Below are 57,671 nucleotides of genomic sequence, written 5' to 3'. Positions count from 1 at the left end.
AAAGCGATGTTCGAGATATACACGGAAGATCCCGTCACCGTCACCGAAGATAACATCGTAAAGAAAGAGGGTGTAGAAGCCATATTTAAAGCGTACACGGACAATGATTGCCAATTCTCCGGCATCATCAACCTACCGACGGCTTCCTCGAAAGTATACATTTATTCGGAAGCATTCGGGTTACCCCGATGCTTAGAAGCAGAAGTTACTTCATCAGGCATCAACTTCAACCTGAAAGAATACGCCTCACGACAACTCACACAAAAAAGTCTTTCCCGAGCAGATAACTCGTATACTTTCAATGAACCCTTTGACAAGAATAACCCATACAACATAAGGTCTATCGGTAGCTGGGACAAAACGGGAAAACCCAACTACCTCGAATACGACGCTATCATTCCCGATGGACTGATTAACAGGATACAAAAAACATTACCTTCTGGTAACGTAGATAACAGCTCCTACGCAATATCCACAGAAGTCTCGAATATCAAGGTTCTTGAAAATGCAAAAATATCATTGATATTCGTGAGAGAATGGGCCAGTTGGAAAAACTCCCTGGGTTATTATTATTACCCGACAGGCAAAACCTTCACGAAAGAAGAATTCGAGGCCCTGCCGAAATATATAGCCCTGCCAAACTGTTCCATCCTAGGCTGCCTGGGAGGTGATGAAACGAATTCTCCCCTACAACCGGGAAATCAGATCAAAATGAAATACTATGGAGCAGAATATAATAGCGAAGCTAGTGAAAACTTCCCGGCCGGAATCACCATTGGCTGGTTCCTTCTCCCGGCTGGATTTGAAGCGGGTACTGCAGACAAAGCCCCGAAAATCAATCCCAAAGGACATGGCAACTGGGGTAAAGTTGTTTTCTCAAACCAAGAATTTAACGAAAATGAAATATCTTCGTGCGTGAGTCTTTATGACGAAAAAAGTTCCAAAGTTGTTGTCGGATTCGAAGATGGAGGGAATAAAAATTATAACGATCTCCTTTTTTATATCGAAGCCACTCCTGATGAAGCTATTTTCGATCCAAGTAAACCCCCGACCAAACCGGAAGAATACGACCCGACAACAACCATCAAGAAAGGAACCCTGGCATTCGAAGACTTATGGCCACGCCGGGGAGACTATGACATGAATGATGTTGTAATCCGGTACAACTCCACGATTACAAAAAACAAAAACAATCAGGTTACTAAAATTGAAGACGTTTTCACGCCTCTAAACATAGGAGGAACTTTCCCCGCCGCTTTCGGTTACCAACTGGGAATTCCTGCCACACAAGTAAAAAATATCAGCATCCAGGGCGGTTCATCCACGGCAAAAGTAACCAATAACATGGAACTCGACCAAGAGAAAGCAACCATCATGCTCTTCGATGACATCCACAATGTTACCTTAGGAAGAAATATCACGGTTACCACCGAATTCTACGGCACGGAGACAGAAGAAACTATCCTGTTCCCCCCGTACAACCCGTTCATCTGTGTCGGAACATTCATCCCGGGGTACCCGAGAAAAGAAGTTCACCTTCCGAAACACGAGCCGACCTCTTTAGTAAATAAACTATATTTCGGCAGTTACGATGACTACACCTACATTGATAAATCAGGGAAGTACGTTAATTGCTACATGACCGAAATTGCTTATCCATTTGCCATCAATCTCCCGACCATTGATTACAAAATATCCATAGAGGGACGATCCATTGACAAATCCTACCCAAAGTTCAAATCATGGGCAGATAGCAAAGGAGACCAAGACAAAGACTGGTATTTATACCCGGAAGAAAATAACTGATAATAAAACAGGGGCTTTCGGAAAGCCCCTGTTTCTATTTAGAACGTGTAAGAAACCGAAGCCTGGTAATTCCGGGGTTTACCCAAAACGGTCGTTTTCTCGAAATACTCTTTATCAAACAAATTATTAACATTCAACGCCAATGTCACATGATTCTTGATCGTGTAGAACACTCCGGCATCCATAAGCCACAAGGCCGGATCATAAACTCGATTATCTATATTCCTGAACACCTTATCTTTAAAATTCCCGCTTAACTGGAATGAAAGATCCTTCAACACCCCGCGAGGAATCGTGTAATCGGCATAAGCATAGAATGTCGTACGAGGTACACCCGTGGCACGAACATTCTTATTTTGCTCCTTATATTTAGAAAAACGTCCGCTCTCCGCGATCTCACGCAAACGATAATCCGACCAACCAAGTCCCCCCGTTATCTGCAATGTCGGCAACGGACGCACGACGATCTCCACGTCAAAACCCCGCGAGTCAGCTCTTCCGACTTGTCCTCGAATACTCTTTTCCGTGGCAACACCATCAACTAACACGGTCGTGTCGCCCAGACTTTTCACGATATTAGACTTACGGGTATAAAACACGCTTGCATTAATATCCACCATTTCATTTACCGTGTAACGGAAACCCAACTCGGCCGAGTAACCTTTCTCCGGCTTAAACACCTCGCCGCCATCTTCATCGGGATTGAACTCGTTACCTTTACGATCCAGATACATAACCGTCGGACTATACGTTGTCGTAATCGGATTGAAATAAGAAGACATCGAACCGTAAAAAGACAATTCAGGCATCGGGAAATACACGAGTCCCAAACGATACGTGAATGCCGATGTTTTTATCTCTTTCCATTCTTTCCTGTTCTTCGTCTCGTACTTCTGTTTAGCATCATCAATCGTGGCACTCGACGTTTTCCGGTTATACAAATCCACACGTCCGGAAGCCATCATCTTCCATTTATCATTAAATTCAACCACGTCATGTAAATAGACCCCATGCGTCCTTTCCGTGCGAAGAGAAACGGCAGAAACTTTTGTATCCCACCACCCCTGCACAATATGAGGATTCCGTACAGGCAAAAGCACATCCAAACCGGGACCCCACAAATCATCATCGCCATAACCATTATATTGGGCAAAATCAAAACAATTATACGTCCACCCGAATGTATAGTTATGCAAAACAGAACCCGTCTCGAACTTACCGGACAACTCGATCGTATTATTCACGTTCTTGTGATCCGGGTTAAAATTCAACGGATTTTGACGAGCCGCATTTCCCCGTTGAACCGTATCCAGGTCAACATACACTTTCTCATCTTTCGTATTAATATAATACCACTTGTATATCGGGTCCTTGGAAGTACGATAAGAAAGCCCCTCGATACAATGATAATCCAAATCACTATGAAAATACGTGAAACGCTCTTTCAACTTCATCCAATCCGTGATCTGGTAAACATATTGCACGGACACATCCCAAACCTTACGATTCATGTAATTATTGGCAAAGTCGTTATAAACCTCACGATAATCTGCCTCCGGATGGCGTTCACTCTTTAACGCGTACGGTTTATCATCCGCCACGTAGAACATATCACCGGGCATAACGGGAGCGGCACCGATCTCCGTTGTGTAATCATCATCCGCATAACTGCCGGTAACATCAATTCGTCCCCATTTCCCCATATCGGCACCCAAGGCACCGTACATAGAAAAGCGATTCGCATTCACCTGGCGCCAGCCATCACCCGTTGAATAATTAATATTGGCACGATATTCAAGAGGTCCCACCAGTTTCCCACCGAATCCCAGCGTGGCCCGCCTTTCATCCCAACTCCCGTAACTAATACGGGCATTAGCGGTAAAATCCGGGGTTACCTTCTTGCGAACGATATTCAAAACCCCACCCATGGCCGAGTGTCCCGCTAGAATAGACGCCGGTCCCTTCAACAACTCGATAGACTCCACCGCCGACAAATCCCCGTAAGGAACATTATTATTCAACGTCCTCTCGTCACGAATCCCGTCAATCATGATAACGGCACTCCCCTGCCCGCGAATGGAAAACTGCTCGAATTGCCCGTATTGCTTATCTTTGGCAACGATACCCGGCAAAAAACGAACGGCATCCTTCAAATCAACAATTCCCTTCCTGTCCAACATCTGGCTCGACAACTTACTCACCGTGATCGGCACGAAACGCAAGGGTACATCTAAACCTAACAAATCTATTTTTTTCTTTTTCTCCATCACCTCCACCTGCTCTATTCGGAACAAGGAATCCGTGATACTCTTTTTTGTTCGCTTATCTTTTTCCTGGGCGAGAAGCGAACCGGCACACACAAACAGCAACAATGCTAATACAACAACTTTTTTCATAAAACTATATATTAATAATGAATAAAGCATTATTAACATAGTCTTTAGGGCAACATGAGTTTCAAGGTAAAAACGTATCTTTTCCCTCTCGCTTTTTTTCCCGAAAGCTATGGTTATCGTGTTCGGCAGGTCTTCTGACTCGTTCCGGATTTTGTTGCCTTCCCGGTTTAAAACCAGTGACATTTGAAGTACAAAATCCCTTGTAAAGGAACTTACAGCTGCGGGTACAGTCCCGGATTCACACCGGGTTCCCTATTAAGCATCACCTCCATGAATGAAAGCGTTGCACCAAAACCGAGGCAAAAGTAATTATTTTTCTTCACAAGCAATAACCTTTTTACAAAAAAGTATATACATTTGTCTCGTCTTAGGTGATGTGTTAACGTCCAATTAATACACAAGAGGGAAGCCGGTTAGAATCCGGCACAGTGCCCGCTACTGTGATGCCCGTTTCTCCCCCAGGAGATTCAAAGAAAGGTTCTTACACCACTGTCCGCATGGACGGGAAGGTATCTTTCTTAGGCGTAGTCAGGAGACCTGCCGAGACAAACATAGGTAATAGCGTATTCTCGGGGCCAGGAATGCCATTATAAACTTTTAAAACTTGAATCTTATAATGAAGAAAATTGTAGTGCTAACTACTTTATTCATGTTAGCTTTAGTAAGCACCTCGTTGTGTCAAATCACGTTGAAGGGAAAAGTCGTGGACGCTAAAAACGGGAAAGCCCTCGTCGGCGCAAACGTACGCCTAATCGGCACCAGCATCGGGATCGCCACCAACAACAAGGGAGAATTCATCCTGAACCGGGTCCCGGAGGGGACCTACACGCTCCGGGCCAGTTACTCCGGATACGAAGTCAGTTCCATGAAAATCAACAGCAGCAAAAGCGACATCCTTTTCCGCCTGACCGCTACCCCCGTCAACCTCAATCAAGTCGTTGTCACGGGAACGGGAACCCACCGTCGCTTGAAGGATTCCCCCGTCCCGGTAGAAGTCCTGAACGGTACGGACTTGAAGCACGCCGGAGTAACTTCATTTGAGGATGCACTCCTGCTACTGAATCCCTCGTTCAACATCCGTCCCACGGCCATGGGCTCCTATTTCACGCTAAACGGGATGAGTAATAAATACATTCTGATCCTTGTCGACGGGAAAAAACTCGCCGGGGATGTATCCAACAACACGGATCTCTCCCGCATTGACATGGGAAGAGTTAAACGGATCGAAATTCTGAAAGGAGCCGCTTCCGCCCTTTACGGTTCCGATGCCATCGCCGGGGTAATAAACGTGATCATGGAACAACCGAAAGACCCGATCAGCGTGCAATCTAAAACCCGCTTCGGGGGGAATTCCAGCTTCACGCAAAATGCCAGTCTGGACCTCAACCTCGGTAAAGTTACCTCTTCCACGTCTTACCAACGCCGCCAGTCAGACGGATGGCAATTAAGCCCCTACAAGATCAGCGCAGACACCGTTATCCCGACTCGGAGCGAATCATCCAGCTCTTTCTCCTCCAATATTGTCAACCAACACTTCACCTACTCTCCCGTGAAAAACGTGAACTTGTACCTCCAAGGAAGCTACTTCGACAAGGAAGTAAATCGCCCGGTCGAAGCGAAGAAAAGTGACGGGGGATACCAGTACGACCTCACTTACATGGATTACAATATCGGTTTAGGTGGTAAATACTTCCTCGACAAGGGAGCCTACCTCTCTCTCGACCTCTACATGGACAACTACGAATACAACAAACTCTACACGGTCGCCCAAGTCGACGGAAAAGACACGACGTTCCGGATAGGTGACGAAGAACTCACCAAACGCCAGAAATACTACAACGGGAACCTCAAAGGAGTTTTCCGTGTCGGTGATTACAACAAATTCACCGTCGGAACCGAATACGTTGACGATTATATGAAAAACCCGGGAAGCCTTGACGAACCGAAAGAAATATACACGCTCGCCCTTTACGCCCAGGACGAAATCCGGCTCTGGAAAAACCTGCAAATACTACCGGGATTCCGCTACGTGTACAACGAAATGTTCAAAAACCGCTTTACGCCCAAAATTGCATTAATGTACACCTGGGGTTCATTTAACTTCCGTACTTCCTACGCCTCCGGCTTCAAAACCCCCAGCCTCCAAGAACTATACTACGACTACGAGAACCGGGGAGCCGTAACCGTCGGTAACCCGGACCTGGAACCGGAGAAATCCAACTACTACAACATCAACATCGAGTACACCGGGAAACACCTTAACGTTTCTTTCAACGGATACATCAACGACATCAAAGACGTGATCGACAAATACAAGGTAGACCTGACAGACGAAGACAAAGCCAACAACATCACGAGCCGGAACCTCTATCGCAATCTTGACAAAGCTCGCATCGAAGGATTTGACATTTCCGTGAACAGCTACCTCGGCGCCGGGTTCTCCGCAGCCGGAGCCTACAATTGCGTTTACGCCGCCGACGGCGAAGGACGTCGCCTGGGTGAATCCGTCCGTCATGCCGCCACCTTCCGGGGCGGGTGGACCCACGAGTGGAACAAATACCGTCTCCACGCTAACATCAACGGCCGTATCCAAGGTTCCAAATACATCTACAAACAAGTCACAAACAAGAAAACCGGCGAGATAACCTACACGGACGAAAGCGCTCCCAAATACCAACTTTGGAACCTTTCCACCACGCACACCTTCGCCCCCGTGGGCAACTTCCTATTCGAAGTCAACGCCGGGATAGATAACATATTTGACTGGACCGACGACCGTCCGAACGGGGTCAATTACGCAACCTTGAACCCCGGGAGAACCTTCTTCGCCAGTCTCGTTATTCGTTTCACCAAATAAAACTATAATCTCATGAAAAATATACTTGTCACCTTATTCCTACTCGCGAACATCGCCGCCTTCGGTCACGGCGGTGGCGGGTTCAAACATTCGGACATCTTCAAAAACCTCGGCCCAAACGACAAAGTAGCCCTTCTCATGGTTCACTTTGGGACCACCCACGACGACACCCGCGTACTCACCATCGAGACAATCAACAAGAAAGCCGCGCAAGCATTCCCTGGCATAGAAGTCCGGGAAGCCTACACCTCCCGCATGATCATGCGTCGCCTCAAGGAAAAAGGGATAACCAAATTGAACCCGACCGAGGCCATGGATAAGCTCATCGCCGACGGCTACACTCATCTCATCATCCAACCCACGAACATCATCGAGGGAATCGAAATGGAAGCCCTACGCAAGGAAGTCGACCTCTACCGCGCCAAATTCAAGGACATACGTCTCGGCAACGCCCTCCTGTACACTCCCGACGACTACCAGTCCACGGTAAAAGCCATCGCTGCCTCCCTCAAAGAAGCCAAAGGCAACTGCATCTTCGTCTGCCACGGCACCTACCACCCGGCCAACTCCACCTACGGCATGCTCGACTACGTCATGAAAGCCCGCGGCCACAAGAACTACCACGTCGGGACGATCGAGGGCTATCCCGCATTCGATGACATTATCCGGGAACTTGAAGCCGCCAAGGCCAAGGAAGTCACCCTCGTTCCCTTCATGTTCGTTGCCGGCGACCACGCCAAAAACGACATTGCCGGGGAATGGAAAGAAGAACTGGAAAAGAGAGGCTACAAAGTAAACGTCTACCTGAAAGGACTCGGTGAAAACCCCGCCATTCAAGACCTCTTCATCCAACACGCCAAATTCGCCTCCACCCATCAACGGGAAAACATCATCGTGAAGAAAAAGAAATACGAAAAAACGGACGATATAGACTAACACGACTATGTTAACACGACTATTCATCCACATCCACAGGATACTGGGACTCATCCTCTGTATCCTGTGCTTTTCATGGTTCATCTCCGGAATCGTGATGATCTACCACTCCTTCCCCCGCGTAAGCCAGGAAGACCGCTTCACCCGCGCGGAAGCCCTTGACACCGTCGACTTGCCGGACATCCGCGATATACTGCTTCGCCTTCCCGGTAAAACACCTGTCAGCAACATCACCCTCGACAACCCCGAAGGCCAACCCCTCTTTCATCTTGGTAGCGGCCGGCAAAGCCTGCAAATATACGCCGACACCAACGTCGTGGCTCCCGCCATCACCTACTCGCTATGCGCCCGACGGGCCGCCCGTTGGTGTCCCGACCGGACGATCACCCGGGTAGACACCCTCCGCGCTCTCGACCAGTGGATACCTCTCGCCCATTACAAAAAGGAATTCCCCATTTACAAATTCCACTACAACGGCCCGGAGAAATATCAACTGTACATCTCCTCCCGTAGCGGCGAGGTGTTGCAATTTACCGACGCCACCGGACGCTTCTGGGCCTGGTTCGGGGCTATCCCCCACTGGGTATACTTCACCATACTGCGGGAAAACCAGAACCTGTGGACCCAATTCATGTACTGGGCATGTTACCTCGGTATGCTCATGTGTGCCGTCGGCTTCATCCTCGGCATTCGCTCCTACTGGCTCACCCGGCGCAAGGGATTCCTCCGCTCGCCCTACAAAAAACCGTGGTTCAAGTGGCACCACGTCACCGGCTTCTTCTTCGGCATATTCATATTCACGTGGATACTCAGCGGTTACATGTCCATGGCCTCACTCCCCGAATGGCTCTTCGGCAAGCAACACCCCCGCACCTTCCGGCAATCCCCGGCAGAGCGTCAAACCCCGTCCCCTGCGGACTACGCCCTCGACTACCGGAAAGCCATAGCCCTCACCTCCACCCCCGACAGTCCCGTCAAAACCATCGAGTGGACCCACTACCAGGGCATCCCCCTCTATCGCCTTCGGACACCCGACCGGGAGATCACCCTCGACGCCTCCACCGACACGATCCGCCCTTTCCACGTCTCCGAAGAGCTGATATTCGCCGCCGTCAAGCGTCTTGCCGGGGATAGCCTCACCTACACCATCGCCAAAATGGACGAGTACGACAACTACTACATTTCCCGCCGTCGTCCGCTACCGTTACCCGTGTACAAGGTCACCTTCGACAACGAGGCAAAAGATTGTTACTACTACAACTTAGAATCCTTCCGCCCCACCCACTACGACACCAACAGTCGCTGGAAACGCTGGCTCTACCGGGGACTCCACACCCTCGACTTCAAATTCCTAGTCGAGCGCCCCGCACTATGGACCATCGTCATCTGGACCCTGTTACTCGGAGGTGCCGCCGTCTCCTTCACGGGCATCGTCCTCTCGGTAAAATACATTTTCCGCCTCCTGCGGAAAAAGAGTTAGAAAGTTTATAAAGTTTATAAGGTTTATAAAGTCACGGGCGTCCTTCGGACAGTTTTTAACGGCAGCACAAGCTGCCGTAGACAAAGCGCCCCGCAGGGGTCCACGAACTTTATAAACTTTACAAACTTTATAAACTTTATAAACTAAAAAAATTAACTTTGCTCATCATTAAAAAATACACTTATGACTCACGGGAAAATATACGTCGCCGGCATCGGGCCGGGTAGCGAAGAAGACATCACCCCCGCCGTCCGGGCGGCTATCATGCAATCGGATGTCGTCGTCGGCTACAAATACTACTTCAACTTCATCCGATCCATCGTCCGCCCCGGAACGGAATGCATCGACACCGGGATGAAAAAAGAAAAAGACCGGGCCGCTCTCGCCTTCGACCACGCCCAAAAGGGAATCACCGTCTGCGTGGTCAGCTCCGGGGACGCCGGGATATACGGCATGGCCCCCCTCGTCCTCGAAATGAAACGGGAAAGAGCGAGCGACATCGAGGTCGAGATACTCCCCGGCATCAGTGCCTTCCAGAAAGCCGCCGCCCTGCTGGGAGCCCCCATCGGCCACGACTTCTGCATCATCTCCCTCTCCGACCTCATGACCCCGTGGGACAAAATCGAACGCCGCGTCGAGGCTGCCGCCTTCGCCGATTTCGTAACGGCCGTCTACAACCCCAAGAGCGAGGGACGCTACTGGCAACTCTACCGCCTCAAAGAACTCTTCCTTCACCACCGCCAACCGGACACCCCCGTCGGGTACATCCGTCAGGCCGGGCGTGAAGAACAAGTGATAAAAATCACCACCCTCGCTGACTTCGATCCCGACGACGTGGACATGTTCACCATCGTCATCATCGGCAACTCCCAGTCCTACACGTGGAACAACCTCATCGTCACCCCTCGCGGCTACTACCGGGAACAACCCGCCGGTGCCACGGGAATCGGTCAAGAGATCATGATGCGCAGCTTCCGCACCATCGAATCCGAACTCCGGGACAAAAACATCCCCCTTGGACGCAAGTGGGCGCTCCTGCATGCCATCCACACCACCGCCGACTTCGACATGGAAAACATCCTCTACACCGACAACGACGCGGTAGAAACCCTCCACGCCGCCCTGCATGACGGTCAGGTTCGCACCATCGTCACCGACGTCACCATGGCTGCATCCGGCATTCGCAAGGGGGCCCTCGAACGCCTCGGCATCGAGGTAAAATGTTACCTCGACGATCCCCGCATGGCCGAAATGGCCTCTCGTCTCAACATCACCCGCACCCAGGCGGGCATCCGTCTTGCCGTGGAAGAACACCCCGGGGCTCTTTACGTCTTCGGCAACGCCCCCACGGCACTCATGGAACTTTGCAAGCTCACACGTCAGGGCAAAGCCCGCCCCGCCGGGGTCATCGGCGCCCCCGTCGGCTTCGTCAACGTGCGTGAATCCAAGCACATGCTAAAATCCTTCACCCGTCTGCCCAAGCTCGTCATCGAGGGCCGCAAGGGAGGCAGCAACCTCGCCGCCACCCTCGTCAACGCCATCCTCTGCTTCGACGACGCCGCCCAACTACGACCGGGGAGAGACTTATAACGATGTAAAATGTAGAATTTAGAACGAGCCACATTCCATTCTAAATTTTACATTTTAAATTCTAAATTCCATTACTATGCATTTCACCATCATCGGCATCGACGACAACAGGCACCAGGAATTTCCCTCGCGAATAAGAGAAATCCTCGCCTCGCACGCCATATACTCCGGGGGAAAACGCCACCATGACATCGTGCGCGAATGGCTACCCGCAAACCACCAGTGGATCGACATCACGGCCTCGCTCCATGAAGTCTTCCGGCAATACGAGCAACACCGGGACATCGTTGTCTTCGCCTCCGGCGACCCGCTCTTCTACGGCTTCGCCAACACGATCCGCAAACGCCTGCCCGATGCCCGCGTCCGGTTATTCCCCGCGTTCAACTCGCTACAAACCCTCGCCCATCGCCTCCTGCTCCCGTATCACGACATGCACGTCGTTTCCCTCACGGGACGACCGTGGCACGAGTTCGACCGGGCACTCATCGAGGGGCGGGAGAAAATAGGCATTCTCACCGATCGGCAACACACGCCCGACACCATCGCTTCCCGCATGATCGATTACGGGTACGACAACTACGAAATGCACGTCGGCGAAGAACTGGGCAACGAAGAGACCGAAACCGTCCGCACCCTCCCGATCGGCGAGGCGACAACGACCGCTTTCCGCTCTCCCAACTGCCTTATCCTTCAACGAACCAAGATAAAGCCCCGTCCTTTCGGTATCCCCGAAAGCGAATTCGAGCTACTCGACGGGCGGGTCAACATGATCACCAAAATGCCCGTCCGCCTGCTCACCCTCTCGCGGCTCGACCTGCACCAGCGTCACACGTTCTGGGACATCGGCTTCTGTACCGGTTCCGTCTCCATCGAGGCGAAACTCCAGTTCCCGCACCTCCACGTCGTGGCGTTCGAGCAACGCCCGGAAGGGGCCGACCTCATCCGCACCAACGCCGCCCGCTTCGGCACCCCCGGCATCACCGCCCTCGTCGGAGACTTCACCCGGCTCGACCTCGCCGACCTACCCGCCCCCGACGCCGTCTTTATCGGCGGCCACGGTGGTAAAATGGACGAGATCATCCGCCGCGTCAACGAACATCTCCTTCCCGGCGGGATCATCGTGTTCAACTCCGTTTCCGCCGAAAGCCGGAAACTATTCGCCCGCGGCATCGAGCGCCACGGGCTCACCCTCGCCGACAGCCATCGCCTGACCGTCGACAACCACAACCCCATCGAAATAATGAAAGCACAAAAACAATAAAACCATGAAAAAAAAAGAAGCAGCCATAATCATATCCTCCAAGCGGGCAGCCCGCCTGGCGTTCAAGATAAAACAAGAACTTCCCGGCATGGAACTCTACACGCTCGGCACACATCCTCAAACCCAGTCCGCACACCCCATCCACTCGTTCACCGCCAAGGAATTTGACAACTACAAATACCTCATTTTCATCGGGGCCCTCGGCATCTGCGTGCGAACCATCGCTCCACTCCTCCACTCCAAGACCACCGACCCCGCCGTCATCAACATCGACTCCACGGGAAGGTTCGCCATATCCGTTCTCTCCGGCCACATCGGGGGTGCCAACGAGTATACCCGCATGATCGCCGACATCATCGGCGCCGAAAACATCATTACCACCCAGAGCGACAACACCGACACGTGGCCGCTCGACATCCTCGGCCGGGAACTCGATTGGATCAAGGACAACGAAAAAGGCACGCTCAACCGCATGATCGCCGACTTCATCGAGGGCAAACCCACCGCCCTCCTCCTCGACATCCGGGATCGCGGCACCCGCTACCTCGAACACACCAAACCCTCGAACGTCGACATCTACTACCACCACGCCGACATCGACCAGTCCCGCTACAAACTACTCATCCTCGTCACCCCCTACATCTACGACACGAGCATCCCCACCCTCTACTACCGTCCTGCCGTGCTTCACCTCGGCGTCGGCTGTCGCAAGGACTGCGATCCCGCGGACGTGATCCGGAACATCAAAAACGACCTCCAACAAGCCCGTTTATCATGGCTATCCATCAAGAACGTGTCAACTATCGACCTCAAAAAAGACGAACCACTCGTGCGTGAACTGGCAGAAGAACTCGATCACACCATCCAGAAACTCGGACCGGGCAGGGAAGAAAAGATCTTCGAGTGCATTCCCGTGATCTACACCGCCGCCGACCTCCAAGGCATACAGGTACCCAACCCCTCGGACAAAGTATTCGAGGTCACCTCCGTTTACGGCGTTGCCGAAGCCTGTGCCCTAAAAAGCTCTGGCAACACCCGCCTACTCATCGAAAAACAGAAGCGGCAACACACACCCGGTAACGAATACACCTATGCCGTGGCGCTCAACCGCCAGGCCGAACGTTCCGGCTTCATCGAGATCGTCGGTGCCGGCCCCGGTGATCCCGAACTAATCTCCGTCAGGGGCAAACGCTTCCTCGAAGAAGCCGACCTCATCCTCTACGCCGGAAGCCTCGTCCCCGTGGAACTCACGCGCTACGCCAAACCCGGTGCCACCGTCCGCAGTTCCGCCTCCATGACCCTCGAAGAACAATTCGCCCTCATGAAAGAATTCTACGACAAGGGCCTCTTCGTCGTGCGTCTCCACACCGGCGACCCGTGCATCTACGGTGCCATACAGGAACAAATGGCCTTCTTCGACGAGTACGGCATGAAATACCACATCACCCCCGGCATCTCCTCCTTCCAGGCGGCAGCGGCAGCCTTGCAATCGCAATTCACCATACCCGAAAAAGTGCAAACCATCATCCTCACCCGCGGCGAGGGACGCACCCCCATGCCCGAGAAAGAAAAACTGCACCTGCTCGCCCGTTCACAAAGCACCATGTGCATCTTCCTCAGCGCCTCCATCGTCGACGAGGTTCAATCCGAGCTGATGCAACACTACCCGCCGACCACCCCCGTCGCCGCCTGCTACCACCTCACCTGGCCGGACGAACGCGTATACCGGGGCGAACTCCAACACCTCGCGGAAATAGTCAAAAGCAACAACCTCACCCTCACCACCATGATCGTCGTGGGTGAAGCCATCGACAACCGCGAGGGACAATCAAAACTCTACTCCGACCAGTTCAAACACCTCTTTAGAAATTGAAAATCACTTAATCTAAAATCATTCAATCTAAAATCAATTGTCATGGTCTTAATTTTCGGGGGAACAACAGAAGGAAGAATAGCGGTCCGGGTCCTTGACCAGGCGGGTACCCCTTACTACTACTCGACCCGCGGCAACGCCCAGCAAATCGAGTGCAAGCACGGAACCCGCGTAGCGGGAGGCATGGATCATGACGCCATGCTCGCCTTCTGCACCACGCACGACATCCGCCTCATCATCGACGCCGCCCACCCCTTCGCCTCCCTCCTTCACGCCACGGTTGGCGAGGTATCCGGGCAACTCGACATACCCGTTATCCGCCTCGAACGCCGTTACCCCGAACGAGACGATTCCCTCGTCTGGTGCGACACCTTCGACGAGGCCATAGATTACCTCGAAACTCACGACATTCGTGATCTACTCGCCCTCAGCGGGGTACAAACCATCGACAAACTGCGCCGCTACTGGGAACACCACCCCTGCCACTTCCGGGTACTCGACCGCGATGACTCCCGCGACATCGCCCAACGTGCAGGCTTTCCCGCAGAAAACCTCCTTTTCTGGCACGAGGGACAGGACGAGCTAACCCTTTTCCGGCAACTGCGTCCCGGAGCCATCCTCACCAAGGAAAGCGGGGAATCCGGCCACTACGACGAGAAAATCACCGCCGCCCGGCAACTCGACATACCCGTTATCGTCATCCGCCGCCCAGCACTGCCCGACACGTTCTACATCGTGAACGGCGAACACGGCCTGCGTTACCGTGTCGAACGCCTCCTGCCGGGATTCTTCCCCCTCCGCGGCGGCTTCACCACCGGGTCATGCGCCACGGCCGCCACCCGTGCCGCCCTGCAAGGCCTCCTCACACGTGTTCCCCAGCACGCCGCCACGATCACCCTGCCCAACGGCGAAACCGTAACCCTGCCCGTCACCTCCTGCACGTTCACCCCCGCAAGTTGCACCTGCGGTGTCACCAAAGACGCAGGCGACGACCCCGACGTCACGAACGGTTACACCATCCTCTCCGAGGTCACCCTCTCCGCCCTACCCGGCGTGCGATTCCTTCCCGGCGAGGGAGTCGGCACGGTCACACTCCCCGGCCTCGGCATCGCCATTGGAGAACCCGCCATCAACCCCACCCCCCGCGCCATGATCACTCGCGAAATCGAGCAACTCCTCCGCGCCCATCACGTCACATCTGGCGTCTCCGTCCGTATCTCCGTGCCCGGAGGTAGCGAACTCGCCCTGAAAACATTCAACCCCAAGCTCGGCATCACCGGCGGCATCTCCATCATCGGGACCTCCGGCATCGTCCGTCCCTTCTCGTCCGAGGCCTTTGTCAACTCCATACGCAAAGAGATACAAGTAGCCCATGCCCTCGGCTGCACCCGGCTCGTCATCAACTCCGGTGCCAAGAGCGAGAACTACCTCCGCTCTCGCTTCCCCGACCTCCCGCCGCAAGCCTTCGTTCACTATGGCAACTACATCGGCGACACCCTTCGCGCAGCTGACGAGGAAGGAATCACCGCCATCACCATGGGCATCATGATCGGCAAGGCCGTGAAGCTCGCCGAGGGCCACCTCGACACCCACAGCCGCAACGTCGTCATGAACCGGGACTTCATCACCGCTCTTGCCCGCAAAAGCAATTGCCCCCCAACCGCCATCACCCGCATCGCCAACCTCACCCTCGCCCGAGAACTCTGGGAACTCTTCGCCAACACCCCGGCATTCTTCAACCTGCTCGTCGAACGCTGCCTGCACGTCTGTCACCCCCTGCATCCCCACGCCACGCTCGACATCATCCTAGTACCCGAAAACTCCCCGGAATAACCCCCGTCACACCACTCCCGCCCGCCCCCCCGCATGATCAACAGCCTCTCCTCCCCGGAATCTCCCACTCATCTCCCTTTCATCTCCTCTTTAATCTACTGCTCTTCTACTGCTTATCTACTGCATATCCAGTAAATAAGTAATTAAATACTTGTTTATTGCAAATTAATACATTACCTTCATTCCCGGAGAGGAAGATTACGGAACGGCATCTCCATGTACAAAGAAACCGGGGCGACACAATCCGACAAACGCTGCGTCATCGACCTCCCCAACCATACCCGCGGTACCATCTGCATCCACCCCTTCTTCGCACGGGAAGACCGCACGGCCTTCTCCAAAGACAAACACTTCATGCTTGCCGGGGGAAATTAAATTCCGTTTTTTATTGCTACCTTTGTACCGGAATTAAAACAAACGAAGCATGAAAAACAAGTTCAAAATCACCCGGGCCGACTACCTCAAGGCGGCAAGAAAAGCCCGGCGCGAGGAGGAGATCGCGGAACACCTCCGACCGGTAAACATCAACCGGATACACAAGTCCAAGAAAGTTTATAACCGCAAAAGAAACAAGGCGGATCTGAAAAAGGATCTGCCTTTTTTTATCGCCTTCTGCGAATGGCAAGTTGCAGGTTAGCAGGTTGCAAGTTATTTTCCCCACACAAGGCCAACTCTATTCAGTGATTTAAGATTTCGGATTCAGCGATTCGGTAATCATGCTGCCATAAACAAAGCGCCCCGCAGGGGTCCATGGACCTTATAGACCTTATGGACTTTATGGACTATTTTCAATTGTTCAAGTTCCTCAAAAGCTCCTCGATACTCCCCACCTCGACAGGGGCCTCCCCCTCCCGGCATATCTTGAAACCGGAAGTCGTCAGATCACCCGTCTCCACGCGAGTCCCCGACTCCACGTTCCGGTTCGCCAAAACGCCATTACGCTGCAAGGCCTTGCGTACCATGGCATACTTCTGACCGTGCCCCACCAGACGGACCTGTGACGTGTACTGATTCTCCACGCGGAACAACCCCGTTTCCATGTCGAAAACGATCCCCTTGCGGGCGAAGAAACCACTCAGGTGCCCCTCCAGCGCCAAATCCTCCGGCGTGCCGATTGTGATCCCGTGCTGGCGGTCCATCAACCAAATCTTATCGGCGATCTGCAAGGCCAATTCCAAGTCATGCGTGGAAAGGAATATCGTCTTCCCCGTTTCTCGTGTCAACTTGTGGAGCAACTGCATGATCTCCACCTTGCTCGGGAAATCAAGGAATGCCGTCGGCTCATCCAGAAAAATCACCGGGGTCTGTTGTGCCAGTGCCTTGGCGATCATCACCTTCTGCCGCTCCCCGTCGCTCAGCGTGTGAACCATGCGGGAAGCGAGATTCTCGATCTTCACCATCCCGATCGAACGCTCGACAATCTCCCGGTCCTCGCCGTTCAAAGCCCCCCAGAAACCCGTGTAAGGACTACGCCCCATACCAATCAGCTCCCGGACCGTCATGTTGCGGACATCGCATTTCTCCGTGAGCACCACGCCGATCGTGCGCGACAACTCCTTGTCGGAATAAGTGCCGATCTCCCGTCCCAAGATATCAATCTTTCCCGCCAGTTTCGGCTGGAAGGCCGACAAGGTTCGCAACAGCGTGGACTTCCCGACCCCGTTTGCCCCTAACAGGCAAGTCAGCTCACCCCCGTTAATCGCCGTGCAAATCCCGCTCGCCACCACCTTCGTGTCGTTCTTTCCCTTGTACCCGATAGACAAATCCTTCAACCGGATCGTTGCCCGTTCCTCTCCCGAATCCAAAATCATAATATCCTAATTTAAAACAAATAACACTATCTTTCTCAATACTCTCCGTCTTCGGCTAGCGTCACCAGCTCCTTCTTCGTTCACGAGGCCGCTGAAAAAGTCCCATTATTTGAACTACCACCCCTAACCCCTCCTTACACAGGCGGGGAAACCGCTTGGTAACCAGCACGCCCCTGTATAAGAGACCTTTACTCTCTAACTAACTCTCCCCCTGTGTAAGGGGGAGTCGGAGGGGGTAGTTATTCCTATCGAAAAGAACTTTTTCCGCGATCCCGTTTATAGAGAAGGTTGCCGAAGGCCAGAAGAGTTTCTTTCATTTTCAATTGTTTCAGAAGCCCTCCACGTCCCTCCTCTTCCGCTTGCGGAACAATACCGAAGCCACCACGGGCGCCCCCACCAAGGCCGTCACCGAATTCACGGGTAAAGCCCCCTCGAACCCCGGCAGACGGGCTATCAGGTTACAGAGCAACGCCAGTGACGCCCCCACCAGCATGGACGTGGGCATCAATACCCGGTGATCGGACGTCTGGAAAATCGCCCGGCACAGGTGTGGCACCGCCAACCCGAGGAAAATGATCGGGCCGCAATACGCCGTCACGATAGCCGTCAGCACCCCGGCGCAGGTAATCACCCACACGCGGGCACGATTGATATTCAATCCCAGATTACGGGCGTAACCGTCCCCCAGCATCAACAGGTTCAACGACTTGATCAACAGGAATGACAACGGGATAATCACCGCCATGATCGTCACGAACAACATCATCTGGTTGCCCGACACCCTGGCGAAACTCCCCAGTCCCCAAATCACGTAAGCCTTGATATCCTCCTCCACGCTGAAAAACTTCAACACCCCGATCACCGCGTTAGCGATATAACCGATCATCACCCCGATAATCAACAATGTCACGCTCCCCGCGACCTTCCGGGAAGCCAGCACGATCAGCCCCATCACCGACAATGCCCCCACGATAGCGGCCACCGACAACGCCACTTCCCCGATAAAACCGAGACGACTCAACGCCACGCCACCGAGCTTGCCGGACAACAGCACCACGAACGCCACCCCTAGACTCGCCCCCGAGCTAATTCCCAGCACGGAAGGTCCCGCCAGCGGGTTGCGGAAAATCGTCTGCATCTGCAAACCGCTGATCGACAACCCCGCCCCGGCCACCAGCGCCGTCAAGGCCTGCGGCAAACGGGACTTCAATATAATATTCTGCCAGGCCACCGGATCATCGTCCCCGCCCCCCGTCAGGATGTTCCAGACGGAAGCGAACGGGATTGACACCGACCCCAGCAACAAATTCAACAACAGGAACACGACAATCGAACACGTGATCAACAAAACCAGCAACGAGTATTTCCCCCTTCTCATCATCCTATTTCTTTAAGATATCATAATACACCGGCTCGTGATCGGGAAGAATCTCCGGGTGGAAAACCCGTATCATATCCGCCAACACCGTCTCCGGCTCGGCAGGCATACTCTCGTAAAACGGCTTCTCGCGCATGTTACAGTAAATCACGTGCTTCTCCCGGAAAGCCTTGAAGTCCGCGTAACGCTCGTCCTGCGCCTTCAAGGCATCATAGCAATACTCACCCGCGAAACTGTTGGCAATACGCCAGTAATCGGCACTTTCCGCCTGGTTGTACACCGTCTCGAAATCCAGCGTTACCCCGCCGGAACGAGGATCATCCTTCAGGAAATAATCCGCCCCCGCGTCATGGAAAAGCTGTGCCAAGAAACTCTTGCCCCCCACGGCATACCACACGCCACCCCTCAACTCACCGCTAAAAACCACGGGCCGACGCTTCACCTCGCCCACCATCGACTTTAACGAATTGTAACGCTGCTCGATACGCTCGAATTCCCGGTTCGCCACGTCCTCCATGCCCAGCAAAAGCCCCACGAACTTGATCCACTCCGCCTGCCCGAGCGGCGTCATTTCCTTGTAACCCAGGTGAGGCACCAGCGGGATACCGATATCCTTGACAGCATCATACCCCCCCCGCTTGAACGGCGAGATAAACATCAGGTCGGGATTGAGACTCATGATCACCTCGTTATCGAAATTCCCCTCGATCCCGATCTTGCGGGTTTTCCCCTCGTCCACCTGTCGTTGCATCGTCTCGTTAAACAGGAAACGGGTACTCGTGATCCCCACCACCCGATCGGTAGCCCCCAACTTGATAAAATTAGATAACTGCAAAGAAGTCATGCAAACGGCACTCCTCACGGGCAACTGCACCACGGGCATTCCCTCCGGGGTTTTCACCCCCGCCCCCCGCGGGATCAAGGCGTATTGATAACGCGTGTGACTACTCTCCTGCGGGTCCTTGATATTCAGGACGGAATACCCGTCATGATTTTCCAACCAGAAACCCTTCGCGTACTTGATCCGAACTTGGGCGACAGAATCACCCGTCACGTTCACGGCTTGCTCCCTGGACGATTGCTTGCGTGGCGTCGATTTACAACAGAAGAGAACACCGCAAACACATGAAAGACATAAAACACGTACTAATCCATTCATTTCTTTTCCTCCGAAAGTATTAATTTTTCGCATCATCTGGCAGGTTTTCTGGCTTGTCATCTTTTCACCTTCCCGGAATTACCCAGTGGTTTAACGAAAAGATCCACCCTCACGGGCAGGAAACGACTTTACAGCTGCGGGGACAGCCCCGGAATTTCACCGGATTCCCTTTTCTTCCAACGTGGAAGCACCAAGACGCATGCAAATATATAAATATTATTTTGAGCCTATTCCTTTTTTCACGACTTTTGCGGTGGAAAAAAGTCCAAGAAAGTTCATAAGGTTTATAAAGTTTATAAAGTCCATAAAGTTACGGGAGTCCTCCGGACAAGGTTTATCGGCAGCAGATGCTGCCGTGAATAAAGCGCCCCGCAGGGGTCCATCAACTTTATAAACCTTATAAACCTTACAAACTTTACAAACTAATTATCATGAAAAGCAAAATATTCGGAGTATCACTAGGCCCGGGAGACCCGGAATTAATCACGATCAAGGCGCTGAAAGCCTTGCAAGAGGCAGATATCATCTATTGTCCCGGCACACCGGCCAAATCCCGCGCACGGGATATCCTACAAGCACTCCCGCTGGACATCAACCGGGTACAACTGTTCCAGGTGCCCATGTCAAAAGACCGCACCGAAGCCAACCGGGTGTATGACAACATCTGCGAAGAAATCGACCGTCACGTGAACAACAACCTCACCGTTGCCATCGTGGCGGAAGGCGACTCTGGGTTTTATTCCTCCGTGAACTACATGTTCGACAAGCTCGCGGCCATGCACCTTCCCGTGACCACCATCGCCGGGGTTCCGGCCTTTATCGCCGCGGGAGCCCTATCGGGCCTTCACATCGTGAAACAGGAAGAAAAACTCGTCGTCTTGCCCGGCATCACCACGAACGGGGAACTACACGAACTACTCTCCACCAACCACGTCGTTGTCATCATGAAACTATCGCAATGCACGGGAGAGATTCACCGTTTCATGCGCGACAACCCGCGCCACGAGTACCACTATTACGAGAATGTCGGCACCCCGGAAGAATTACACCTTACCGCCTACAACGGGATTATTGAAAGGAATTACCCCTACTTCTCGCTAATGATTATCCGGCCGGGGAAACAATTGGCATAGATATTGCGTACAATATTCTCGCAATGATTGAATATTTATAAACATTTATACAAACTAATTATATGATTCAGCGAATAACACGTGCCTTGTCGTTATGCTTACTATTATTGATCCCGTTCAAGGATACCACCGCAGGCAATCTCATGGTAAGAGACTCGTTGAATACAACCGACACGTTGAAAAACGGATTCTTCCACCGCTTTTACCGCTACTTCCAGCAATCGAACAAGGTAAAAGAAGAGAAGAAATTCGACTTCTCCGTCATCGGGGGACCGCACTTTTCGAGTGACACGAAACTGGGACTGGGCATCGTGGCATCCGGCTTGTTCCGCATCGACCGCGAGGACAAATCCATCTCCCCGTCAAACATATCCCTTTACGGGGACATCACCACCACGGGGTTCTACCTGCTAGGCATCCGGGGCAACACGATCTTCCCGCAAGACCGCTTCCGGCTGAACCTCAACATGTACTTTTTCTCGTTCCCCAGCCAGTACTGGGGTATCGGCTACGAGAACGCGAAAGACGAGGATCACTACACCGACTACAAGCGCCTGGAACAACAGGTAAAACTGGAATTCCTGTGGCGACTCGCGCCGAACCTCTACGCCGGGGCAAACGCCATGTTCCGCAATGTCTCGGTGAAAGACTTCGATGACATTTCGTTCCTCGACGGCCAGAAGAAAAACGTCGCCTCGTTCGGACCCGGGCTCGTGATCTCGTACGACTCCCGCGACTTTATCCCGAACCCGTCGAAAGGATTCTTCGCCCAGTTCGAGCAACAATTCTTCCCTGGTTTCCTGGGAAATGACAACGACTTCAAACGCACGAGCATCGACTTCCGGTATTACCGGAAAATATGGAAAGGAGCCATCCTCGCCTCGCAAATACAAGGTATATTCAATTACGGGGATACCCCGTGGAGCATGGTCGCCCTCATGGGAGGATCGAACAGCATGCGGGGATACTACGAGGGACGATTCAGGGATAACGACTTGATTCAATTCCAGGTAGAGTATCGCCAGAAAATATATAACCGCCACGGGATCGCCGCGTGGGGTGGCGCCGGGAACGTGTTCCCGGACATGGATAAGTTCAAGTGGAAACAAACCTTACCCACGTACGGGATAGGTTATCGTTGGGAATTTAAAAACAGAGTAAACGTAAGATTAGACTATGGATTCGGCAAAGGCGTCAGCGCATTCTACTTCAGTATTAACGAGGCTTTCTAGGGGTATCGTCAACTTCGTTAAACGGCCAAGACTCTTGTTTTGGCTCTTTATCGTGTTGAACCTGGTCCCCAACTTCTGCCTGATCTTCACGGAACCGCTTTCCGGGCTGGGCAAAATCATCCTGATTCTCGTCCCGTTAAGCATCTACATGATCGTGTTCTCGCTGTTCAAACGGGCGGGACTCATGCAGTTGATATTGATCCCGGTACTCATCCTCCACGCTTTCCAACTCGTACTATTCTACCTTTTCGGGGAATCGGTCATCGCTGTCGACATGTTCCTCAACCTCCCGACCACCAACGCCTCCGAGGCCGGTGAACTGCTGGGAAATATATGGCCCTCCATCATCATCGTGTGCGTTCTCTACATACCGGTTATCGTGCTAGCGTCCATCGCCGTGCATCACAAAGTGAAACGCACCCCGGTATTCCGCAAACACATGATCACGTGGGGTATCATCCTCTTCATCATCGGTTCGGGACTCGTGGCCTACGAGAAGCACAGGGATAACTCCTACGAGGTAAAAGTAGACATCTACCCGGCAAACGTGATGTACAACTTCTACTACGCCTGCGTGAAATGGAATCGCAGCATGAACTACCCCGTCACGTCCAAAGACTTCGTGTTCCACGCCACCCGTGACTCCGTTCACCAGCGTCGCGAGATCTACGTGCTAGTCATCGGGGAAGCCGGAAGAGCCGGAAACTGGAACCTGTGGGGATACCAGCGGGAAACAAACCCGTTACTCAAAACGGAAACCAACCTGGTATTGTACAAAGACGCCCTAACCCAATCGAACACGACGCACAAAAGCGTCCCCCTCATCCTGTCAGCCGCCGACGCCTGTCACTACGAGTACCTGTACACGCACAAAAGCATCGTGACCGCTTTCAAGGAAGCCGGGTTCAAGACGATATTCCTGTCTAACCAGACACCCAATCGCTCGTTCACCGATTACTTTGCCGCCGAAGCGGACATTCATATCAACGTGCGCCCGCAAGAAGACGGGGGATTGGTCACGATAAACAAATACGACGGGGAAATGCTCCCGCTAATGCAGCACTACGTGGATTCACTGAGCGACAACCTGTTCATCGTGTTCCACTCCTACGGGTCACACTTCAACTACAAGGAACGTTATCCCGAAGAATTCGCCCACTACCAACCGGCCAACGCCACGGAAGTGGAATACAAGAATAAAGATCAACTTATAAACGCTTACGACAACAGCATCCTTTACACGGATTACTTCCTACATAACCTCATCGGTATCCTGAAGAATTCCGAGGCGGACGCGACCATGATTTACTCGCCGGATCACGGGGAAGACCTCTTGGACGACAGCCGGAAACGATTCCTGCATGCCTCCCCGATCCCGACCTACTACCAGATACATATCCCGTTCCTCATGTGGTTCTCGGATAACTATATCGAGGCAAAACCCGCCCTCTACGAGATCGCACGCTACAACAGCAGCGCCCCGATCTCCTCGAACGCCTCCATATTCCACACCTTACTGAACATGGCCGAAATCAACACGCCTTATTTCGACTCTACCTACTCGCTCGTCAACCCCGGCTTCGTGCGCCGCCCGCGCATGTACCTCGGTGACCACGACCAACCGGTAAACTACTATGAAGTAGGGTTGAAAAAACTGGATAAAGAAATGATCGAACGACGGGGAATGGACCACGCAATAGAGTGATTTTACGATTTCAGATTCTGAGATACGGCAGCATAGCAGCCGTAAACAAAGCGCCCCGCAGGAGTCCACAGACTTTATAGACCTTATAGACCTTATGGACTTCAATTGTTTAATATTTAACATTACACGTGATTGTTGAAAAAATCCCCCCACCCTATTGTTCAAACAAGGCTTATTCACTATTTTTGAGCCGTTAATCATAGCAACTAACTTATACTAAGGATGACCGACAAGGCATCAAATCATCAAATCAAATTACACACAATGAAAGTAGCAGTAGTAGGAGCAACAGGATTAGTTGGAAGAAAAATGTTGCAGATTCTGGAAGAAAGAAACTTCCCGGTAACAGAGTTAATACCGGTAGCCAGCGAGCGTTCGGTAGGTAAAGAAATTACCTTCAAGGGGAAAAACTATAAAGTCATGGGCATGCAGGACGCTATCAACATGAAACCGCAACTTGCTATTTTCTCGGCCGGGGGAGACACCTCGTTAGAATGGGCCCCCAAGTTCGCCGCGGCCGGAACGACCGTGGTCGATAACTCTTCCGCGTGGAGAATGGACCCGACCAAGAAACTCGTGATCCCCGAGATCAACGCCCATACATTAACCAAGGAGGACAAGATCATCGCCAACCCGAACTGTTCCACCATACAAATGCTGGTAGTCATGGCCCCCCTTCACAGGAAGTACGGCATCAAACGGGTAGTCGTGTCCACCTATCAATCCGTGACGGGTAGCGGCCTGAAAGGAATCAACCAACTGGAAAGCGAACGGGAAGGAAAAGAAGTCAAGAAAGCATACGCCCACCAGATCGACCGCAATTGCCTGCCTCACTGTGACTCGTTCACCGACAACGGGTACACCAAAGAAGAAATGAAACTCGTCAACGAGACGTGCAAAATATTGAATGACGACACGATCAAGGTTACCGCGACAGCCGTCCGGGTTCCCGTCATGGGAGGCCACTCCGAGAGCGTCAACCTCGAATTCAAACAGGACTATGATCTGGACGAACTTCGTGATTTGTTGGCACACTCCGAAGGTATCATCGTGCAGGACGATCCCTCTCAAAACCTTTACCCGATGGCAATCACCGCCAACGAGAAAGACGAGGTATTCGTGGGACGCATCCGCCGGGATTTCTCTCAACCCAACAGCCTGAACTTCTGGGTCGTTTCCGACAACCTACGCAAAGGAGCTGCCACGAATGCCGTGCAAATTGCCGAATACCTATACAAACATCAATTATTATAACCCGCAAACAAGATACCCCTTGTGGTATTTTAATTGAAGAATTGTTCGCCAGAGAGAATATATCTCTGACGAACAATTGCAAATTCCCAATTAAAAAATATTTTCTCATCCCTGTCACCCTTGACCATTTTTTGGGATTAGTATATTGAATAAATCATTTTAATTAATACCCAAAATATGAAATGCTACTTAACGATTTTGTTATTCGCACTAGTTTCCTGTGCTACCCCACCTTCTTCGAAAGACAGTATAAAGATTTCCATTGACGTTCAGGAATTACCGTCGATCGGTCTGGCAATATCGACAACGGACTATAATCTTCAACTCGTTAATTTCGACTCGAATAAACACGGTGAATATGTCATAAATAATATGGATGCCGCATATATAACCCTACATAACGGATTTAGTGAACGTAAACAAATTTACGCAGAACAGGGAGACAATATCCACCTTACATTTGACGGAAAAAGTATGAAAGAATCTTTAGAAATTACCGGAGATCACCCAGGAATCACCGAATACCTGTCCCGTCAAAAAATAATACCTTACAATCGTAACATCTATTCCCTACAATTCCCCGAATTCGAGTCCGCATTAAAAGAAAAAATAACAGAGAATTATCTTCTATTGGATAGCTGCGAAAACACGTTAAAAAACGAAAGTGAGAAATTCATAAAATTAGAACGAGCCCGTATAAAATACTTATTTGCCCCGGCCCTTCTAAATTATCCTAAAGTTCATGGCGAGGAAGACCTAGAAAAAATCAGAGATGATTATTACACAACAATCAAAAATTGGATTGAAGAAGACAAAGATTACTTGAATTTAAACGAATACAAGACATTTGTCTCCCGATCTTGCGCCACTCTCGCCTTCCAAAAGAAAGAAATTTCGACAACATACTACGAGAATATTTTGGAACAAATGTACTATCTTGACCAAAATTTCAAACAAGAAGATGTGAAACAAGGATTTATTTCCCTTTGGGCAAATGAATACGTGCAAAATAACGGAATAAAACAAATCAATGAACTAAATAAATTCACTCGTGAAAAACTTACGGACAAGAAACTTTTATCCCGTTACGAACAAATTTATGACAGTTGGGTCAAAATTGCCCCGGGTAACAGGGCGATAGATTTTCATGCCCAAGATTCTACGGGCAAAGCATTCTCGCTAAAGGACTTCAAGCACCAATACGTCTGTCTCTATCTTTGGCAAAACGTCTACCCCTGTATTGTTGAATTCTCTCATCTGAAAAAACTAAACCCACTATTTAAAGAAAAAAATATTCAATTGATAAATTTATCCATTGAACCGAAACCAGACGAATGGAAGAAAGCGATCAGAAACCAAGATATCCAAACAGGAAAACACCTTTTCCTAAAAAATGAAAAAGAATTCCTGAAAAAATATCATTATAGCTCCGGAACAATACATCAATTTATATTAATTGCCCCAGACGGAAAAATCGTGGAGTCACATCTTCCTAACGCATCTTCCGGAAAACTGGAAAAGTATCTGACAGAACAACTTTAAAAAACAGGGAGAAATCATAAAAGTACAATCATTTACGTGATTGTACTTTGTTATTTCAACTGTTTTTTGCTTTTTTACAATTAAAAGCCACCACCATCATGATAAAACTCGATAAATTCATACAAGGAATAAATAATAAAGATCCCCGTGCATGGAAAGAATTATATCGTTTTTATTATGGAGCATTATGCAATTACTCTTCTTCGATCATAAACGAAACAAGTGTCGCTGAAGACATTGTTCAAGAATGTTTGATTATGATCTGGAAATCGGATTTGTATTTCCAGGACATTAAAATATTATCTTCTTATCTATACAAATCCGTTTATAATAATACATTAAAATACATCCGGGATAAAAAAGTTGAAGACAAACGAAAATCAGAATGGAGTTCAACACAATCGGAGGCCGAGGACGACATCTTTTACATGGCCGCAGAAGAAGACGTAATCCGTAAACTACGGGCTGCAATAGCTCTTCTTCCCGATCAACGTAAAACGATATTACAATTAAGCCTCGAAGGATTCTCTGTTCAAGAAATTGCCTTACAACTGGGAATAAGTATCAACACGGTCAAAACCCAGAAAAAAAGAGCATACTCGTTTTTAAAAGAAAACCTGAAACAATATTTCAGCCTGCTATTGTTACTGGAAATCTTGAAATAACCCGGAATAGTAAATAATTTTCATATTTACTGTCACCCGCCAAATCACTTTTGGGATATAATCGATAACAAAAGATTATATCATGAAATGGAACTCTTTATTTGATAAGTCCGAATGGCTATTTCGACAAATCCTAAACAGGGAGGAAAAAGTCCCACACGAGGATTCTCGCCTGAAAGATATTGCTCAAAAATTATCAGACAGCCAGTATCTTCACAAAAAAATAGAGGAACAAGAACGGTTTGACTATCTAAAAGCATACCACAAAAATATTGTTCCCCCGAAAAAAGCAATTATATCCTCCTATCTCAAGGTTGCCTGCATTCTTTTGCTTGTAATCGGCTCGGGTACCCTCTTGTATATTTGGCAAAAACAGCATACCCCCCAATATTATAATGAAACATATTTTGCCGATATACATCCCGGAAAACAACAAGCATTATTAATCACGCACGATGGACGGAAAGTAAAATTAAACCGGGATTCCGGGCAAATTATAAGGCAAAACGAGACCATAATTCAAATCGACACAACAGGTTTACATTATAACCCATCATCCCAAGTCCCGTCGGGAATCATCTACAACACATTAGTAGTTCCACGGGGCGGAGAATTTTTCCTGACATTATCCGACGGAACAAAAGTATGGCTAAATTCCGATTCCCGGCTAGAATATCCCGTCAATTTCGTAGACTCGGTCCGGGAAGTTACTATATCCGGAGAAGCATATTTTGAGGTAAACCACACGAATACTCCTTTTATCGTAAAAACCAATAAAGGTAATATTCGCGTTCTTGGAACAGAATTCAACGTGAACAATTACCCGGAAAGCCGGGAAAGCGTGACCACGCTTATTAACGGGAAAATTGCCTATTGCTTACCTGATGGCCAACAACTTATCCTGACCCCTAGCCAACAGATTATCATAAAAACTAAGGGACAAACAGAAATAAAGACAGTAGACACGCAATATGCCACCTCTTGGAAAAACGGTATGTTTTTATTCCAAGAAATGAGACTGGAAGACATTATGTATCAACTCGAAAGATGGTATGACATCCATGTTTTCTACACGCATGAAAGAGCTAAAAATCTACACTTCTCCGGTGATTTGAGTCGCTTCAAAAATATAGGTACGTTCATCGAGATGTTCGAGAAAAGTTCGGATGTGAAAATAGAAGTTCAAGGGAAGAATTTAATTATTGGAATGTAAGAAACTACAAATGGTTTCAACAATTATACAAACTCAATTAATAACATTATGAAAAAAAAGAAAAGAACAGCGCACATTTTTGTTAGTTTTCTATTCTTATCCGTTTCATTATTGTGCAATAGCACAATACATGCACAAAATAGTACAGTAAACCTGAACTACAAAGATGCTTCTTTCGTGGAGGTCATTAACGAGTTCCGCAAACAGACCGGAGTAAAATTCATGTACAACCTGGAAAAGGTGAAAGACAAAAGGTGTAAAGACCTCATTGTCAAAAATATCCCTACAAAACAAGCTATCGACATTGTATTGAAACATTTCAACTTAGCTTATTCCATGGTTGAAGGAGTTGTCGTGGTCAAAGAGCAACCGGAAGAACCACAGACAAAAAGAACCATCAAGGGAACCGTATTTGATGAGAATGGAGGAACTCTTCCCGGAGTAACGGTACTTATTCGAGGAACTTCCATGGGTGTTTCCACGGATGCAAAGGGAAATTTCAGCATCACGTTACCCAGTCAAAATGAAAACTCCCTGATATTCTCTTTTGTTGGAATGCAAACCCAAGTGATAAAATGCACGGATGATAAACCGCTAAAAATTACCATGAAGACAGATGCTTCCCAACTGGAAGAAGTAACCGTCGTATCAACCGGATACAGCAGTCTTCCCCGTAAAGATATGGTTGGGGCATACACCACGGTGAAAGCAGAAGACATTATGATGCCGGCGTATAACTCCATCGACCAGATGCTACAAGGAAAAATCCCGGGAATGGTTGTTATCAACTCCTCTTCTCGTATCGGGAGTACTCCCAAAATCACCATCCGGGGGACATCGACAATTCTCGGAAACACGGACCCGCTATGGGTTGTAGACGGTATTATCCAACCAGACCCGCTTCCGATAGATGCCAGTTCTGCCGTCACGGAAGATATGAGAAATTTAATCGGGAATCAGATATCATGGTTAAACCCGTCCGATATTGAAACCATCACGGTCTTAAAAGATGCCTCTGCCACTGCAATTTATGGATCAAAAGCTTCTAACGGGGTAATCGTAATTACAACGAAGAAAGGAAGTGCAGAGAGAACAAGCATCCGTTATTCTACCAATTTTTCATTTAGAACCCGCCCGAATTACGGAATGTTCAATTACATGAATTCTAAAGAACGAATTCAATTCAGCAAAGAAGCTTATGATGCGGGAGTCAGGTACCAATCGGATCCTCTTCCACAAATATATACTTACGAAGGATTGATGGCCATGTACAACAACCGGCTAATCAACGAAAATGACTTCATGAAACAAATGGAAAGACTGGAAACATGTAATACGGATTGGTTCGATATTTTGTGCCGGAATTCTTTCAGCCATAATCACAACCTAAGTATCTCCGGAGGTACTCAAAAAGTAACATACAACGCTTCGTTCGGTTACTCGTCAAACCATGGCACTCAAAAAGGGGATGACATGACACAATTCACCTCTCGTTTGAATGTCAGCACTCAATTCACAAAATCTCTGCTAATTACATTTAACCTGAGCGGTTCTTTCAATGACAGGAAAGGATATGGGCCGGGAGTTACCCCTGAAAGTTATGCAACCCAGACAAGCCGGGCTATTCCCGCTTACGATGAAAACGGGGAATATGTATTTTATAAACAATATTACAATTATCAGTTAAACAGAACCGGACAACTCGAATACGGATACAATATCCTGAACGAAATGGAAAACAGCTACTCTAAAAACAACTCCAAGAACTTTAACGTATCAGTCAACGCGGATTGGAGTATCACGGATTGGCTAAAATACCAATTCGTTGGGAGTATAGCATACAGCATAAATAATTCAGAATCATTTGCGGGAGAAAAGACTTCTTATATCGAGCAAAACTATCGCGGTTACGCCTATGGCTCGGAAACTTCCGGTTCTGCCAAATTCAAGGCTGCTTTATTACCATTCGGAGGAGAATTGGCAACCAATGCAACAAGTAATACTTCCTACAATATGCAACACAAAGTCGTTTTCTCCAAAACCATCAACGAAATTCATCGAATTAACGCAATGGCTGGTATGGAGATACGCTCCGAAGACAATAAAAATAACACGAACACGGTTTGGGGATATGTACCCGAAAGAGGTGAGATCTTAGTCAGCCCTACGCGTCCGACAGAAGTAACACCTGTTGGCGGAACCGTTCCCATTTCTTGGGGAGCATTAGATAAATTATACCAAGGAGGTTGGAAAAACACAACGATTACAAACAACTACGTATCATTTTTCGCCACATTCGCCTACTCCCTGAAAGATCGCTACGTGTTCAACGCTAATATTAGATCGGATGCATCAAACCGATTCGGACAAGATGCCAATAAACAATTCGACCCGACTTATTCTTTGGGCGTATCCTGGAGAATGGCAGAAGAAGAATTCGTTAAAGCTCATCTTTCCTGGCTCAATCAACTGAATATACGCGCCACGTATGGGGTTCAAGGAAATGTTGTGACCTCTGTAAGTCCGGACCTTATCACCCAATACCAAGGAATTCTGTCCGGTTATAATGAATACTATTTAACCATATCGAGCCTACCTAACCCTCTATTAAAATGGGAACGGACAAAAACTTGGAACTTGGGCTTGGATCTACAATTATTTAATGGCATAACCATGAGTCTGGAATATTACGGTAGACGTTCAAATGCCATTATCAACCAAGACATAGCCCAAGAATACGGTATGAACACCATGAGACTGAACGGGGGACGTATCCATAATCACGGGTTAGAATACTCCATGAATATCACTCCCTACCAAAGAAAAGATTTCGCATGGACGATCGGTTTCAATGCCTCTAAAAACTGGAATAAAACTCAAAATGATGACATTCGAACCAAAGCTGATAAAATAACCAAAAGTGATTTCATCTCGGGTAGCAGTGATCGTTTCTTAAAAAAAGGTTACCCGCTTAGTGCATTTTGGTCATATTCTTTTGCCGGTCTAGACCCGGAAACAGGCTACCCGACATTCAATCTGATTGATTTCGAAGAAGCAGATCCGGACATTGATCCCACTACATTTCTGGTATATTCCGGTCAAAAAGATCCTTATTTCACCGGAGGTATTAATACACGTATCCGTTACAAAAGTTTATCATTAGGAGTAAACTTTTCCGTGTTACTCGGAGCCAAAAAACGCCTCCCCAATCCTTATCAGAATTTCAATTACGGGAAATTGCCCACTCCTTTTTACAATTTATCGAAGGACCTATTAAAACGGTGGCAAAAACCGGGAGACGAGAAACACACGATTTATCCGGCCTTATACACATCCGTCGAAGATGTATACAACATAAAACTCCCGGACGGAACGTCATCAAATTCCATCTATGCTATGTGGGGAAACTCTGATGCCATGGTTGTTAATGCTTCTTTTTTACGTTGCACGCAAATCTCTCTATCCTGGAATATTCCCGCTCAGATATGTTCCAAATTCGGGGCGACCAATTGTTCTATCAGCGCAAACGTGAATAACCCGTTTGTTATAGGTAGTAGCCGTTTTAATGGTTTTGACCCAGAATTGGGAGATAGTGTTATGCCCAAGATATTCTCGTTCGGTTTAAGTGTCGGATTTTAAAAAAAATCATTATGAAACAACAAATCATATTTATCTTTATTATCAGCTTGATTCTGGGAGGGTGCGGAGATTTTCTGGAACCCAAATCCAAGAGTGAATTTGTACCCAAGGATGCTAACTCAATGAATGAACTTCTACTGGGAGAAGCTTACCCTCGTAGTGATATCTCGGGATTAAACATTTTCCTTTATCTATTAGATGACGATGTTACTTCTGCTCCTTATCAAGAATTAAATACCGGTACAGACGCTAATGCTTGGTGGGCTCCTTATTCTTGGCAATCGAACATGTACGAGGTCATGGAAACTGCCGGGGTAACAACATTTAATATTTACAAAAGCTATTACACTTTAATACTGGGAGCCAATGCCGTTCTGGATTACATTGTTGATATAAATGATGATGTAAACACGATTAATTCCGTAAAGGCTCAAGCATTAGCTCTTCGTGGCTACTTTTACTTCAACTTGGTCAATATTTTCGGAGCACCCTATAATAGCAATAAAATGGCATTAGGAGTTCCTCTAAAATTAAACAGTGGAATTGAAGAATCCGAATTAAAAAGAAATACAGTAGAAGAAGTTTATTCACAAATATTAGATGACCTTCTGGAAGCAGAACGCTTATATCAATCATTACCCACAGACCAACAATGGCAAGCAAATTGGAGAACAAGCCTTCCCATGGTACAACTACTCCTTTCCAGAGTTTACTTATACATGGAACAATGGGAAAAAGCTGCTACTTATGCCAATAATGTTATCCAGAACGAGAATTTCCGTCTTTTGGATCTAAAAACAATTGACTTCAATCCCGACTCTCCCTCTTATATAAACTACCACTCCTACACCAACTCTACCGAAGTGATCTGGGTATACGGGAGCATGAACGACGTTACTCATTATGTCTACAATATAAGTGCGGGAAAAGAAGGACGTCCGTTTTTCAGAGCCTCGGAGGAACTGATGAAAAGTTTTGATGAAACAGCAGGAGACCTACGTAAAGATCGTTACATCATTCGTAGTTCGTATGAAATCACGAACGCAAACAATGAAGTGGAAGCAATGCCTTCTGCATTCGGAAAAGTGAATGTAAGTTCTTCCAGATATTATCAACCAACGGCAGGGACTGGTATTTTCAGTAGAAGTTTTCGCTTGTCAGAGGCTTATTTGAATTTCTGTGAAGCAAATGCCATGTTAAACAAGTCTGGGAATGCAAATGCAGGAACAGAAGCTCTACGTTTACTAAATGAACTTCGAACATACCGATTCCCTTCAGATTATCAGGAAAAAAACATTTCTGATCCAGATGAATTAATTACGTTTATACATGACGAACGACGTCGAGAATTATGTTTTGAAGATCACCGGTGGTTTGATTTACGCCGTTGGGGAATGAAAGAGATGAAACACACGTGGTTCCCGGATGCAACATCCACGATCGTTTACACATTACAAGAAAATGATCCTGGGTACACCCTACCTTTACCCCCAGACGCATTGGAATTAAATAACCTAGTGGAACAAAACCCACTGGCACCCTCTCCTCGCAACGGTAGTTTAACCTCTAATTAAAACAATTACCATGAAACAGAAACTATTTATAATCGCATTAAGTTGCATTTTCATGATAACAGGCTGTTATCATGAAAATGACATGACACCTTCCGGTAACTACTCTGTTCTTCGATTTGAATTTCCACAGGGAAATAATTCATGGGATAAAGAGATTGAAGAAATTCATAACATTTATGGCGTGTACTTAATATACAAAGATGTTAGTGCGCAAGATCTTAATCGTAAATGGACCTCATTAGGAACAGGTAAATTATATTACGGCAACGACCTCACGGATGAACAAGTACCATATTATCTCAATTTTCTCAAGAGCCATGTTCTCAATTACGTGTCTCCCGAAATTGCAAAAACCGTATTACCTGTAAAAATATATATGCTTGATAATTTAAGGGGATTATTGCCGGGAGAAGATCCAGATGATAGTGGTACGGGAACAGGCACGGGTACTGGTACGGGAACAGGCACGGGAACAGGTACGGGTACTGGCACGGGAACTGGGAATCCAAATTTTGTGGAATTAAAAACAGACGGTTTTGATTACTGGGCTATCAGTTTTACAAATAGTGAAATAACTAATCCGAATCAACAATCGCTTAAAATCAGACGTGCAGTATTCCTTTATCTAATGATCGAAGCTGCCTTACAAAATGGAATTATCACTGAACCAAACGACTTTAAAAATGGAATCGACTATACAACCCCAATTGTTAACGCAGATAATCAAAAAGATAATCCAAATTACTATATGACTAGAGGTTTTATTAAGATTATCTACCGAGGCTTTAAAAATGGGGAAAAAGTTCCCTCTGGTACAAGCGAATACACAAATCCAAGTTGGGAACAAGAAGCTTATCCATATCGGGATTTCCTCAGTTATGTAAGAGCCGCTATGTTCTATACGAAAACAGAATTTCAAACGAAGTATTCTCCAACAACCTATCCGCTTATTAATCAAAGATATGAGATTGTAACAAATCATATGAAAAATAACTATGGTATTGATCTTGAAGGGATAGCCAAAGGTCCTCAAGAATAAACGTTATAACTAAAACAGTGTCAAAAGTTTTTTATAGACTTTTGACACTTTATTCCCTTATACATTTTTCATATCTTAAAACATGAAAATAAGAATTCTCATATTTCTACAGCTTCTCTATTTTCCCCTTTTCGCACAAGAGGGAAATATTTATCAATATCTCAAACAAAAATGGTCGAAAGAATTTTCCTCTGCCAAAGATATTACAACAACCTATCATGATAATATAAAACGAATGGACAAAAAAAATATCCCATTAACCATTCAAAATAATTGCTTCATGATTCTAAAAAGTGGAGAATACATCACACAAAATAATGGAGAAAAAGAAGATATAAAACCTTTACTTCGCCAAATACCTACCATCGAGTTAAACGACCCTACAGTAGTCGCATTCATGCAACAAAACTCTCCCGGCCAATGGACAGATTATTATTATATGATTCAAGCCTTAAAAAAAGGAGAAACTTTCGATGCTGCAAGAGACGGGATTTCCATTTCCACACAATTCCTCGCAAGACCTCTCAACCACAACGACTATACCAAATTAAAAGATATTTTTTCCAGTAACAATAAACTACTACATGATACTTATCTGGAAAAAATGAAATTTCTTTTCCGAAACAATGGATGCCCGGAAGAAATTGCAGAATTACGCCCTACCATAGAATCACACGTGGAAGATTCTCCGTTAAAACAAGAAATACTAAAACTATACACACAATATGAACCTTTAAGCAAAGGTCAATCGGCACCATTATCTTCAATGAAAGATACAAATGGAAAAACCTATTCATTCGCTGATTTCAGAGGAAAGGTGATTATCGTGGACGTTTGGGCTACATGGTGCTGTAGCTGCATCGAAAAAATGCCCAAATTCATGCAATTAAAAGATGAATTCAAACAATATAAAGATATCCTATTTCTGACCATCTCTATTGATCGAAAAAGCGACCAAAACAAATGGTTAAAAGCCATCAAAGAGAATAACATGACAGAAATGTTGAATCTTATTTCGGCCCCATCTGCGAATTCCCATTTTGAAACAGAATACCATATAAATGGAGTTCCTCGTTATTTCATTATAGATAAAGAAGGAAAAATCGTAACGGTCTTCGCCCCCGGTCCCGGAAAAGAAATGAAAGCATTAATCCAAAATACATTAAAACAATAATTATGAAACGCATCTTTTTAATTTGTTTATTATTTTCCCTTGCAGGTTATTGTCTCGCCCAAGAAGGAACAAACTTTGAAGACTTGACTTTTAAAGAAGCCCTCGCCAAATCCCAAACAACAGGAAAAAAGCTATTCGTCGATTGCTACACGAAAACCTGCGGGCCATGCAAATACATGGTAAAATTCATCTTCCCGTTAAAAGAATGTGGTGACTATTTTAACAGTAACTACATCTGCATTATGAAAGACATGGAAGAAGGTGACGGGATTGATATTGCTCAAAAATACAACGTACGAATATACCCGACTTACCTGATACTCAATCATGACGGAACAGTATACTGCCGTCTGGATGGAGGAGCCGTATCCAGCCCAAAAGAAGACTTCGTCCAAAAAGTCAAAGATGCCATTGAATTGGCAGAAGCCAATAGAAAATACTCCGCAGGAGCACGGGATCATTCATTCTTAGAAAAATACATCAATATCCTGCGTATTCACGACAAAAAACGCCTGCAAACCGTCATGAGTGAAACCATGATCCAACTGGGCGTGAACAAACTATGCGAACCGGAGAACTGGACCTTGATCAAAACAGAAGTAAACAACGTGGACACCCCTCTGTTCCGATACCTTGTCGAAAACCGGGCGGCCTTCTGTAAACAACTCGGGCAGCAAGAGGTTGAAAACAAAATCATATCAGTTTACTCGGAAGAATTTCGTGTACTCAAAATGATGGGTATCGACTTTGACAAACGAATGACAGATTTGAAACAATTTGAAAAAGACCATTACAAAAGTGCCCTTCCACTGAGATATCGCATGCTCTTCTTTTATATCATTAACAAAGAACAAAAAGACCGGGCAAACGAAATCCTCAAGGTTCTCCAAAACATAAACAAAGAACTCCCCGACGAGGCCGATCGCATGTCAGTCCTACGTGAACTCACCGGTTTCGAACGAATCGCCAACCAGCAACAAATAGAAAAAGCCAGCACGTACCTACAAGAAATAAGCAATAACCTTCAACCGAATAACGCGAACTACGTGCAGGGTCTGATAACTCGTATCAAGAAATAATCACACTCCAAGAGATCACCTGCCTAACAACGGGTGATCTCTTCAAAAGTAACTTCCCGAATCTCCGGCATCCCGTCGTACTCACCACAAACATAACAAGCATAACCCGCATCTACCGGACAAGCATTCACATGCAAGGGCAACTCGTTTACCCCCTCGTACAAGGAAACTCGTTCTCCCGTGAACGTCACGATAAAACTATTCAACGGGCGGGTCAGCCCCGTACCTATATATTTCAGGAAACTCTCTTTCACCGACCAGTAATTAAAAAACAACTGATCTTGCCCTGTTCCACTCAAAGACTTCAACATCCGTACCTCCCGTTCATGGAAAAAGCGTCCGGCAACCTCCATCCGTGCCTTAGCCCGTTTCTCGATATCAACCCCGACCTCCCGATCCGACACGGCGCAAACCACGTATTCACCCGAATGAGAGAGATTGAAAAACACATTCTCCCGACCGACAATAAACGGTTTACCCTTTTCACCCCGGAGTATCCGGTAACTTCCTAATGATAAATCCCAGCATTTCCGTAAAGCAAAACCCACCAAAGCCTCTCCCAACAACCGGCGAAGGCCAACTTCCTTACTCCTGTAACCGAGGGCTTCGTCATAACATTCCCCGGACACGAAATCCCTTAAACGAGCGAATAGTTTTTCTCGTTCCTTCTCCCCCGGTATCCGAATAAATAACACTTCTATCATATCGCGAAGGTAGAAAAGTTATAAATAATAGTCCTTACTTCTAAAATAAATATTCCAGAAAACCTAATAAACACGGGCTTCTTAACGTTATTTTAAAATGAATCGACAAAAAATTTAAGAAAATATTCACATTTCTCGTTAAAAAACTTGTTTATCTCGTTTTTATCTTCTATTTTTGAAACATCAAATTAACGTTTAAATAACATTTAAAGAAAAACGTCATGGAAGCCAAGAAAACATCCCGTTCCGATCTTGAGAACAAGCGGTTTATTTTCCGCGAGATCGGGCTCGTTGTAGCGTTAGCGATGGTGTTTTTTGCCTTTGAGACAAAATACTATCAGGAGGAAGCGAAAGAAATCATTATCCCGGTTGACCCGACCGAGGTAGAAGAAGTACTTCCGATATTTGTTCCCCAGAAGGCTTCACAACCGCTTCCCAAGGCAAGCATGAAACCGATAGATATTATCGACATCGTGCCGGACGAAATGGAACTGGACGACAATTTGGAAATTATTGACGATAACGACAACACGAAAGGTTCATTGACCGGAACAGACACGAACTGGGATGGGATATATGACGAGAATTTTGGAGAAGAAACAGGAGAAGGAGATCGAGAATTCCTCATCGTTGAAGAAATGCCTCATTTTAACGGGGATTTAAATAAATGGCTTAGGAAAAACTTAAGATATCCGGCCAGATGTTCGGAAATGGGCATCGAAGGTAAAGTATTCGTCGAATTTGTTGTTGAAAGAGACGGAAGTATCACCTCCATCAACGTGGTACGGTCTGCCGATCCGGATTTATCACAAGAAGCTATCCGCGTGGTAAAAGCCATGCCGAAATGGAAACCGGGAATGCAACGGGACAAAGCCGTGAGAGTTAGATTCACGATCCCGATCACATTCAAATTGAACTAGAAACATACAGTGATTTACATACAATACGAACATCCCGAAAAAGGACAGCCTGCAAAGGTTGTCCTTTTTTACTTCATGCCAGCCTCCCGAAGCAACGCCACCATCACGCCCCGTTCCCTCAGCCCCATCGCACCTGTATCCTGACAACACATCAGCACAAAACCAGCAACAAGTCACCGCCGTGTATCGGCAACTTATCGGTAACTTATCGGCAACTTACCAAGGAGACACCGGCAAAAGTACATGAAAACACAGAAACGGGAACGAATTATACCCTTACAACATTCCGAATTATCCTTGACCCAAAAGTTGTAAACAGGAAATTCATCATGCAACAAACCACTTTAAGAAGATTTTAATGAAGTTTAGAGTTAGTTTTAACATTTTCTTCAAAAAAAAGGATAGAAATATTGTGGTTTAATACGAATTTGACTATTTTTACCCACGGAATTTGTAAGAAAAAACAGTACCATAATATCAAACTAATAACATGGAAGTAAAAAAATCACCTAAAGCAGATCTTGAAGGGAAGAAAACCATTTTCCTTGAGATCGGTTTTGTTATTGCTCTAGGATTTCTACTCTGTGCTTTCAACTGGAAGACCAACACGAAAGTAGAAGAGGGTTTCGTTATTACCCAGGAAGAGCAAGTTGAGGAGGAAATCATTCCAATTACCCAACAGATGATGAAACCGCCCCCACCACCTCCCCCAGCCCCGAAATTAACGGACTTGATCGAGATCGTGGAAGACGAACTTAACATCGACGACGAACTCGAAATCGAAGACGTTGAGGCTGACGTTGAGAACAAGAATAACTACAACTTCGACTATGACGGAGCTGATTATGGCGAAAGTGAAGATAGTGGAGAAGCCGACATCTTCCAGGTTGTAGAAGATATGCCTCAATTCCCTGGTGGTAGCGTACAAAAATGGATCGCGAAGAACGTGAAATACCCGATGATTGCGCAAGAAAACAACATTCAGGGTAAAGTATTCGTACAATTCGTGATCGAGAAAGACGGTAGTGTTAGCGACGTGAAAGTTGCAAGATCCGTTGACCCGTCTCTGGACAAAGAGGCCATTCGTGTGGTAAAAGCCATGCCGAAATGGAAACCCGGAAAACAGAGAGGTAAACCGGTTCGAGTATCTTACACTGTACCTATCAACTTCCAATTACAGTAAAAGACACGTAAAATTATAACGGGAGGCTGTCGATCATCGTCAGCCTCTTTTTTCACTATTTATGAGCGATTATTTTTACACGAAAAAAGAAGCAGAAAAAGCCATTCTTGTAGGCGTAGCGCTACAATCTGAAAACATCAGCTACAACACGATGTGTGAATACCTGGATGAACTTGCTTTTCTTGCAGAGACGGCAGGAGCGGAAACCGTTAAGATATTCACGCAGAACCTGGACAAGCCGGTAACGGCAACTTTTGTCGGTAAAGGGAAACTGGAAGAAATCAGAAACTATGTCGAGGAAAACGATATCGACCTGGTGATCTTCGATGACGAACTAAGCCCGACACAAATCAGAAATATCGACCGGGAATTACCGGGAAGAAAAGTACTCGACCGAACTACCCTCATCCTGGACATCTTTGCCAAAAGAGCTCGTACCGCCGAGGCAAAAGCACAAGTAGAACTGGCGCAATACCAGTACATGCTCCCACGCCTGACAGGTATGTGGACCCACTTGGAAAGACAAAAAGGAGGTATCGGACTCCGTGGTCCCGGTGAAAGCGAAATCGAGACCGACCGACGGATCATCCGGGATAAAATTACCCGTCTGAAAGAACAGTTGGCCAAAATCGACAAACAAATGACCACGCAACGCAAGAACCGGGGAAAACTCGTACGGGTTGCGCTGGTTGGATACACCAACGTGGGGAAATCCACGCTGATGAACCTTTTAAGCAAATCGGAAGTATTCGCCGAGAACAAACTGTTCGCTACCCTGGACACCACGGTACGAAAAATAGCGATCAAAAACGTCCCGCTACTTCTCGCCGACACGGTAGGTTTTATCCGCAAACTCCCCCACCACCTGGTAGAGTCCTTCAAATCGACTCTCGACGAGGTACGGGAAGCCGACGTGATCCTTCATGTCGTGGATATCTCTCACCCGCAATTCGAGGATCAGGTACGGGTCGTAAACGAAACGCTAAGCGAGCTATTGGATAAAACCAATAAACCCACGATTACCGTATTTAATAAAATAGACGCCTTCACGTACACGAAAAAAGACGAGGACGATCTCACACCCATCGAGCGTAAAAACTACAGCCTGGAGGACCTGAAACAAATGTGGATGTCCAAACAGGGAGGAGAGACGGTGTACATTTCTGCCCGTTCCAAAGAAAACATCGAAGAGCTGAAAGATAAATTATACGACATCGTCAAAGACATTCACTCCGCCCGTTTCCCGTTCAATGACTTCCTATACCAGGATTTTGAAGCGGAAGAAGAAACAGAAGATTAATAATGTAATAATCCGGGAATTGTATTCAATTCCCGGATTATACATATTCCCTCCCCCTACAACCTGTAACTTACTAACTTGCAACCTGTAACTTACCGCAGGTAATCTTTTCTTCATTTATTTGGTTTTCTGGCTGATTTTTTGTATATTAGAGGTATAAGCTTAACCAATTAAGTGAATGTTATGGAAGTAAAAAAATCATCAAAGGCAAACCTCGAAAACTTGAAAGGAATCTTCTTCGAGATCGGGCTGATCATAGCATTAGCCTTTCTGTTCCTTGCTTTCGAGTGGAAAGTCAACATGAAGGATAAAGAAGACTTCATTGTAACAGTTCCGGAAGAGCTAGTAGAAGAGGAGATTATTCCCATCACTCAACAGATGTTGAAGCCTCCTCCTCCACCACCTCCAGCCCCCCGCTTAACTGACCTGATAGAAATCGTGGATGAAGAAATAAATTTGGATGACGTACTGGAAATTGAAGACGTGGAAGCCAATGTCGCCAACCGCAGGGTTTACGACTTCAGCGGACAAGGCAATGGCTACGGAGACGAGTACGGGGATGAATACTCCGACGAGGCCGAAGTCTTTGCCGTTGTCGAAGACATGCCTAAATTTCCGGGAAACGTGCAACAATGGATTTCTAAAAACATTAAATACCCGATGATTGCCCAAGAAAACAACATCCAAGGTAGAGTGTTCGTCCAATTCGTCATCGAGAGAGACGGCAGCGTCACCGACGTGAAGGTCGCCCGATCCGTAGACCCGTCTTTGGACAAAGAAGCCATTCGTGTCGTGAAAGCCATGCCCAAATGGACTCCCGGGAAACAACGCAACAAACCCGTGAGAGTTTCCTACACGGTTCCTATTAATTTTCAATTACAATAAAAAATGGTGCGTGAAGCACCATTTTTTATTTCACGATAACCAGATAATAATTCTTTTTCCCGCTCTGCAACAGGATATACTTGTCATCAATCAGGTAATCGGGAGTCACCGTTAATTCCTGATCTTGCACTTTCTCCTTGTTAATACTAATCGCGTTGCCTTTCAATGCACGTCGCGCCTCTCCCTTCGAGGACATCATGGTCGTCTTTTCTGCCATCAGATCCACGATATGAATCCCGGCTTCCAGATCGGTTCTCGCGATCTCGAATTGAGGCACTCCCTCGAACACGGACAACAACGTATCCTCGTCCAAGCGTTTCAAAGCATCGGATGTAGCGTTACCGAACAATATCTGTGAAGCCTCCAAGGCCGAATTATACGCTTCTTCCCCGTGGATCAGGCAGGTCACCTCTTTTGCCAACATCTTCTGCAACTTTCTCAGATGCGGGGCTTCGGCATGTTCCGCGATCAAGGCGTCAATCTCTGCCGGGGGCAAAATCGTGAATATCTTGATATATTTAGCGGCATCCTCGTCCGTGCTATTCAACCAGAACTGGTAGAACTTGTAAGGAGATGTCCGCTTCGGGTCTAACCACACGTTACCCGACTCCGTCTTCCCGAACTTCTTCCCGTCACTCTTCGTCATCAAAGGCCACGTGAACCCGTAAGCCTCACCGCCATCTTTCCGGCGAATCAACTCCCCGCCCGTGGTGATATTCCCCCACTGGTCGGAACCACCCATCTGCAACAGGCAATTGTAATGACGACGCAAATACAAGAAATCATATCCCTGCACCAACTGATAGGTAAACTCCGTGAACGACATTCCCTGTGCCGCATCAGCGCTCAACCGTTTCTTCACGGAATCCTTCGACATCATGTAATTCACCGTGATATGTTTCCCCACTTCCCGGATAAAGTCCAGGAAAGAAAAATTCTTCATCCAGTCATAATTATTCACCATGATCGCCGCGTTCGGCTCATCCGAGTTGAAATCAATAAACTTGGACAACTGGGCCTTGATTCCCGCCATATTCTTCTCGATCGTCTCCTCGTCCAACAAATTCCGTTCTTGAGATTTACCGCTCGGATCACCAATCATCCCGGTAGCCCCCCCGATCACGAAAATCGGCTTGTGGCCGGCCAACTGCAAGTGCTTCATCATCATCACCGACACGAGGTGACCGATATGCAACGAATCCGCCGTCGGGTCAATCCCGACATAAGCCGTCGTGCACTCTTTAGCAAGTTGTTCCTCGGTTCCCGGTATGATGTTATGGATCATCCCTCTCCATCTGACTTCTTCAACAAAATTCATCGATTCTTAATTTTATATCGTTTAAACAATCTTATTAATTTTAGATTTAATGATTTTAGATTTCCTCGCTCAAATCCCTCCTCACATTCCTACCATTTTAAATTCTAAACTCTAAATTAATCACTTTATCGCACTCTCGTAAACGCCATTCGCGAAGTTAACAAAAGGTTTATACAAAAAACTCTCGTTCTTTGTTTTTACAGAGATGAAATCATAGCGATTATCCAACGCGTTCACGATAAAAAGGATCACGCATACCACGATCGCCGCTTTCAACACACCCAACAAAATCCCGAACAACTTGTTAAACAGTCCCAACGAAACCATATCAATCAACTTTGTCAACAGCTTGCCGAGCAAATGGATCACGATAATAACCAGCAAAAAAGTCACGGCGAAAGCGATATAATAAGCATACGATTCCGGCAAGGCGATAAAATCCTTCAGAAAACTTTCCACGTTAACCGCGTATCTCAACGAGATAAACACCCCCAATACCAACGCAAACAACGTTGACATCTCCACAATCAAGCCTAGACTAAACCCTTTATATGCCCCGTATACCAACGGCAGCAATATAATCACATCAATATAATTCACCGCTAAATATTTAATCACTTTATTTGAATTTCAAAGATAAACAAATGTCCTCGTTTCATTGCAAATTCAGACCAAAATATTAAACAAAAATACGAGGGCGTCAAAAATATTTTAACGCCCTCAGACTAAGTTCACTTCTATTCCTGTTAGATTCAAGGTTGAAATTCCCAAAGAGTATTATTGAATCCTCGCCTCTGATCCACCATTACATACCCTTTCCCGTCTATAGAAAAAGCAGAACCTCCAACCGTAGGTTCCGGCAAATAAGCAACTTCCTGCCACTTATCTTTTCTCGGGTCATATCTCATACAATTCGCTATCGCCATACCGTATTGATTAAGTCCCGACACAACATAAGCGTACTCCCGGCCTCCATGTTTCAACACAAAACAAGATGCATGAATTCTTGTGCCATCAAACATTCCTCCCTCCCCATCAATCCGATCAAGCGTTTCCCATTTTCCCGTCGCAAGAGTTAATTTATACATTCCCACAAACAGATCATAGGTTTTAGAACTAAGAGCATCCAGATCTTTTCCTCCCGTACAGACATAGGCGCAACCTCCAGCCACGAAAGCAACACCTCCATAGAATGAATGTTTCAAACTTTCAAACTCATGCCACCCAGTTTCCGGGTCAAAAGTATAGAAATCCCTTAAAGTCTCTCCTGCATATTGGCCCGTCCCGACGTACCCTCTCCCCTCCAAGGTAAAAGCCACAGCATTTCCCCGGGCACCTCCCGGAAATTGGTATAGCAAAGGCTCAATTTCCCATTTGTAAGTTTTCCCGTTAAAAACCCAGAAATCATCATGATATACTCTCTCTCCTTCCTCTTCCGAATATCCAAGTCCAACATAAGCTTTCTCCCCGATCACGAAAGCAACAGCCCCTTTACGAGCCGTACCCGGGAATTTATCTAAAGCGTTGGAGATATTCGATTTCCCACTCACTCTATATAATAAATCGCCCACACACCAAAATACACTCTCTCCTATTTTAAAAGTGACTCCTTCATTATGATACTCATTATCAACATCAGCACTCACATAAATGTCTCCGACTCGACTCCATTTTCCCGACAAAGAATCACAATCATCATCACTACATGCCAACAATATAATGAAAGACAAAACAGAAATAACTATAAACTTACATTTCATATACAAAAATTATTCTGGTAATACTTCAGTCAACCAACCAATCGCACTAATATCCGCACGACGTGGATAACTATCATTAGAAGGGACAATACCTATCCTAATTTCATAAAAATTCCACGTATAACGGTCGCATACCCAAACAAATCATTCATAAACGCTTCAATCTTACTTACCTCCTTTCTTAAAAACGCCTTTTACTGAACAAATTTGCCCCCTCACAACACAACGAAAATATAAAAATATTTTTATAATTCAATAAATTTATATTAAACATCGCAATCTTAATATTTACACACATAACACTATATAGTGACTAACTCAATATAGATAAGATTTACCACACTTTCAATACCATGCAATTTAGAAACATTCCATTTACCTTTATCGCAGGAACTTTAGGAGAAATCGAAACGTGTTCAGGCTGAGTTCAGGAGACAAAGACGACTTAAAGACAAGACATAGCCGAGACAAAGACAAGATAGGTCGGCTTTATTACCCGCTTCAACTGCTCGAATGCCTCCCATGCCTCCCGATCTTCCCCCATACACACCCCACTCTCCCCTCGAAAACCCCACTTTCAGCTTTCAATTCTCAATTTTCAATTATATTATGCCTTAAACTGACAAATTCTTACTATTTTCGCACAATGTTTATGCCAGAATCTAAAATTGAAATTTATGTATAGAACACATACTTGTGGGCAACTAAGAATCGAAAACGTGAATGAAAGCGTTTGTCTTAGCGGATGGGTACAAAAAGTTCGGAAACTCGGGGCCATGACTTTCGTGGATCTGCGTGACCGTTACGGCATTACCCAATTGGTAGTCGAGGAATCGGCTTCCGAAGAAATAAAAAATAACGTGGCAAAACTCGGTCGTGAATTCGTGATTCAGGTGAGAGGAACGGTCATCGAGCGAGCCAGCAAAAACAATAAAATACCGACAGGCGACATCGAGATTACCGTGAAGGAATTAACTGTTCTAAGCGAATCAGAAATCCCGCCTTTCACGATTGAAGACCAGACTGACGGGGGAGACGAGATCCGGATGAAATATCGTTACCTGGATTTACGCCGAGCCTGCGTTCGCAAGAACATCGAGCTACGCCACACGATGGCCCAACTCGTGCGAAATTACTTGAGCGCCCAGAACTTCATCGAGGTCGAAACACCCGTGTTGGTGAAAAGTACACCGGAGGGAGCACGCGATTTCGTGGTACCTTCCCGCATGAACCAGGGACAATTCTACGCCCTGCCGCAAAGCCCGCAGACCTTGAAACAACTTCTGATGGTTTCCGGCTTCGACCGCTATTTCCAGATCGTGAAATGTTTCCGGGATGAAGACCTCCGGGCTGACCGTCAACCGGAGTTCACGCAGATCGACTGCGAGATGTCATTCGTGGACCAGGAAGACATACTTGAAATATTCGAAGGTTTGATCAAACACTTGTTCAAAGAAGTCCGTAACGTGGATATTCCCACGTTGCCGAGAATGACGTGGATGGACGCCATGGAACAATACGGGTGTGACAAACCGGATATCCGTTTCGACATGAAATTCGTCGACTTGACAAACGTGGCCAAGGGAAAAGACTTTGCCGTGTTCAACGAGGCCGAATATATAGGGGCTATCTGTGCGCCGAAATGTGCCGGATACACCCGCAAACAACTGGATGAATTAACCGAATTCGTGAAACGCCCGCAAACCGGAGCCAAAGGTTTGGTTTACGTACGCTACAACGAGGACGGGACGTTCAAATCCTCCATCGACAAATTCTACACGCCGGAAGACTTGAAAGTATGGGCCGAGGCTTGTAAAGCTCAACCGGGTGACCTGATCCTGATCCTAGTGGGACCGAAATTCAAAACGCTGCCGCAACTTTGCGACCTGCGTCTGGAAATGGGAACTCGCCTCGGATTAAGAGACAAGGATGTATTCAAACCCTTGTGGGTAATTGATTTCCCGTTGTTGGAATGGGACGAAGAAACGCAACGTTTCTACGCCATGCACCACCCCTTCACCTCTCCAAAAGCTGAAGATATTCCTCTCATGACCACCGATCCGGGCAAGGTTCGTGCCAACGCCTACGACATGGTGATCAACGGGGTTGAAGTCGGCGGAGGTTCTATCCGTATCCATAACTCGGAATTACAATCCAAGATGTTCGATTGCCTGGGAATCTCGCACGAGGTGGCACAAGAGCAATTCGGCTTCCTCATGGGCGCGTTCAAGTACGGGGCACCCCCTCACGGAGGTATCGCTTTCGGTTTCGACCGTCTGGCCTCCATGTTCGCCGGACTTGACTCTATTCGTGACGTGATCGCGTTCCCGAAAAACAACTCCGGTCGTGATGTCATGCTCGACGCTCCTGCCGAGATCGCGAAAGAACAACTGGATGAACTGGGGATTCAATTGAAGAATTAAGTGATTCCGCGATTGCAGATTCAACGATTTACGTGATTATTAAAAACGTTCGTCTCGTGCGAATGAAATCACCTAATCCGAAATCTCAGAATCACAGAATAGCGTCGGCTTTGTGCGGCCGGAATCTAAAATCTAAAATTTAAAATCTAAAATCTAAAATTAACAAGGTGTTTTTTAAAGACGTCATAGGACATGAAGAGATAAAGCAACGACTGATTTCTTCCCTGCAAACGGGAAGAATCAGTCATGCACAACTCTTTGCCGGCGAAACGGGTGCGGGATCGTTAGCCTTGGCCTTGGCCTTCACGCAATACCTTTTCTGCACGGGCGACAAGCACGAAGACGCTTGCGGGGTCTGTCCCGAGTGCAAGAAGATGCAAAAATTAATACACCCGGACCTGCACTTCGTGTACCCCGTGGTGAAATCGGCCAAAATAAAAACACCTATCAGCGACGAGTATATCAACGAATGGCGGAAACTCCTGCTCAACAGCCCGTACATCGACATGGAGGAGTGGCTGGGAGCCATGGGGGCGGATGAAAACGCGCAAGCCATGATATACACGGAAGAGAGCGGGAACATTCTCCGGAAACTTAACTTGAAATCCTTCGAGTCGGACTACAAGGTCATGATCATCTGGCTACCCGAAAAGATGAAAACGGAGTGTTCCAACAAACTTTTAAAAATACTGGAAGAGCCTTACCCGAACACGCTTTTCCTGCTGGTTACCGAACACGCGGAAGAGATCATCACCACGATCCTGTCGCGCACCCAGCGCATCAACGTACCCCCGTTGACACAAGAAAACATAGCGGAACAACTGGTCCGCCAGAAACATCTGGTTCGCGAATCGGCAAACGAGGTCGCCCACGTGGCCTCCGGGAGCTGGTTGAAAGCACTCCGCATGCTGAACGAGACGGATGAAACCGTCTACAACCAAGAGAAATTCGTGCAAATGATGCGTTTGTGCTGGGAGCGGAAAATGCTTCCGGTCAACGAATTTGTCAACGAACTGGCTTCTCTCGGCAGAGAAAAACAGAAAAGTTTCCTCCTACATTGTATTCGCATGCTACGCGAGAACTTCGTGAGAAACTTTGGTATTGAAAAAATAGTATACATGACTGAACGAGAGAAAACTTTCTCCTCGAAATTTTCTCCTTACATTCATGAAGGCAACATTATTCCCCTTTTCGATGAATTTGAACGGGCGTACAGCGACATCATCCGGAACGGGAACGGGAAAATTATCCTCACGGACCTTTGTATCAAAGTGATGCAAAACATCAGGCCGTGAGAAGAGAAGTAAAAGATAAAAACTAAAAATTGAAACTTTGAAAACCAAGAATATAAATCGTACATTCATTCTCAATTTTCAAGTCTCAATTTTCAATTAATACACTATGAGCGAGATAAACGAAGAAATACAGGAAAATTCCGAAAATAAAGATATACAACAACCACCCCGGGTAGTACCCGTGATCGATCACCGCCTGTTGGCCGGTAAACTCACAGTATTTAACTGGATGGAAGATACCCCCGAAGGGTGTCCTCCCTCCGACATCGTGGAAGTACGGTTTAAAAATACCCGGAAAGGCTTTTTCTTGAACAACAGTAACCTCAACCTGAACGTCGGGGATATCGTGGCCGTGGAAGCGGCCCTGGGGCATGACATCGGGATCGTATCCCTCACGGGCGAACTCGTGCGGGAACAGATGGAATTGAAAAAAGTCGATCTGGAACGTAATCCCTTGAAAAAAATCTACCGGAAGGCAAAACCGCACGACATCGAAAAGTGGCAACAGGCTATCGCGCTGGAACACGAAACGATGATTAAATCGCGCATTATTGCCGCCGATCTTGGACTTGACATGAAAATCGGGGATGTGGAATACCAGGGAGATAAAACCAAAGCCATATTCTATTACATCGCCAGCGACCGCGTGGACTTCCGGAAATTGATCAAGATTCTGGCCGAAACTTTCCATATCCGGATCGAGATGAAACAGATCGGCGCCCGTCAGGAAGCCGGGCGTATCGGGGGTATCGGCTCGTGCGGACGCAAATTGTGCTGTTCCACGTTTATCACGAACTTTATTTCCGTGTCGACGTCTGCCGCCCGTTACCAGGATATTTCCCTGAACCCGCAGAAACTAGCCGGACAATGCGGTAAACTGAAATGCTGCTTGAATTACGAGGTAGATGCCTACATCGACGAGCAGAAAGACTTCCCGTCAACCAATATCTGGTTGAACACGGGAGAAGGGATGCTCTATCACCAGAAAACGGATATATTCGGGCGCAACATGTCCTACTCCTTCGACAAGGAGGGACGCGGGGCCTTGATCAAGCTATCCGTGGAACGCGTGAAAGAGATCATCGCCATGAACAAGAGAGGGCAGATCCCGGCAAAAGCGATTGATGTCGAGAAAGAGCCGGCAAACATCAAATACACGGACGGCGTGGGAGAAGAAAGTTTGAACCGCTTTGACGAGAAAAAAAATCAAGGACAAAGCAAACGTCATCACTCCAGAAATCGTAATAACAGGAGAAACACGCAAAAAGAAAATAACGACACGAACGGCGATACCAAACCCAAGGAGAAAACGGAAAATCCCCAGGGTAACAAATCCGGTAACAGACCTGAAAACAGACAAGGCAACAAGTCCAGAAACAGACAGGAAAACCGGGAGAATCAACCCGACAACCGTCCCAACGGGAAACCGGGAAATCGTCAGGACGGACCGAAAGTATTGCGTAAACAGGAAAAACCGGAAAATAAACCAAACAACAAACCGGAAAACAAGGATAATAATAAACCCGCAGAACAATGAACAATTACAAGCCACTCTCCGGCATGCCCCCCGCGGTAAAAGTGATCATTATTATTAACGTGATCATCTTCTTGGGAATAAACATTATGAGCCAGAGATCAGACCTTGATCTCGTCAACATACTGGGTTTACATTTACCACAATCCGAGTATTTCAGGATTTACCAGTACATCACGCACATGTTCACGCAGGAAGGTCTCGCGCACCTCTTCTTCAACATGTTCGCCGTGTTCATGTTCGGGCGGATACTTGAATCGGTGTGGGGAACTAAACGTTTCGTGATCTATTACTTCGTCACCGGTCTGGGAGCTGCCGTGCTTCACTCGCTGGTAAGCTGGTACGGGTTACACAACATGCAGGAACAATTCTACGCGTTCCAAAGTACCCCCGATCCGGGAGTATTCGCCGAATTCGTCCGTTCCCATGTAAGTAATCCCAGGTTGCTCACGCAATTAATGCAATTCGTGGATACCTGGAACCAAGCACCGGGCAATTCGCAATTCATCGGTCAGGCTGAATATTACATGCAGGGTATCATACAGGCTTACACGAACGTCCCGACGATCGGGGCTTCGGGTGCCGTATTCGGCATATTGCTGGCATTCGGAATGTTGTTTCCGAACACGGAATTATTCCTCATGTTTATCCCGATCCCGATTAAAGCCAAATATTTCGTACTCCTTTACGGTGCCGCCGAATTATTCTTCGGTTTGCAGAACTCGGTAGGGGATAACGTGGCCCATTTCGCCCACTTAGGAGGTATGCTTTTCGGGTTCTTCCTTATCATTTACTGGAGAAAACGCAGCAAACGGTTTTATTAGAAGAAGATACGGCCTATGTATAATAACTCGTATGAATCGAACTTTTCGGGAGGAATTTGGAGCGGGATAAAAAGCTCGTTCAAACAAGGATCAGCACTTACTCGCCTGATCTATATTAACATTGCCATCTTTCTCGCCATAAAAGTCGTGGCAGTCTTGTTCGTACTTGCCGGACAACAGGGAGTTGACGGCATGATCTTGCCATACCTAGGCGTACCGGCACTTCCCGAACGCCTGCTTTACACCCCGTGGACGATCATCACGTACATGTTCACGCAGTTCGGGTTCCTGCATCTGTTGTTCAACATGCTCTGGCTCTACTGGTTCGGATCCATTTTCATGAATACATTTTCGGGGTCAAAACTCACGGGCGTGTATATTCTCGGTGGGATCAGCGGGGCGATCGTGTATATCGCCGCCTATGCCTTGTTTCCCGCTTTCGAGCTGGAACGCTATCAGTCATGGGCTATCGGGGCCTCCGCGTCCGTCATGGCCATCGTGTTCGCCGTGTGTACCTATCTCCCGAACCACAAGATATACGTGTTCCTGATCGGTCCGGTGAAACTGATTCACCTCGCCCTGTTCACGGCAATCATTGATCTGTTGAGCATCCCCTCGGGTAATGCCGGCGGCCATATCGCCCACCTTGGGGGAGCCATGTTCGGTTACCTTTTCACCTTGTCGTTCCGGCGTAATTTCGACCTCACCGGGGGACTCTCTTCCATGCTGAACAAAATAAGTAACAGCCGACTTTTCAAAAGGAAAAAAATGAAAGTCAAGTACAAGAAGAAAGTTTCCGATATGACTGACGTGGAATACAACGAGTTCAAAAAACGGAAAGACGAACGGATCAATAACATATTGGACAAAATTTCCAAACACGGCTACGAGAGTCTAACCAAAGAAGAGAAAGAAATACTGTTTAAATCAAAAAATTGATCAGGTTAGTTGACATTATAATGAGGATCATCACGATCGTGGCCATGATCGGGTTGCTAGGAAGCTACACGGCTCCCTACGTTGACCCGAACGTGTTCTACCCGTCCTCTCTACTCGGCCTCGCCTATCATTACCTGCTCGTTGCCAACATCATCCTGCTGATTTACTGGATCGCCCGGTGGAAAAAAATGGCTTTCCTGTCCTTGATTATTATTGCTTCCGGCTACCCGCTCATCACCACGTACTATGGGCTGAATCCGGAATCGACCCCGGATACCCCTCATGACCTGACGCTGATGACCTACAATATCCGTATGTTAGATGCCTATGGTTGGTCTCGTGAAAAAGATGCACCAAAACGAATCGTGGATTATATCAACGACAGCGACAATGATATTGTCTGCATGCAGGAATTTCCTCGTCGGGAAGCCTCGTCCAAGAAATTCCCATCTTACCCGTATTATCACAAAAATAAAGATGTCACGTTAATTTCCCGTTACCCGATTGTCAACAAGGGGGACATTACTTTTGAAAAAGGGAACTCGGCCACCTGCCTCTACTGCGACATCGCTGTTGGCAAGGACACCATTCGAGTATACGCCGTACACCTCGAATCCTATCGACTAGGCAAGAATGAAGAGCAAATCTATAAAGAACTGACCAGCGGGAACACCCAACACGCCACGGAAGGCGTTAAAAATATATCCTCTCGTCTGGTCCGGGCAAATCGAAATCGGGCCAAGCAAGCCATAACAATCAAGCAACACATGCAACAATCTCCTTACCCGGTGATCATCTGCGGTGATTTCAACGATACCCCGATCTCTTTTGCCTACCACACGTTATCCTCCGACATGAAAGATAGTTTCATCGAAAAAGGACGTGGCCTCGGCAACACCTATGTCGGGGAATTCCCCTCGTTCCGTATCGACCACATCCTGCACGCACCAACTCTTAGAACCGTATCCTACATTCGGGATACTGTCAAATATTCAGATCATTATCCCGTTCAGAGTAAACTAAAATTCAGATAAAAGCACACAATTATTTCGTTCTCCCTGCTATTACAAACTCATTTTAACGAAATAGCCCCAGTTAACTACATGAAAGTACACCCTTTCTTTATCAACATCGTATTACTAATTCGGATCGAGTGATTTGAATATCGCCATTATTCTCGTCAAAAATTAACGAGAATAATTTGTTTTTCACATCATGGAATTTAATATTGCACATACCCGCCCATTCTCTCACGAAAAAGAGAGAGAATTTTCATCCTCTCCCTCATCACATCAGTCACACTACAACTTTAAAATTACTCTTTCGACTTCACCACGATATCCACGCATTCGGCCGAATCGAAAAATTTCTTTGCCAAAGCCTGTACCGCTTTCCCGTTAAGCTTTTCCAACGGTTTCTCGAAATAGGCGGGAGAATCTATATCCTTACCCGTTTCGGCATAATAACGCAAAGCCTCCATCCAATGAGCATTCCCCCGGTTTTCCAGCACGGAAGCCCGGCCTTTCCTCATCATCAAAACGGCATCCTCCACGTCCTCGTCACTCACTCCCTCGTCCACGAGTTTACGGATTTGTTCATGCACGATGGCTCGCATCCGGTCACCTTTGGTCGTGTTCGTTTCGAAACTCACGCCCAGATATTGACCGGCATCAACACCCTTCGAGTAAGAAGCATCCACGTTGACCCCGTACGAACCGCCCTCGTCTTCCCGGATGATATCACGATAACGATTATTCAAAATCAACTGGATAATATCTATCGCCAAATCCTCCTCGGATTTCAATTTCAACTTGTTTGAGAATTCGATATTCACGTAATATTTCTCGTCCGGCAAATTCGCCTCGATCGTTTCCGTGATAGACCCCTCTTTCTTCAAGCTATGCTTCACGGGTTGCTCTTTCCGATAAATGGACGGGATCGCACCCAAATACTGTCTCACCAACGTCCGGGCTTCTTCTCGCGGGATATTACCCGTCAGGTAGAACGTGAAATCGAAAGCATCCTGAAAACGATCCTTATAAATAGCCACCATCTTATCATAGTTCATCGCATCATAATACGCCTCGTTCACTTCCCACAAGCGGGGAGAATCCTTGACCCGCAATTTTTTCATCTGTTCGGCTATCGTATCATTCACCGTGAGTACCTTATTCTGTTCCTGCATCTTACTCATATAAACAAACTTATCGAAGTCATCCCGGCTAAAACGGGGTTTCTCGAAAAAGAGGTAAATGATCTGGAACATCATTTTCGCCTCCACGCTGTCGCAATAAGCGCTCACGCCTTCCGACCTCTCATTCAGGGCAATATTCGGAACAATATGATGCCCTTTCAGTATCTCCTGCATCATCCGCATATCGTGTTTATACAGGCCGGAACGCATCATCAAACGAGAAAGTGCCGCAGCCGAGGGCAAATCCCCTGCCGGGAGCAAAGACATCCCCCCCTTACTCTCGCCCATCAAACTCACCTTTACTCCATCCGCTTTCGTGAATTTGTAATACACTTTGGCTCCGTTAGAAAGAGTCCATTCTTCCGCATCCAACATTTTAATATTCTTTTCCTTGACAATCTCCCCACCTTTCACCTCGAAATCCATCAAGGGTACAGCAGTTAAATCAAAATCCAACGCGTTCAGTTCTGCCAACGATGCATCATGCCGGATCTTTGTAATCTCGTCACGCGTCGGGAAATCGTAAGAAGCATCCGCACTTTGCATCACGTATATCCAATTCTTGTCATCGTTATACCAGGAATCTACCCACTCCTGCAAATCTTTCGCCGTCAATTTCGACAGGATCTCTCGGGAGAACGCGACATCTTCCTCGACACTCAACACCGGGTTACCCTCCAAAAAATTATTCTGGTAAAGTTGCACGTAAGTACTATTCGCAAGCCTGTCCTTATTCTTTCCCGTCTCTTCCAATCCCGGCAGGTAAGCGTCGACCTGTTTCTTCAACTCTTTCTCGTTCAGAAAAAAACGTTTGACCCGTTCTATCGCCTCCAGCAACTCTTTCAATGCTTGCCGTTCCTTGCCCGGATATGCCTGCACGTACACCTGCCAACGATTATAATTCCGCACGAGCTTCCCGTGATTCATCATTGTCATCGTAAAAAACGGATCACGGGCATTGATATACGCTTCCAACTGTTTCTCCATGATCTTGTTATAAAACTGTTGAAGCAAATTATTCCTCAACCGTTCTTTGGGCGAAAGCGTTGAATCCTCCCGTATCCGTTTGGTTAGGATAATCGACGGAGAGGTGATCTCCTTATCCTGAACCTTCACGTAATACGGTTCCAAATTATCCGGAATCTCGCAAACAAACCTCGGTTTGGGATTCTCCCGTTTCGGGATAGAACCGAACATTTGCCGGATCTTCTCCTCGATCTTTATCGCATCCACGTCCCCGACGATAATCACCGCCTGCTGATCCGGACGATAAAAATCGTGATAGTATGCCCGTAGCTCTTCCGGGGTGAAATTACTCAACACCTCCACAGTACCGATAACATCACGCGTGGCATACCTGCTATGGTTAAACACGTAAGGATCCACCTGTTCCCGAATCCGGGTATTCACGTCCCGACGGGAACGCCTCTCCTCGAAGATCACGCCCCGTTCCTTGTCGATCTCCACGGGATTGAGCAACAAAAACCCCGACCAGTCTTTCAACACCAGCAGGCACGAATCCACCAACGACTGATCACTCACGGGTACATAGTTAATGTGGTAAATTGTTTCATCCTGCCCCGTCATGGCGTTAAATTGTTTTATCCCCCGACGGTTCAAGAAGCGCGGGATTCCCTCCTTGAAACTCTCGCTCCCGTTGAACGCCATGTGCTCCAAGAAATGAGCCAACCCGTTCTGGTTATCCTCCTCCAGCAAGGCTCCCACGTTCTGCACGAGATAAAAGTCTGCATGCCGGGGAGTTGTTTTCGAGTGACGTACGTAATATGTCAACCCGTTCTTCAACTTCCCGTGACGGAACACGTCTCCCTGCTCTTGGGCAAAAATCAATTGCCACGAACAAAGTAAAATAATCAGCGCGTATCCTCTTTTCATAAGCTTTCCAAAGTTTGTTTTATCATCCCTTGCATATATTGCATCTGCGTCTGGTTTTCGATCCCGGCACTTACCACGAAAGCCTGGTTCAAACATTGCTTGGCTTTTTCCACGTTATCCGTGTTCTGGAAACATTGAGCCATGATCATCAGGAAGCGTGTATGCAATTCGGCATCTAAATCCTTTTTTTCCAAAGCTTTCGTGATCCAAATAATGGATTTCATGTAGGCATTCTTTGACAATTGCCCATTATAAGCCATCGACAAATCCTCCAATGCCTGACCGTAATCACCCGCATCGGTTTGCTCCCCCTTGCCAGCAAAATATTTATCCATATTCTCGAAGAACTTGGCCTCGTCATGCCGGTATAGATAATAAGTCGCGTCCGCGAGTAAAGTGATCGCATCCAACACGCTTAATGAACCGAACGAGATTTCGCCATACACCGGTTTCAAATCCTTGTTCACCCGATTCAAACGATCTCTGTAAGCCAAGTCGCCTTTCTTGCACAACTGGATAATGTACCCGTTATTCATCGCCATAAGGAAACCCGCCACCTCCTCTTTTTTCACCACTTGCTGGAACTTGTCATAATTGCCGGCAATGAAATCGAAGACCGGATCTTCTTTCGAAGTCTGGGGATGATACAACGTCAATATCTGAAAATCCTTCTCGTTAATCATGTTCTCCAGTTTCTTGTTTTTCAAGTAATCCGGGAAAAGGCTCTCGATCCGGGTCATCCACTTCTGACGCTCGTACCCCTCCTGCGTCGGCAGGAAAAAAGGTGCGTCCAGCAATAACTGCTGTTGCAATTCCAAATTATTCTTTTTCTTCTTGAACTTCTCGTACATCTGCACAAAACTCAACTCC

Annotated in this window: 42 protein-coding genes and 3 riboswitches (2 of these 45 only partly in view); of the genes, 31 read left to right on the top strand and 11 right to left on the bottom strand. The window is 47.2% G+C overall.

Annotated features, from left to right (window positions below; genetic code table 11):
- Positions 1-1,806, top strand: partial view of an LruC domain-containing protein gene (locus DWW52_RS12935; RefSeq protein WP_118715927.1) — the 3' portion only. The gene continues 186 nt to the left of window position 1, outside the view; only the last 1,806 of its 1,992 coding nucleotides appear in the window; its start codon lies off the left edge, out of view; its stop codon occupies positions 1,804-1,806.
- Positions 1,807-1,844: 38 nt separating this feature from the next.
- Here the strand turns inward: DWW52_RS12935 and DWW52_RS12930 are convergent, their stop codons facing one another.
- Positions 1,845-4,202 carry a TonB-dependent siderophore receptor gene (locus DWW52_RS12930; protein WP_118715926.1) on the bottom strand — a complete coding sequence of 786 codons (2,358 nt, stop codon included), beginning with the start codon at positions 4,200-4,202 and terminating at the stop codon, positions 1,845-1,847.
- A 106-nt stretch (positions 4,203-4,308) separates the two neighbouring features.
- Positions 4,309-4,510, bottom strand: a riboswitch (cobalamin riboswitch).
- 44 nt (positions 4,511-4,554) lie between these two features.
- Positions 4,555-4,762: riboswitch (cobalamin riboswitch) on the top strand.
- 56 nt (positions 4,763-4,818) lie between these two features.
- On the opposite strand from DWW52_RS12930, the gene DWW52_RS12925 reads away from it, so the two are divergent.
- The 7 genes from DWW52_RS12925 (at position 4,819) to cbiD (ending at position 16,032) form a co-directional block, all read left to right on the top strand.
- Positions 4,819-7,059: a TonB-dependent receptor gene (locus DWW52_RS12925; protein ID WP_118715925.1), complete on the top strand. Its 2,241-nt coding sequence runs from the start codon at positions 4,819-4,821 to the stop codon at positions 7,057-7,059.
- 12 nt (positions 7,060-7,071) lie between these two features.
- A complete protein-coding gene (locus DWW52_RS12920) occupies positions 7,072-7,995 on the top strand; it encodes a sirohydrochlorin cobaltochelatase (RefSeq protein WP_118715924.1) in 924 nt (307 codons plus the stop codon).
- Positions 7,996-8,002: 7 nt separating this feature from the next.
- Positions 8,003-9,475: a PepSY domain-containing protein gene (locus DWW52_RS12915; RefSeq protein WP_118715923.1), complete on the top strand. Its 1,473-nt coding sequence runs from the start codon at positions 8,003-8,005 to the stop codon at positions 9,473-9,475.
- A 183-nt stretch (positions 9,476-9,658) separates the two neighbouring features.
- The gene (gene cobJ / locus DWW52_RS12910) at positions 9,659-11,065 is read left to right on the top strand and encodes a precorrin-3B C(17)-methyltransferase (RefSeq protein ID WP_118715922.1); all 1,407 of its coding nucleotides are present in this window, start codon (positions 9,659-9,661) and stop codon (positions 11,063-11,065) included.
- A gap of 76 nt (positions 11,066-11,141) precedes the next feature.
- On the top strand, positions 11,142-12,326 hold the full coding sequence (gene cbiE, locus DWW52_RS12905) for a precorrin-6y C5,15-methyltransferase (decarboxylating) subunit CbiE (RefSeq protein WP_118715921.1): 1,185 nt from the start codon (positions 11,142-11,144) through the stop codon (positions 12,324-12,326).
- A 4-nt stretch (positions 12,327-12,330) separates the two neighbouring features.
- Positions 12,331-14,199 carry a precorrin-4 C(11)-methyltransferase gene (gene cobM, locus DWW52_RS12900; protein ID WP_118715920.1) on the top strand — a complete coding sequence of 623 codons (1,869 nt, stop codon included), beginning with the start codon at positions 12,331-12,333 and terminating at the stop codon, positions 14,197-14,199.
- Between the two features lie 42 nt (positions 14,200-14,241).
- Positions 14,242-16,032: a cobalt-precorrin-5B (C(1))-methyltransferase CbiD gene (gene cbiD, locus DWW52_RS12895; RefSeq protein WP_118715919.1), complete on the top strand. Its 1,791-nt coding sequence runs from the start codon at positions 14,242-14,244 to the stop codon at positions 16,030-16,032.
- A 179-nt stretch (positions 16,033-16,211) separates the two neighbouring features.
- Here cbiD and DWW52_RS21015 read toward each other — a convergent pair whose 3' ends face one another.
- Entirely contained in the window at positions 16,212-16,388 is a 177-nt protein-coding gene (locus tag DWW52_RS21015) for a hypothetical protein (protein WP_158582591.1), read from the bottom strand.
- Between the two features lie 68 nt (positions 16,389-16,456).
- Here DWW52_RS21015 and DWW52_RS12890 point away from each other — a divergent pair, with 68 nt between their 5' ends.
- Positions 16,457-16,669, top strand: a complete 213-nt coding sequence (locus DWW52_RS12890) for a hypothetical protein (protein ID WP_118715918.1) — start codon at positions 16,457-16,459, stop codon at positions 16,667-16,669.
- 151 nt (positions 16,670-16,820) lie between these two features.
- Here DWW52_RS12890 and DWW52_RS12885 read toward each other — a convergent pair whose 3' ends face one another.
- The 3 genes from DWW52_RS12885 to DWW52_RS12875 form a co-directional block, all read right to left on the bottom strand.
- Positions 16,821-17,843: an ABC transporter ATP-binding protein gene (locus DWW52_RS12885; protein ID WP_118715917.1), complete on the bottom strand. Its 1,023-nt coding sequence runs from the start codon at positions 17,841-17,843 to the stop codon at positions 16,821-16,823.
- Positions 17,844-18,171: 328 nt separating this feature from the next.
- Positions 18,172-19,224, bottom strand: coding sequence for an iron chelate uptake ABC transporter family permease subunit (locus DWW52_RS12880; RefSeq protein WP_370449521.1), 1,053 nt, complete (start codon positions 19,222-19,224; stop codon positions 18,172-18,174).
- A gap of 1 nt (position 19,225) precedes the next feature.
- Positions 19,226-20,380 carry an ABC transporter substrate-binding protein gene (locus DWW52_RS12875; protein WP_118715965.1) on the bottom strand — a complete coding sequence of 385 codons (1,155 nt, stop codon included), beginning with the start codon at positions 20,378-20,380 and terminating at the stop codon, positions 19,226-19,228.
- Between the two features lie 20 nt (positions 20,381-20,400).
- Positions 20,401-20,590: riboswitch (cobalamin riboswitch) on the bottom strand.
- 221 nt (positions 20,591-20,811) lie between these two features.
- Here DWW52_RS12875 and cobI point away from each other — a divergent pair.
- The 12 genes from cobI to DWW52_RS12815 all read left to right on the top strand — a co-directional run bounded on the left by cobI (position 20,812) and on the right by DWW52_RS12815 (position 37,629).
- Complete coding sequence (gene cobI, locus DWW52_RS12870; protein ID WP_118715916.1) at positions 20,812-21,513, top strand: precorrin-2 C(20)-methyltransferase; 702 nt, start codon at positions 20,812-20,814, stop codon at positions 21,511-21,513.
- 62 nt (positions 21,514-21,575) lie between these two features.
- Positions 21,576-22,745, top strand: a complete 1,170-nt coding sequence (locus DWW52_RS12865) for a BamA/TamA family outer membrane protein (RefSeq protein WP_118715915.1) — start codon at positions 21,576-21,578, stop codon at positions 22,743-22,745.
- Between the two features lie 34 nt (positions 22,746-22,779).
- On the top strand, positions 22,780-24,450 hold the full coding sequence (locus DWW52_RS12860) for a lipid A phosphoethanolamine transferase (protein WP_199691997.1): 1,671 nt from the start codon (positions 22,780-22,782) through the stop codon (positions 24,448-24,450).
- A gap of 264 nt (positions 24,451-24,714) precedes the next feature.
- Complete coding sequence (locus DWW52_RS12855) at positions 24,715-25,704, top strand: aspartate-semialdehyde dehydrogenase (protein ID WP_118715913.1); 990 nt, start codon at positions 24,715-24,717, stop codon at positions 25,702-25,704.
- Positions 25,705-25,881: 177 nt separating this feature from the next.
- Positions 25,882-27,246, top strand: a complete 1,365-nt coding sequence (locus DWW52_RS12850; RefSeq protein ID WP_118715912.1) for a peroxiredoxin — start codon at positions 25,882-25,884, stop codon at positions 27,244-27,246.
- A 98-nt stretch (positions 27,247-27,344) separates the two neighbouring features.
- Positions 27,345-27,911 carry an RNA polymerase sigma factor gene (locus DWW52_RS12845; RefSeq protein ID WP_118715911.1) on the top strand — a complete coding sequence of 189 codons (567 nt, stop codon included), beginning with the start codon at positions 27,345-27,347 and terminating at the stop codon, positions 27,909-27,911.
- An 82-nt stretch (positions 27,912-27,993) separates the two neighbouring features.
- On the top strand, positions 27,994-29,124 hold the full coding sequence (locus DWW52_RS12840; protein WP_118715910.1) for a FecR family protein: 1,131 nt from the start codon (positions 27,994-27,996) through the stop codon (positions 29,122-29,124).
- 48 nt (positions 29,125-29,172) lie between these two features.
- A complete protein-coding gene (locus DWW52_RS12835; RefSeq protein ID WP_118715909.1) occupies positions 29,173-32,763 on the top strand; it encodes a SusC/RagA family TonB-linked outer membrane protein in 3,591 nt (1,196 codons plus the stop codon).
- 11 nt (positions 32,764-32,774) lie between these two features.
- Complete coding sequence (locus DWW52_RS12830; protein WP_118715908.1) at positions 32,775-34,337, top strand: RagB/SusD family nutrient uptake outer membrane protein; 1,563 nt, start codon at positions 32,775-32,777, stop codon at positions 34,335-34,337.
- 10 nt (positions 34,338-34,347) lie between these two features.
- Entirely contained in the window at positions 34,348-35,376 is a 1,029-nt protein-coding gene (locus DWW52_RS21010; protein ID WP_158582590.1) for a hypothetical protein, read from the top strand.
- A gap of 82 nt (positions 35,377-35,458) precedes the next feature.
- Positions 35,459-36,550 (top strand): TlpA disulfide reductase family protein, encoded by a 1,092-nt coding sequence (locus tag DWW52_RS12820; RefSeq protein WP_118715906.1) that lies wholly within the window; start codon positions 35,459-35,461, stop codon positions 36,548-36,550.
- A gap of 2 nt (positions 36,551-36,552) precedes the next feature.
- Entirely contained in the window at positions 36,553-37,629 is a 1,077-nt protein-coding gene (locus DWW52_RS12815) for a thioredoxin family protein (RefSeq protein WP_118715905.1), read from the top strand.
- A gap of 23 nt (positions 37,630-37,652) precedes the next feature.
- On the opposite strand, the gene DWW52_RS12810 is transcribed toward DWW52_RS12815, so the two are convergent.
- The gene (locus tag DWW52_RS12810) at positions 37,653-38,333 is read right to left on the bottom strand and encodes a 4'-phosphopantetheinyl transferase superfamily protein (RefSeq protein WP_118715904.1); all 681 of its coding nucleotides are present in this window, start codon (positions 38,331-38,333) and stop codon (positions 37,653-37,655) included.
- Between the two features lie 221 nt (positions 38,334-38,554).
- Here DWW52_RS12810 and DWW52_RS12805 point away from each other — a divergent pair, with 221 nt between their 5' ends.
- The 4 genes from DWW52_RS12805 to DWW52_RS12790 all read left to right on the top strand — a co-directional run bounded on the left by DWW52_RS12805 (position 38,555) and on the right by DWW52_RS12790 (position 42,621).
- On the top strand, positions 38,555-39,253 hold the full coding sequence (locus DWW52_RS12805; protein ID WP_118715903.1) for an energy transducer TonB: 699 nt from the start codon (positions 38,555-38,557) through the stop codon (positions 39,251-39,253).
- A gap of 490 nt (positions 39,254-39,743) precedes the next feature.
- On the top strand, positions 39,744-40,436 hold the full coding sequence (locus DWW52_RS12800) for an energy transducer TonB (protein ID WP_118715902.1): 693 nt from the start codon (positions 39,744-39,746) through the stop codon (positions 40,434-40,436).
- A 61-nt stretch (positions 40,437-40,497) separates the two neighbouring features.
- Entirely contained in the window at positions 40,498-41,736 is a 1,239-nt protein-coding gene (hflX, locus tag DWW52_RS12795) for a GTPase HflX (protein ID WP_118715901.1), read from the top strand.
- 183 nt (positions 41,737-41,919) lie between these two features.
- Positions 41,920-42,621, top strand: coding sequence for an energy transducer TonB (locus tag DWW52_RS12790; RefSeq protein WP_118715900.1), 702 nt, complete (start codon positions 41,920-41,922; stop codon positions 42,619-42,621).
- Between the two features lie 25 nt (positions 42,622-42,646).
- Here the strand turns inward: DWW52_RS12790 and tyrS are convergent, their stop codons facing one another.
- The 3 genes from tyrS to DWW52_RS12775 form a co-directional block, all read right to left on the bottom strand.
- Positions 42,647-43,939, bottom strand: coding sequence for a tyrosine--tRNA ligase (gene tyrS / locus DWW52_RS12785; protein ID WP_118715899.1), 1,293 nt, complete (start codon positions 43,937-43,939; stop codon positions 42,647-42,649).
- 120 nt (positions 43,940-44,059) lie between these two features.
- Complete coding sequence (locus DWW52_RS12780) at positions 44,060-44,557, bottom strand: CvpA family protein (protein WP_118715898.1); 498 nt, start codon at positions 44,555-44,557, stop codon at positions 44,060-44,062.
- Positions 44,558-44,691: 134 nt separating this feature from the next.
- Entirely contained in the window at positions 44,692-45,699 is a 1,008-nt protein-coding gene (locus DWW52_RS12775) for a hypothetical protein (protein WP_118715897.1), read from the bottom strand.
- A gap of 677 nt (positions 45,700-46,376) precedes the next feature.
- Here DWW52_RS12775 and aspS point away from each other — a divergent pair.
- The 6 genes from aspS to DWW52_RS12745 all read left to right on the top strand — a co-directional run bounded on the left by aspS (position 46,377) and on the right by DWW52_RS12745 (position 53,748).
- Positions 46,377-48,122 (top strand): aspartate--tRNA ligase, encoded by a 1,746-nt coding sequence (gene aspS, locus DWW52_RS12770; protein WP_118715896.1) that lies wholly within the window; start codon positions 46,377-46,379, stop codon positions 48,120-48,122.
- A 167-nt stretch (positions 48,123-48,289) separates the two neighbouring features.
- Positions 48,290-49,417, top strand: a complete 1,128-nt coding sequence (locus DWW52_RS12765) for a DNA polymerase III subunit delta (protein ID WP_118715895.1) — start codon at positions 48,290-48,292, stop codon at positions 49,415-49,417.
- Positions 49,418-49,523: 106 nt separating this feature from the next.
- Positions 49,524-50,954 (top strand): regulatory iron-sulfur-containing complex subunit RicT, encoded by a 1,431-nt coding sequence (ricT, locus tag DWW52_RS12760; RefSeq protein WP_118715894.1) that lies wholly within the window; start codon positions 49,524-49,526, stop codon positions 50,952-50,954.
- A complete protein-coding gene (locus tag DWW52_RS12755) occupies positions 50,951-51,775 on the top strand; it encodes a rhomboid family intramembrane serine protease (protein WP_118715893.1) in 825 nt (274 codons plus the stop codon). Before ricT ends, DWW52_RS12755 begins: the two co-directional genes overlap by 4 nt.
- A 15-nt stretch (positions 51,776-51,790) precedes the next feature.
- Positions 51,791-52,714, top strand: a complete 924-nt coding sequence (locus DWW52_RS12750; RefSeq protein WP_118715892.1) for a rhomboid family intramembrane serine protease — start codon at positions 51,791-51,793, stop codon at positions 52,712-52,714.
- Positions 52,711-53,748 carry an endonuclease/exonuclease/phosphatase family protein gene (locus tag DWW52_RS12745; RefSeq protein WP_233556890.1) on the top strand — a complete coding sequence of 346 codons (1,038 nt, stop codon included), beginning with the start codon at positions 52,711-52,713 and terminating at the stop codon, positions 53,746-53,748. Before DWW52_RS12750 ends, DWW52_RS12745 begins: the two co-directional genes overlap by 4 nt.
- A 281-nt stretch (positions 53,749-54,029) precedes the next feature.
- Here DWW52_RS12745 and DWW52_RS12740 read toward each other — a convergent pair whose 3' ends face one another.
- A complete protein-coding gene (locus DWW52_RS12740; protein ID WP_158582589.1) occupies positions 54,030-56,801 on the bottom strand; it encodes a pitrilysin family protein in 2,772 nt (923 codons plus the stop codon).
- Positions 56,798-57,671 carry the 3' portion of a thioredoxin domain-containing protein gene (locus DWW52_RS12735; protein ID WP_233556888.1) on the bottom strand. It continues 404 nt past the right edge of the window, so the window shows 874 of its 1,278 coding nt (coding positions 405-1,278); its start codon lies off the right edge, out of view; its stop codon occupies positions 56,798-56,800. Before DWW52_RS12735 ends, DWW52_RS12740 begins: the two co-directional genes overlap by 4 nt.

The sequence above is a fragment of the Odoribacter sp. AF15-53 genome, assembly GCF_003479425.1.
Classification (GTDB): Bacteria; Bacteroidota; Bacteroidia; order Bacteroidales; family Marinifilaceae; genus Butyricimonas.
The sequence above is the reverse complement of the archived record's forward strand: the minus strand, read 5'-3'. Positions and strand labels throughout refer to the sequence as shown.

Bases quoted from the DNA above. Each gene is read 5' to 3' on its own strand.
- DWW52_RS12930 (WP_118715926.1), bottom strand. From the start codon at position 4,202: ATGAAAAAAGTTGTTGTATTAGCATTGTTGCTGTTTGTGTGTGCCGGT.
- DWW52_RS12925 (WP_118715925.1), top strand. From the start codon at position 4,819: ATGAAGAAAATTGTAGTGCTAACTACTTTATTCATGTTAGCTTTAGTA.
- DWW52_RS12920 (WP_118715924.1), top strand. From the start codon at position 7,072: ATGAAAAATATACTTGTCACCTTATTCCTACTCGCGAACATCGCCGCC.
- DWW52_RS12915 (WP_118715923.1), top strand. From the start codon at position 8,003: ATGTTAACACGACTATTCATCCACATCCACAGGATACTGGGACTCATC.
- cobJ (WP_118715922.1), top strand. From the start codon at position 9,659: ATGACTCACGGGAAAATATACGTCGCCGGCATCGGGCCGGGTAGCGAA.
- cbiE (WP_118715921.1), top strand. From the start codon at position 11,142: ATGCATTTCACCATCATCGGCATCGACGACAACAGGCACCAGGAATTT.
- cobM (WP_118715920.1), top strand. From the start codon at position 12,331: ATGAAAAAAAAAGAAGCAGCCATAATCATATCCTCCAAGCGGGCAGCC.
- cbiD (WP_118715919.1), top strand. From the start codon at position 14,242: ATGGTCTTAATTTTCGGGGGAACAACAGAAGGAAGAATAGCGGTCCGG.
- DWW52_RS21015 (WP_158582591.1), bottom strand. From the start codon at position 16,388: ATGAAGTGTTTGTCTTTGGAGAAGGCCGTGCGGTCTTCCCGTGCGAAG.
- DWW52_RS12890 (WP_118715918.1), top strand. From the start codon at position 16,457: ATGAAAAACAAGTTCAAAATCACCCGGGCCGACTACCTCAAGGCGGCA.
- DWW52_RS12885 (WP_118715917.1), bottom strand. From the start codon at position 17,843: ATGATTTTGGATTCGGGAGAGGAACGGGCAACGATCCGGTTGAAGGAT.
- DWW52_RS12880 (WP_370449521.1), bottom strand. From the start codon at position 19,224: ATGATGAGAAGGGGGAAATACTCGTTGCTGGTTTTGTTGATCACGTGT.
- DWW52_RS12875 (WP_118715965.1), bottom strand. From the start codon at position 20,380: ATGAATGGATTAGTACGTGTTTTATGTCTTTCATGTGTTTGCGGTGTT.
- cobI (WP_118715916.1), top strand. From the start codon at position 20,812: ATGAAAAGCAAAATATTCGGAGTATCACTAGGCCCGGGAGACCCGGAA.
- DWW52_RS12865 (WP_118715915.1), top strand. From the start codon at position 21,576: ATGATTCAGCGAATAACACGTGCCTTGTCGTTATGCTTACTATTATTG.
- DWW52_RS12855 (WP_118715913.1), top strand. From the start codon at position 24,715: ATGAAAGTAGCAGTAGTAGGAGCAACAGGATTAGTTGGAAGAAAAATG.
- DWW52_RS12850 (WP_118715912.1), top strand. From the start codon at position 25,882: ATGAAATGCTACTTAACGATTTTGTTATTCGCACTAGTTTCCTGTGCT.
- DWW52_RS12845 (WP_118715911.1), top strand. From the start codon at position 27,345: ATGATAAAACTCGATAAATTCATACAAGGAATAAATAATAAAGATCCC.
- DWW52_RS12840 (WP_118715910.1), top strand. From the start codon at position 27,994: ATGAAATGGAACTCTTTATTTGATAAGTCCGAATGGCTATTTCGACAA.
- DWW52_RS12835 (WP_118715909.1), top strand. From the start codon at position 29,173: ATGAAAAAAAAGAAAAGAACAGCGCACATTTTTGTTAGTTTTCTATTC.
- DWW52_RS12830 (WP_118715908.1), top strand. From the start codon at position 32,775: ATGAAACAACAAATCATATTTATCTTTATTATCAGCTTGATTCTGGGA.
- DWW52_RS21010 (WP_158582590.1), top strand. From the start codon at position 34,348: ATGAAACAGAAACTATTTATAATCGCATTAAGTTGCATTTTCATGATA.
- DWW52_RS12820 (WP_118715906.1), top strand. From the start codon at position 35,459: ATGAAAATAAGAATTCTCATATTTCTACAGCTTCTCTATTTTCCCCTT.
- DWW52_RS12815 (WP_118715905.1), top strand. From the start codon at position 36,553: ATGAAACGCATCTTTTTAATTTGTTTATTATTTTCCCTTGCAGGTTAT.
- DWW52_RS12810 (WP_118715904.1), bottom strand. From the start codon at position 38,333: ATGATAGAAGTGTTATTTATTCGGATACCGGGGGAGAAGGAACGAGAA.
- DWW52_RS12805 (WP_118715903.1), top strand. From the start codon at position 38,555: ATGGAAGCCAAGAAAACATCCCGTTCCGATCTTGAGAACAAGCGGTTT.
- DWW52_RS12800 (WP_118715902.1), top strand. From the start codon at position 39,744: ATGGAAGTAAAAAAATCACCTAAAGCAGATCTTGAAGGGAAGAAAACC.
- hflX (WP_118715901.1), top strand. From the start codon at position 40,498: ATGAGCGATTATTTTTACACGAAAAAAGAAGCAGAAAAAGCCATTCTT.
- DWW52_RS12790 (WP_118715900.1), top strand. From the start codon at position 41,920: ATGGAAGTAAAAAAATCATCAAAGGCAAACCTCGAAAACTTGAAAGGA.
- tyrS (WP_118715899.1), bottom strand. From the start codon at position 43,939: ATGAATTTTGTTGAAGAAGTCAGATGGAGAGGGATGATCCATAACATC.
- DWW52_RS12775 (WP_118715897.1), bottom strand. From the start codon at position 45,699: ATGAAATGTAAGTTTATAGTTATTTCTGTTTTGTCTTTCATTATATTG.
- aspS (WP_118715896.1), top strand. From the start codon at position 46,377: ATGTATAGAACACATACTTGTGGGCAACTAAGAATCGAAAACGTGAAT.
- ricT (WP_118715894.1), top strand. From the start codon at position 49,524: ATGAGCGAGATAAACGAAGAAATACAGGAAAATTCCGAAAATAAAGAT.
- DWW52_RS12755 (WP_118715893.1), top strand. From the start codon at position 50,951: ATGAACAATTACAAGCCACTCTCCGGCATGCCCCCCGCGGTAAAAGTG.
- DWW52_RS12750 (WP_118715892.1), top strand. From the start codon at position 51,791: ATGTATAATAACTCGTATGAATCGAACTTTTCGGGAGGAATTTGGAGC.
- DWW52_RS12740 (WP_158582589.1), bottom strand. From the start codon at position 56,801: ATGAAAAGAGGATACGCGCTGATTATTTTACTTTGTTCGTGGCAATTG.